This window comes from Methylobacterium sp. WL64, assembly GCF_008039945.1.
Lineage (GTDB): Bacteria > Pseudomonadota > Alphaproteobacteria > Rhizobiales > Beijerinckiaceae > Methylobacterium.
In genome coordinates this window covers 1-48,840 of sequence record NZ_VRVA01000036.1, presented here as the reverse complement: position 1 = coordinate 48,840, position 48,840 = coordinate 1, and the positions used below count along the sequence as shown (strand labels likewise).

49 protein-coding genes, 1 tRNA gene and 1 pseudogene are annotated in these 48,840 nt (G+C 66.4%); 20 read left to right on the top strand and 31 right to left on the bottom strand.

Annotated elements, in window-relative coordinates; translation table 11 throughout:
* Nucleotides 1–61: 61 nt before the first annotated feature.
* The 3 genes from FV242_RS16705 to FV242_RS16695 are packed head-to-tail and all read right to left on the bottom strand — an operon-like array spanning nucleotide 62 to nucleotide 2,077.
* The gene (locus FV242_RS16705; protein ID WP_147939706.1) at nucleotides 62–355 is read right to left on the bottom strand and encodes a hypothetical protein; all 294 of its coding nucleotides are present in this window, start codon (nucleotides 353–355) and stop codon (nucleotides 62–64) included.
* Nucleotides 348–1,340 (bottom strand): ImmA/IrrE family metallo-endopeptidase, encoded by a 993-nt coding sequence (locus FV242_RS16700; protein ID WP_246692740.1) that lies wholly within the window; start codon nucleotides 1,338–1,340, stop codon nucleotides 348–350. Before FV242_RS16700 ends, FV242_RS16705 begins: the two co-directional genes overlap by 8 nt.
* A 56-nt stretch (nucleotides 1,341–1,396) precedes the next feature.
* Complete coding sequence (locus tag FV242_RS16695) at nucleotides 1,397–2,077, bottom strand: hypothetical protein (protein ID WP_147939705.1); 681 nt, start codon at nucleotides 2,075–2,077, stop codon at nucleotides 1,397–1,399.
* Between the two features lie 711 nt (nucleotides 2,078–2,788).
* Here FV242_RS16695 and FV242_RS16690 point away from each other — a divergent pair.
* The 5 genes from FV242_RS16690 to FV242_RS35520 all read left to right on the top strand — a co-directional run bounded on the left by FV242_RS16690 (nucleotide 2,789) and on the right by FV242_RS35520 (nucleotide 6,215).
* Nucleotides 2,789–3,046 (top strand): hypothetical protein, encoded by a 258-nt coding sequence (locus tag FV242_RS16690; RefSeq protein ID WP_147939704.1) that lies wholly within the window; start codon nucleotides 2,789–2,791, stop codon nucleotides 3,044–3,046.
* 343 nt (nucleotides 3,047–3,389) lie between these two features.
* Nucleotides 3,390–3,959: a DUF3489 domain-containing protein gene (locus FV242_RS16685; protein WP_147939703.1), complete on the top strand. Its 570-nt coding sequence runs from the start codon at nucleotides 3,390–3,392 to the stop codon at nucleotides 3,957–3,959.
* A complete protein-coding gene (locus FV242_RS16680; protein ID WP_147939702.1) occupies nucleotides 3,959–4,426 on the top strand; it encodes a DUF2924 domain-containing protein in 468 nt (155 codons plus the stop codon). The genes FV242_RS16685 and FV242_RS16680 overlap by 1 nt, the downstream gene beginning before the upstream one ends.
* Nucleotides 4,419–5,363, top strand: a complete 945-nt coding sequence (locus FV242_RS35525; protein ID WP_246692739.1) for a recombinase family protein — start codon at nucleotides 4,419–4,421, stop codon at nucleotides 5,361–5,363. The genes FV242_RS16680 and FV242_RS35525 overlap by 8 nt, the downstream gene beginning before the upstream one ends.
* 33 nt (nucleotides 5,364–5,396) lie before the next feature.
* Nucleotides 5,397–6,215: a hypothetical protein gene (locus tag FV242_RS35520; RefSeq protein WP_246692738.1), complete on the top strand. Its 819-nt coding sequence runs from the start codon at nucleotides 5,397–5,399 to the stop codon at nucleotides 6,213–6,215.
* Between the two features lie 1,137 nt (nucleotides 6,216–7,352).
* Here FV242_RS35520 and FV242_RS16670 read toward each other — a convergent pair.
* Nucleotides 7,353–8,216 carry an ArdC family protein gene (locus tag FV242_RS16670; RefSeq protein WP_147939701.1) on the bottom strand — a complete coding sequence of 288 codons (864 nt, stop codon included), beginning with the start codon at nucleotides 8,214–8,216 and terminating at the stop codon, nucleotides 7,353–7,355.
* Nucleotides 8,217–8,502: 286 nt separating this feature from the next.
* Between FV242_RS16670 and FV242_RS16665 the strand changes: the two genes are divergently transcribed.
* From FV242_RS16665 to FV242_RS16635, 7 genes are all read left to right on the top strand, one after another.
* On the top strand, nucleotides 8,503–9,141 hold the full coding sequence (locus tag FV242_RS16665; RefSeq protein ID WP_056278302.1) for a 2,3-bisphosphoglycerate-dependent phosphoglycerate mutase: 639 nt from the start codon (nucleotides 8,503–8,505) through the stop codon (nucleotides 9,139–9,141).
* A gap of 147 nt (nucleotides 9,142–9,288) precedes the next feature.
* Nucleotides 9,289–10,386, top strand: a complete 1,098-nt coding sequence (locus tag FV242_RS16660) for a YeiH family protein (protein WP_200913232.1) — start codon at nucleotides 9,289–9,291, stop codon at nucleotides 10,384–10,386.
* A 44-nt stretch (nucleotides 10,387–10,430) separates the two neighbouring features.
* Nucleotides 10,431–11,627: an adenylate/guanylate cyclase domain-containing protein gene (locus FV242_RS16655; RefSeq protein WP_244477976.1), complete on the top strand. Its 1,197-nt coding sequence runs from the start codon at nucleotides 10,431–10,433 to the stop codon at nucleotides 11,625–11,627.
* 196 nt (nucleotides 11,628–11,823) lie between these two features.
* Complete coding sequence (locus FV242_RS16650) at nucleotides 11,824–13,047, top strand: molybdopterin-dependent oxidoreductase (protein ID WP_056217685.1); 1,224 nt, start codon at nucleotides 11,824–11,826, stop codon at nucleotides 13,045–13,047.
* 11 nt (nucleotides 13,048–13,058) lie between these two features.
* Nucleotides 13,059–13,397 carry a cytochrome c gene (locus FV242_RS16645; RefSeq protein ID WP_056160265.1) on the top strand — a complete coding sequence of 113 codons (339 nt, stop codon included), beginning with the start codon at nucleotides 13,059–13,061 and terminating at the stop codon, nucleotides 13,395–13,397.
* A gap of 184 nt (nucleotides 13,398–13,581) precedes the next feature.
* Complete coding sequence (locus FV242_RS16640) at nucleotides 13,582–14,565, top strand: beta-propeller fold lactonase family protein (RefSeq protein WP_056160267.1); 984 nt, start codon at nucleotides 13,582–13,584, stop codon at nucleotides 14,563–14,565.
* A gap of 78 nt (nucleotides 14,566–14,643) precedes the next feature.
* On the top strand, nucleotides 14,644–15,729 hold the full coding sequence (locus FV242_RS16635; protein ID WP_056160270.1) for a sulfite oxidase: 1,086 nt from the start codon (nucleotides 14,644–14,646) through the stop codon (nucleotides 15,727–15,729).
* 3 nt (nucleotides 15,730–15,732) lie between these two features.
* On the opposite strand, the gene FV242_RS16630 is transcribed toward FV242_RS16635, so the two are convergent.
* The 5 genes from FV242_RS16630 to FV242_RS16610 are packed head-to-tail and all read right to left on the bottom strand — an operon-like array spanning nucleotide 15,733 to nucleotide 18,700.
* Nucleotides 15,733–16,104 carry a YidH family protein gene (locus FV242_RS16630; RefSeq protein ID WP_056160273.1) on the bottom strand — a complete coding sequence of 124 codons (372 nt, stop codon included), beginning with the start codon at nucleotides 16,102–16,104 and terminating at the stop codon, nucleotides 15,733–15,735.
* Nucleotides 16,101–16,991, bottom strand: a complete 891-nt coding sequence (locus FV242_RS16625) for a LysR family transcriptional regulator (protein WP_056217684.1) — start codon at nucleotides 16,989–16,991, stop codon at nucleotides 16,101–16,103. The genes FV242_RS16630 and FV242_RS16625 overlap by 4 nt, the downstream gene beginning before the upstream one ends.
* On the bottom strand, nucleotides 16,988–17,797 hold the full coding sequence (locus tag FV242_RS16620) for an anti-sigma factor (protein ID WP_056160280.1): 810 nt from the start codon (nucleotides 17,795–17,797) through the stop codon (nucleotides 16,988–16,990). Before FV242_RS16620 ends, FV242_RS16625 begins: the two co-directional genes overlap by 4 nt.
* Complete coding sequence (locus FV242_RS16615; protein WP_056217681.1) at nucleotides 17,794–18,303, bottom strand: RNA polymerase sigma factor; 510 nt, start codon at nucleotides 18,301–18,303, stop codon at nucleotides 17,794–17,796. The genes FV242_RS16620 and FV242_RS16615 overlap by 4 nt, the downstream gene beginning before the upstream one ends.
* Before the next feature lie 13 nt (nucleotides 18,304–18,316).
* A complete protein-coding gene (locus FV242_RS16610) occupies nucleotides 18,317–18,700 on the bottom strand; it encodes a hypothetical protein (protein ID WP_056160287.1) in 384 nt (127 codons plus the stop codon).
* A gap of 182 nt (nucleotides 18,701–18,882) precedes the next feature.
* Here FV242_RS16610 and FV242_RS16605 point away from each other — a divergent pair, with 182 nt between their 5' ends.
* Nucleotides 18,883–19,338 carry a DUF305 domain-containing protein gene (locus FV242_RS16605; RefSeq protein WP_056160290.1) on the top strand — a complete coding sequence of 152 codons (456 nt, stop codon included), beginning with the start codon at nucleotides 18,883–18,885 and terminating at the stop codon, nucleotides 19,336–19,338.
* Complete coding sequence (locus tag FV242_RS16600) at nucleotides 19,335–20,771, top strand: YncE family protein (RefSeq protein WP_056217678.1); 1,437 nt, start codon at nucleotides 19,335–19,337, stop codon at nucleotides 20,769–20,771. Before FV242_RS16605 ends, FV242_RS16600 begins: the two co-directional genes overlap by 4 nt.
* Nucleotides 20,772–20,952: 181 nt before the next feature.
* On the opposite strand, the gene FV242_RS16595 is transcribed toward FV242_RS16600, so the two are convergent.
* From FV242_RS16595 to FV242_RS16570, 6 genes and pseudogenes are all read right to left on the bottom strand, one after another.
* Entirely contained in the window at nucleotides 20,953–21,381 is a 429-nt protein-coding gene (locus tag FV242_RS16595) for a hypothetical protein (protein WP_147939700.1), read from the bottom strand.
* Nucleotides 21,350–21,568 (bottom strand): ADP-ribosylglycohydrolase family protein, encoded by a 219-nt coding sequence (locus FV242_RS16590; RefSeq protein ID WP_246692741.1) that lies wholly within the window; start codon nucleotides 21,566–21,568, stop codon nucleotides 21,350–21,352. The genes FV242_RS16595 and FV242_RS16590 overlap by 32 nt, the downstream gene beginning before the upstream one ends.
* 39 nt (nucleotides 21,569–21,607) lie before the next feature.
* A complete protein-coding gene (locus tag FV242_RS16585) occupies nucleotides 21,608–21,874 on the bottom strand; it encodes a hypothetical protein (protein ID WP_147939699.1) in 267 nt (88 codons plus the stop codon).
* Between the two features lie 70 nt (nucleotides 21,875–21,944).
* Nucleotides 21,945–22,947, bottom strand: a pseudogene (locus FV242_RS16580) (ADP-ribosylglycohydrolase family protein).
* Between the two features lie 425 nt (nucleotides 22,948–23,372).
* Nucleotides 23,373–24,536, bottom strand: a complete 1,164-nt coding sequence (locus FV242_RS16575) for a hypothetical protein (protein WP_147939698.1) — start codon at nucleotides 24,534–24,536, stop codon at nucleotides 23,373–23,375.
* Nucleotides 24,537–24,605: 69 nt separating this feature from the next.
* The gene (locus FV242_RS16570) at nucleotides 24,606–25,073 is read right to left on the bottom strand and encodes a hypothetical protein (protein ID WP_147939697.1); all 468 of its coding nucleotides are present in this window, start codon (nucleotides 25,071–25,073) and stop codon (nucleotides 24,606–24,608) included.
* A 126-nt stretch (nucleotides 25,074–25,199) separates the two neighbouring features.
* Between FV242_RS16570 and FV242_RS16565 the strand changes: the two genes are divergently transcribed.
* Nucleotides 25,200–25,460, top strand: a complete 261-nt coding sequence (locus FV242_RS16565; protein ID WP_147939696.1) for a helix-turn-helix domain-containing protein — start codon at nucleotides 25,200–25,202, stop codon at nucleotides 25,458–25,460.
* Between the two features lie 271 nt (nucleotides 25,461–25,731).
* Here FV242_RS16565 and FV242_RS16560 read toward each other — a convergent pair whose 3' ends face one another.
* From FV242_RS16560 to FV242_RS16550, 3 genes are all read right to left on the bottom strand, one after another.
* Nucleotides 25,732–26,283: a hypothetical protein gene (locus tag FV242_RS16560; RefSeq protein ID WP_147939695.1), complete on the bottom strand. Its 552-nt coding sequence runs from the start codon at nucleotides 26,281–26,283 to the stop codon at nucleotides 25,732–25,734.
* Nucleotides 26,267–26,713 (bottom strand): hypothetical protein, encoded by a 447-nt coding sequence (locus FV242_RS16555; protein ID WP_147939694.1) that lies wholly within the window; start codon nucleotides 26,711–26,713, stop codon nucleotides 26,267–26,269. Before FV242_RS16555 ends, FV242_RS16560 begins: the two co-directional genes overlap by 17 nt.
* A gap of 465 nt (nucleotides 26,714–27,178) precedes the next feature.
* A complete protein-coding gene (locus tag FV242_RS16550; RefSeq protein WP_147939693.1) occupies nucleotides 27,179–27,490 on the bottom strand; it encodes an H-NS family nucleoid-associated regulatory protein in 312 nt (103 codons plus the stop codon).
* 112 nt (nucleotides 27,491–27,602) lie between these two features.
* On the opposite strand from FV242_RS16550, the gene FV242_RS16545 reads away from it, so the two are divergent.
* Nucleotides 27,603–28,418, top strand: a complete 816-nt coding sequence (locus FV242_RS16545) for a hypothetical protein (RefSeq protein ID WP_147939692.1) — start codon at nucleotides 27,603–27,605, stop codon at nucleotides 28,416–28,418.
* 11 nt (nucleotides 28,419–28,429) lie between these two features.
* Here the strand turns inward: FV242_RS16545 and FV242_RS16540 are convergent, their stop codons facing one another.
* From FV242_RS16540 to FV242_RS16525, 4 genes are all read right to left on the bottom strand, one after another.
* On the bottom strand, nucleotides 28,430–30,403 hold the full coding sequence (locus FV242_RS16540; RefSeq protein WP_147939691.1) for an ATP-binding protein: 1,974 nt from the start codon (nucleotides 30,401–30,403) through the stop codon (nucleotides 28,430–28,432).
* Between the two features lie 368 nt (nucleotides 30,404–30,771).
* On the bottom strand, nucleotides 30,772–31,122 hold the full coding sequence (locus FV242_RS16535; protein WP_147939690.1) for a DUF2958 domain-containing protein: 351 nt from the start codon (nucleotides 31,120–31,122) through the stop codon (nucleotides 30,772–30,774).
* A complete protein-coding gene (locus FV242_RS16530; RefSeq protein WP_147939689.1) occupies nucleotides 31,122–32,402 on the bottom strand; it encodes a hypothetical protein in 1,281 nt (426 codons plus the stop codon). The genes FV242_RS16535 and FV242_RS16530 overlap by 1 nt, the downstream gene beginning before the upstream one ends.
* Before the next feature lie 472 nt (nucleotides 32,403–32,874).
* Complete coding sequence (locus FV242_RS16525) at nucleotides 32,875–33,519, bottom strand: hypothetical protein (protein WP_147939688.1); 645 nt, start codon at nucleotides 33,517–33,519, stop codon at nucleotides 32,875–32,877.
* A 158-nt stretch (nucleotides 33,520–33,677) separates the two neighbouring features.
* On the opposite strand from FV242_RS16525, the gene FV242_RS16520 reads away from it, so the two are divergent.
* The 3 genes from FV242_RS16520 to FV242_RS16510 all read left to right on the top strand — a co-directional run bounded on the left by FV242_RS16520 (nucleotide 33,678) and on the right by FV242_RS16510 (nucleotide 39,710).
* Nucleotides 33,678–35,117, top strand: a complete 1,440-nt coding sequence (locus tag FV242_RS16520; RefSeq protein ID WP_147939687.1) for a primase-helicase family protein — start codon at nucleotides 33,678–33,680, stop codon at nucleotides 35,115–35,117.
* Between the two features lie 124 nt (nucleotides 35,118–35,241).
* Nucleotides 35,242–37,383: an AAA family ATPase gene (locus FV242_RS16515; protein WP_147939686.1), complete on the top strand. Its 2,142-nt coding sequence runs from the start codon at nucleotides 35,242–35,244 to the stop codon at nucleotides 37,381–37,383.
* 5 nt (nucleotides 37,384–37,388) lie between these two features.
* Nucleotides 37,389–39,710, top strand: a complete 2,322-nt coding sequence (locus tag FV242_RS16510) for an AAA family ATPase (RefSeq protein WP_187278451.1) — start codon at nucleotides 37,389–37,391, stop codon at nucleotides 39,708–39,710.
* Nucleotides 39,711–40,667: 957 nt separating this feature from the next.
* Here FV242_RS16510 and FV242_RS16505 read toward each other — a convergent pair.
* The 8 genes from FV242_RS16505 to FV242_RS16470 form a co-directional block, all read right to left on the bottom strand.
* Complete coding sequence (locus tag FV242_RS16505; protein WP_147939684.1) at nucleotides 40,668–42,236, bottom strand: site-specific integrase; 1,569 nt, start codon at nucleotides 42,234–42,236, stop codon at nucleotides 40,668–40,670.
* An 85-nt stretch (nucleotides 42,237–42,321) separates the two neighbouring features.
* Nucleotides 42,322–42,413, bottom strand: a tRNA-Ser gene (locus FV242_RS16500).
* A gap of 12 nt (nucleotides 42,414–42,425) precedes the next feature.
* Entirely contained in the window at nucleotides 42,426–43,271 is an 846-nt protein-coding gene (locus tag FV242_RS16495; protein ID WP_147939683.1) for a glycosyltransferase family 2 protein, read from the bottom strand.
* Nucleotides 43,268–44,536 carry a diaminopimelate decarboxylase gene (gene lysA / locus FV242_RS16490; protein WP_147939682.1) on the bottom strand — a complete coding sequence of 423 codons (1,269 nt, stop codon included), beginning with the start codon at nucleotides 44,534–44,536 and terminating at the stop codon, nucleotides 43,268–43,270. Before lysA ends, FV242_RS16495 begins: the two co-directional genes overlap by 4 nt.
* A gap of 136 nt (nucleotides 44,537–44,672) precedes the next feature.
* A complete protein-coding gene (locus FV242_RS16485; protein ID WP_147939681.1) occupies nucleotides 44,673–45,020 on the bottom strand; it encodes a lipoprotein in 348 nt (115 codons plus the stop codon).
* Between the two features lie 114 nt (nucleotides 45,021–45,134).
* A complete protein-coding gene (locus FV242_RS16480; protein WP_147909941.1) occupies nucleotides 45,135–45,437 on the bottom strand; it encodes a 3',5'-cyclic-nucleotide phosphodiesterase in 303 nt (100 codons plus the stop codon).
* Between the two features lie 127 nt (nucleotides 45,438–45,564).
* The gene (locus FV242_RS16475; RefSeq protein WP_147909942.1) at nucleotides 45,565–46,266 is read right to left on the bottom strand and encodes a hypothetical protein; all 702 of its coding nucleotides are present in this window, start codon (nucleotides 46,264–46,266) and stop codon (nucleotides 45,565–45,567) included.
* A gap of 109 nt (nucleotides 46,267–46,375) precedes the next feature.
* Nucleotides 46,376–46,996, bottom strand: a complete 621-nt coding sequence (locus FV242_RS16470; RefSeq protein ID WP_147939680.1) for a DUF1134 domain-containing protein — start codon at nucleotides 46,994–46,996, stop codon at nucleotides 46,376–46,378.
* Nucleotides 46,997–47,248: 252 nt separating this feature from the next.
* Here FV242_RS16470 and FV242_RS16465 point away from each other — a divergent pair, with 252 nt between their 5' ends.
* Nucleotides 47,249–47,851: a YHS domain-containing (seleno)protein gene (locus FV242_RS16465; protein WP_246692737.1), complete on the top strand. Its 603-nt coding sequence runs from the start codon at nucleotides 47,249–47,251 to the stop codon at nucleotides 47,849–47,851.
* On the opposite strand, the gene FV242_RS16460 is transcribed toward FV242_RS16465, so the two are convergent.
* The gene (locus FV242_RS16460; protein WP_147939679.1) at nucleotides 47,832–48,713 is read right to left on the bottom strand and encodes a 3'(2'),5'-bisphosphate nucleotidase CysQ; all 882 of its coding nucleotides are present in this window, start codon (nucleotides 48,711–48,713) and stop codon (nucleotides 47,832–47,834) included. The two genes, FV242_RS16465 and FV242_RS16460, sit on opposite strands and share 20 nt — an antisense overlap.
* Nucleotides 48,714–48,840: the final 127 nt, after the last annotated feature.

Genomic DNA, 48,840 nt, shown 5'->3' with positions numbered 1-48,840 from the left:
GGACGTAGGTCGCATCGTCCATCCGAGCATCTCCAGCACCGATGCCAGCACCGATGCCGGATCAGATCACCGAAAAGCTGGACGCCGATAAACCTCCAAACAAGGCGGCCTTCGCCGGATGCGCACGATCGATCTGCATGAAGCGCTCCAGAAGCCCCTCGAAGATCGAGGCTGCTCCTTCGCGGTCCGCGACCCTGCCGGGCTTCGACAAACGCGAACGAAGGGCGTAGCGGCCTAGACGAAGCATTGCTGGCGGTTGCCCTTCCGCCGTCAAGGTTGCCATCAGCTGTTCGTGGCACCGGTAGACGCAGACCTTGAGCACAACGTCGTTGTCGAGGAGGATCGCCTCAGGCACGCGTGCCCATCACGTTCTGCAGATAATCGCCGCTCTCGGATCCAACCTGCTCCCAGTCAATCTGCTCCGCTGCAATATCATTGACTTCGCGCCAGACCTGCTTGGGTTCGCCATAAATGAACTTCAGCGCCGCCATGGCCCTCGACCAGGCACCGGTGCGGTGGGCGACGCAAAGCGCCAGCGTTCCGGGTTCGATACGATATCGAGGCGCGGCCTTCGTCACCGCATTGGCAAGGGAGGGCGCGTTGAACGACCCGTTTCCAGTCGCGATCTCGGGATCGGGCCGACCGGTAAGAAGCGAGAGGGCAAACTCGTCCGCTTCGACCTCCTGGTCGTCCCGGTCGGGTGCCGTGGCGGGATCCTTCAGATCGACGAGGGCTGGCGTGTCCCTGAGGTGACCGAGCACCAGATGGCCGAGCTCGTGTGCAAGTGTGAACGCTACCGGCGCTGGATAACCAGCGTCTCGTCCCAGGAGGATCGCGTAGCGGTCCTCGACCCTGACGACCATCGCATGCATCGACTTCGTATCGAGTGGGAAGACGCGCAGATGGATGACGGGAATGCCGACGCCCCAGCAGAGGGCCAAAAGCCCGCCCAGATCGACGTAGTTCTGGTTCGCCAGCACTGCATTCCGGATGAGGTGGGCGTCGAAGCCGTCCAAGGGCGTCGGCGAAGGAGTTCCACGGATGAGGGACCTGCCGATCGTCACGCCGAACGAGGTCAGTGCCGCGCGCTGGGCCGCGTCCTCCGTGGAGAGGTGCTTGAACCTCGCTTCGTCGTTCCAGATGAATTCGACGCGTTCACCGATCAGGCCGCGCGGCGACACCCCGAGCTTGCGGGCAAGCGCGAAACGCAGTTCCGCCTGCCCAGAAGGGTCCGCGGCCAGATCGTCGCTCCACCAAGATGGCCACGCAGCGTCGATGACCTGATCGCTGAGCCCGGCTTCGCGCAGTCTGCGCCGTAGTTTTGAGCTTTCGAGATCCAACGCGCCTCTGCGCTCCATAGTAGTCGGTAGTGGTTTAACAGGAAGCTGGGGCGAGCCTAGAAGAGAAGCTCTTCTTGGTTTCCAAGCCTGGACCGGGATCCCTTACGCCCGCGCAGCCGCTCGACGAGATCCAGCCACTGGTCAGTATCGCCGTCGAAACCACTTAGTTCGGCGATCGCCTTCGCGCCAAGCTCGCGCGGGTCCGACAGGCGAACCCAGTACCCATCCGTGAGCCACGCGACTACGTTGGCCTCGTAGGACGCAGTGCTCGCGGGCTCGGCGACTTGCTTGAGGAGAGCTGTGACCTGGGAAGCGCCTACTGGAGCACCTGCGCCGCCGGCGTTCCGGTAGGCCAAGTGGTCGAAGGGAACGCCACGTTCGAGGACGAGCGGCCTCTCTGACAGGCACATGAGGGCATAGTGACGGCTTTTCGCGCCGGCCGCGCTGTCTCCTCGGCTGGTGACGAGTGCGTTTGCCGGGAGCGGCCGCTCGATCCCATTCTCGTCGACGTAGCGACACCAGACGATGGTCCGCTTGGGCGTCAGATCGACCAGCTTGGGCTTCGTCTTCATTGCCGAGAAGATCACCCGGACCGGCTTCTTCAGGAGGGCAAGAGGCCTGACGGCGATCGACGGTGCATTGCCTACGCCCCACAGGAACAGGCCGTTGCCCGCCCGACGCTCCAACTCCTTCCGGGTGATGATCGCGTCAAGCAGTTGGCCCGCTTCGGCCTGCATTCGCGACCAGCAAACGTAGCCCGCCTCTTCGGGCGCAGGGGGACTCTGCTGCGGGCGAGAGTGGACCCGAGGGTGTTTCGCAGCCGACATAATTCGTCCCATCCGGTCCCGCACCATGTCAACGTGCAGTAAAAAATTCAAGAATAAATACCGATGCAGCCATTTGTACGGGTGCACAATCCGATGCTATCCGGGCTCTTGAGCAGGTGGTATTTCCTCCCAGACGTCGGATGATCCGGGGTTAGACCCCCGAACTGGAACCCCTTTTCGCCTCCGGGCGCGGACGTGTGAGCTGATGTCGCGGAATTCGGCTCGAAAGGCCGGATCGGCATTGTTCTTGAGGCCCGGCGGCAGTTGCCCTAGTTCGACGGGGCGGTGGAGCGTGGATTGCGTGCGACGCTGGAGCCCGAAGGCTCCGTGCGACCCGAGCCTCGGAGTTCGGCAGACGGCGAATTGGTTGCTGAGATCGAGGAAAAAAATTTCGATCGCGCATCATCTCCGCGGCGTAATCGTCCTCGCCGCCGTGGACCGTTACATGTTCGTCAGTGTCGAGGGTAACGGCCGTCTCGTAGCGCCGGGCAACCTAGTTGTACACATCGATCTCGACAATTCTGGCCGGGCGCGGTTCGTTGTTCGAGACGGCAAGCTGTGGTTCTGTTCCGAGAAGCAGTGGCAGTCCAGGCGTCCGGAGCGCCTTTCGGTCATGTTGCGGTGAAGATCACCGCTCGACAACGGTGGGTAATGCCGATCCGGGATGAAGATGTTTCGCGGCAGCGCGCCTCGAAGCATGCCTTCGAGGCGCGCTGCCCCAAAACCGTCGAGCGCCGCCAGATGGGTGCCGAAGTTCGCGTCGACCCTGTCGAAGACTTCCACAACGTTCGTTCGCTCCGAGCCCGCCGACGTCGCGGCCTATCCGAACGCATCATTCGCTCCGTCCACGCGCATCCGCAGGACGCGAACTTTAGATGAACGCTAACCCGCCGCTACCAGCACCAAGTCCGGCTGAGCACGCCGTAGTTTTCTTCCGCCCAGATACGATCCATATTTTGGTAGACTGCCTGCAAGCGGGCCTTTTCGACTTCTGTAAGGGGTCAACAGCTTCCGTCAGCATGTGAGCAGTGGATTGCTGCCAGTTGAGCCGAGCTCAATCAATGAGGTGCTGGACCTGCCCTGGACTGTGCCGGCGAAGCACGCATTGCTCTGGGCGTGACAGGCTGATGATCCGCAGCCCGGTCCGACCCCGCTGGCCCATAGCCACTCGCGGGGTCTGCTCAGTGACAGCGCTACGCTGTCGCTGAAACCGGATCATGCCATGTCCCGCAAGTCCAAGTCCGACACGCTCAGCCCGATCCAGCACCTCATCCTCACCGCCGCCGTCAGCCATCCCGGACACCAGCTCACCCGGCCTGAGGACATCAAGCCGCCGACCTACCGCTCTGCCCTTCAGGCCCTGCGCCGCCGCGGTTTGGTCACCGACAGCGTTGCAGAGGATAGTTCGGGACGTCGGTCCGCCGCTCCCGTTTTGTCGGAGGCCAGCTTCACCTACCTGGCTCCTGTCACTCTCGAGGTGCGGACGGTCACGAAGCCCGAGCTGTCCACGGTCCGCTCCCCACGTGCTGGCTCGAAGCTCGATCGCCTCGTCGCCATGCTCGCTCGCCCGGACGGCGCGGGCATCGACGAGCTCGTTGGTGCCCTCGGCTGGCTGCCACACACCACCCGCGCCGCGCTCACCGGGCTGCGCAAGCGCGGCTACGCTCTCAGCACGGTACGCACAACGGGCGCGCCGACCCGCTACCGCATCGCTGCCGACGAGGCGCATGCCAACGATACCGTAGCGCCGCCCGCCGGTGAGATCGCTACCATCACTGAGGAGGCCGCTTGATGAGCAGCGACCTCGTCGCAACCTTGGCTGCCTTGCCGGGCCTCAGCACGGTCGAGCTGCGCGCTGAGTGGCGCCGCCTCTTTCGCGCTTCGCCCCCGCTGCTCAGCCGCGACCTGCTCGTGCGCGCCCTGGCTCACCGCGCCCAGGAACTCACCCACGGCGGTCTGACCAAAGCTACCCAGCGCCGCCTGCGCGCCCTGGCAGAGATGGCGGTGAATGCAGATCCATTATGCTCCGACGCGTCAGCTCCCGCGTCTCGGCCAGTCACGCTCTCGCCGGGTGCGCGGCTCGTGCGCGAGTGGGGCGGGCGCACCCACGTTGTCACCGTCACCCTCGACGGTTTCGAGCATGAAGGTCAGCGTTACCGTTCGCTCAGCCAGGTCGCCAGCACCATCACTGGCGCACACTGGTCCGGGCCACGCTTCTTCGGCCTGATCGGGACCAGAGGAGCCGCACGTCATGGCTAAGCCGAAGCCGACCGTTCCCGCCCGCAGCTCTCAACCGCGACTGCGCTGCGCGGTCTACACCCGAAAATCCAGCGAGGAGGGCCTAGAGCAGACCTTCAACTCGCTTGATGCTCAGCGCGAAGCTTGCGTGGCCTACGTTGCTAGCCAGCGCCACGAGGGCTGGCAGCTCCTACCTGCCCTCTACGATGATGGCGGGTACTCCGGTGGCACCATGGAGCGGCCCGCCCTCAAACGCCTGCTCGCCGATGTCGCGGCGGGCAAGATCGATGTGGTCGTGGTCTACAAGGTCGACCGCCTCACCCGCGCGTTGTCGGACTTCGCCAAGATCGTGGAAGTGCTCGACCGACGCGGCGCCTCGTTCGTGTCGGTGACCCAGGCCTTCAACACCACCAGCAGCATGGGTCGGCTGACGCTGAACGTGCTGCTGTCCTTCGCCCAGTTCGAGCGCGAGGTCACCGGCGAGCGCATCCGCGACAAGATCGCCGCCTCCAAGCGCAAGGGCATGTGGATGGGCGGCCTGCCGCCGCTCGGCTACGACGTCGCCGAGCGCAAGCTCGTCGTGAACGCCGCTGAGGCGGAGACGGTGCGGCTGATCTTCCGCCGCTACTGTTGCCTGCGCTCGGTGCGGCTACTGGCGGCCGAGCTCGCGCAAGCGGGCATCCACAGCAAGGCGCGACGCGCGGTAGATGGCGGTAACTTCGGCGGCCAGCCGCTCGGGCGGGGCGCACTGTACGCAATGCTGGCCAACCGGCTCTACCGCGGTGAGGTGGTGCACAAGGGCGAGGCCTACCCCGGCGAGCACGTGGCCATTGTCGATGTGGAGCTGTTTGCCGAGGCGCAGGCGATCCTGGCGCTGAACCGGGTTGAGCGCGACGAAGGTGTGCGGGCGGAGGCGCCGAGCCTGCTGGCCGGGCTGGTCTACGACGCCGCTGGCTAGCGGCTGACGCCGACGCACACCAACAAGCGCGGGGTGCGCTACCGCTACTACGTCTCGCGACGCTTGATCACCGCCGCGGCTGGTGCTGATAGGGACAAGCCACACGACGTGAGCGAGGCGGATGTGACTATCGCGGCGGCCGGTGACGGGCCGAAGCTCGCTGGTCAGCGCGTCCCGGCGGCCAAGCTTGAGGCGGTGGTGACGGAGCGCCTGCGCGTGCTGCTTACGGACGCGAGCGCGTTGCAGGATCTCGCGCGCGGGCGATCCGCTCCCGAGCAGCACGCGATGGTGGTGGCCGCCACGCGGCTAGCGGCGGAGTGGCCGAAGCTAGCGCAGCCGCAACAGCGACGGCTCCTACAGGCCGTCCTTACCCGCATCGACGTGCACGCCGGGCGGATCGAGATCGCGATCGATAGCGCTGCCCTGCTGCATCGGCTCGGCTTGGACAAGCAAGAGGAGACAGATGGCTTGACCGCAGCCGAGTTGCCGCTGCGGCTGGCGGTGTCGGTGGGGCTGAAGCGTGTCGGTATGGAGATGCGGCTGATGCTTCCGGGCGAGGCGGCGGGTCCCGATCCGGATGCGAGCCTGGGACGGCTGCTAGGCCGAGCGCATCGCATCCGCCAGCGGCTAACGGGCGACACGCCGATGTTGATTGACGAGGTGGCGCGGGCCGAGGGACTGACGCGCTCCTATACCACGCGACTGCTGCGGCTCAGCTACCTCGCGCCTGACATTACGGCTCGATTGATCGCGGGCAATCACCCGCCCGAGCTGAACGCGGCTCGGCTGATGCGGGACACCCGCCTGCCATTGGACTGGGCCGAGCAGCGAGCGAGCTTGGCTATGACCTGAGCCGCCCGGTCAGTCGACTCGCTCGAACAGTCCGCTCCCTCACATCATCGTCTGATGCGATCGAGAAGAACGAGGCCCTACGGGGTCTCGACGCGTTCGTGCAGTCATCAGCACAAACGCGACGAGGCTGTGTGCGGGCGCGGAGACTGCTGGCGGGTGATCTGCCTGGGGCGCAGGCTGAGACGGTGGTACTGGCGCCAGGCTGAAGGGAGACGGCGGCGCGAGAACGGCCCGCTAATACGTCCGAGTGCGTCTCAGCCACTCAGCTCGAATATGCAGCCTGCGCAAAGTGCCGCCACGACCGAGGAAATTCGACGTTTGTCAAAACGCCAGCTCAATGGCTGGCTAGAAAATGAAATCTGGCGGAGACGGAGGGAGTGTCCCCACAGCGCTGTTAAGCAAGCAAAAACAATGACTTAATGGACGCCTACAATGCCCTTTGTGTACCACCCTCGTGGACACCCGTCTAGGGTTGTGACCGAGGTGATCCAAATCGGGCGGAGCGAAGGTTGGCGACGGCTGCGTTAAGAGCACGGCCCCACTGCCGGGACAGTTCGATCGACACTCGCCAAGTGATGGATGGCATCCGCCACCCAAGGCATTTCCACCTCTGCGTCCCCGATCCTCGGCCACAGGTGCAGCTGGCGCTTGAGCCTCCGCGCGCGCAGCCTCAGCGTAATATCAACTGGCGATCAGGCTCACTAATTGCCAGTTGAACCAGCGACTGCGGGCCGGCGGTGGTCCGCCGGACGCGCTGATCCCGGCCAACGGTCGAGATCAGCGCCGCTTGGTATTATAGGTCAATTGATCTCGCGGCCTCAGCGGCGAACAGGGCCAGTGCCGCGGGCGACGTCGGCGAGCGCAATCGGAGGTAGGCCATTCGAACGACTATCGTAGCTTTCAGGCGATCGATACTGATGAGCGCTCACTCGCGGGCAGCCGCCAGCGCCTCGAACTACGCGAAGAGCTGCGGGGTCGGATCTGGGAGTAGGGCGTCCCTCGCCGCGGGAATGGTGCTCGCAGGCTAAGACGACGCTAGGGCGTGCAGCGGCAGGAGCCGCCGCCGCGTCGGGCGACGCACGTTTCGACCGTCTTCATTATTCGAATACGGGATGTCACCATCGGGGTGATCGTCGGTCATGCCGCGATCTCGGAACCAATCACTTGCTGCGAGAAGGCCTCGAGGAATTGCGTGGCCCTGGAGGCGAGCGAGGCGGCGGTGATGAGCGCCCGGGGATCGTCGCGGACGAGTGGCAGCCAGCCGGCCATGTAGGCGGAGTGGTTGATATGCGGCTCGGGAGCCAAGCCCAGGCCAGCCAGGACGAAGGCAGCACCGAGTTCGGCTACAAGTTCTTCGGCAGCGTAGCTACGAGTGGCGAAGCGGGTGTTGAGCCGTCTGTCGAGGCGATGCGGAGCACCGGTCCAATGGATGAGTTCGTGAGCAAGAGTCGCACAGAAGCCCTCTGCCGAATGGAATAGCACCCGATCCGGCATCCGAATCTCGTCGCGGATGGGAAGGTAGGCAGCGGATGCACCCCGGCGGACGTGGGCACCGGTTGCCGTGACGAAACGGTCGAACACCGGGATCGGGTCGATTGGCGTCAGGGGCCTTTCTGGAAACTCGGGTGCGCCTTCAACCTGCTCGGCGTTGAACACGGCGGAGATGCGGGCGACGAAGCGACGGTCTCCGTTTTCGCCATCCTCGGAAGCACCGGGCAAATCCCGGTAGAAAAGCACGGCGGTGCCGCGCTCGCCCTTGCGAACCTGGGCCCCGAGTTCGGACCACTGGCGGTACGTCGCCCAGCGGGAATCGACAAAGCCCGCGGATTGACCGCCGCTCCAAAGCGCGACGATGTTGATGCCGCGGTAGGTCCGGCCGGTCAGAGCATTACAGGGCAGGCCGCCGCGGGCACGGTGCCAGGGGCAGACCCAGGAACCAGGTTCGGTGATCTCGATCTGACGAAGGATCGTGTCGGTAATGCGCGAGTAGGGATCGACCATGAGCCTGCCTGAGACGAAGCCGCAAAGCGGCGGACAGGCAAAGCTTCACGCATGGGGGAGGGATCTTGCTGGCGGTGTCGATGGCCAAATTCGGGAACGGCCGACATGGGTGGGAAGCAGCTTGGCTGCTTTCAGTCGCAAGACGTTCATAAGCGGACCTAGGATGACCCGCCGTCTCCGGATGGACGGTCCAACCCATCGCAGGGTCGAAGTTCGTTAAAGTCGGATGCCGACATCATCAGAGGCGATGCGACCAGCACGAAAGTGCTCTGCCTCGGGAGACAGGGTGATTCACGATTGCAAAGCCCCGGTCACGCGACATCTCGTGCTGGTCCGGCATGGCCAGAGCGTAGCCAACCGATCCGGCCTGTTCACGGGATTGCTGGACTCGCCCTTGACCGAGCAGGGCCGGAGGGAAGCCGAGGCAGCCGGCCGGCGTTTGGCAGAGTGCAACTGGCGCTTTTCCGCTGCCTTCACCTCGACGCTAACGCGGGCCGTCGTGAGCGGCCGGCTTATCCTCGATGCGCTCGGGCAACCCGGATTGGTCCCCCAAAGCTTCGCCGCGCTCGACGAGCGAGACTACGGGGACCTCAGCGGGCTCGACAAGATCGCCGCCGATGCGCGCTGGGGGGCGGAGCGGATCGAGACCTGGCGCCGCTCCTACGCAGAGGCGCCGCCGAACGGTGAGAGCCTGCGCGATACCGTCTCCCGTATCGTGCCATGCTACCTCCGAACCATCCAGCCGGCGGTCATGGGCGGAGACGTGCTCGTCGTCGCCTACGGCAATTGCCTGCGGGCGCTTGTGATGGCGCTCGAAGACCTCAGCCCGGCGGAGGTCGAGCACCTCGAACTCGCGACGGGCTCCGTCAGGATCTATGAGCTTGCCGCGGACACGACGATCAAGGCCCACTGGATCGACGGGTGAATCCGCCTGTCGGCCTCTCACAATGGGTCTCCGTGATCTGCGAAGGGGCACTTATTTCATCTATTTCAGTGATGGGAAGCATCTAATCATTCCGTTGGAGTGAATGAAAAGAACATGGGATTCTCCGGCATCACATCGGAGCCACCCATGTCCGCGCCCAGACTTTTCTCCCACGCTCGGTCAATGCGTGCCTTGGCCGGCACGAGAGCCATCCTTCCGGGACTGGGTCTCTGTATGGCGGTCACCGCCGCAGCGGTCGGCTTCGAGGCCGTCGAGGCGCATCTGTTCGGTCGCGCCTGGCTCGAAGCCCTGGTGCTGGCGATCCTGCTCGGGAGCGCGATCCGCACCGCCTGGACCCCGTCGCAACGTTTCTTTCCCGGCATCGCCTTCGGGGCCAAGACCGTACTGGAGATCGCGGTCGTTCTACTCGGGGCCTCGCTCAGCCTCACGACGATCCTCGCCGCCGGTCCGGGTCTGCTTTTCGGCATCGCGGGCGTCGTCGTGGTCGCGATCCTGTCGAGTTACGGCATCGGCCGAGCGCTCGGGCTGCATCCGCGCATGGCGATCCTCGTGGCCTGCGGGAACTCGATCTGCGGCAACTCGGCGATCGCCGCCACGGCACCGGTGATCGGCGCAGACGGCGAGGACGTCGCCGCCTCCATTGCCTTCACTGCGGTGCTAGGCGTGCTGGTGGTGCTCGGCCTGCCGCTGCTGGTGCCGCTGCTCGGCCTGTCGCCGATGCAGTACGGCGTGCTCGCCGGCCTTACCGTCTACGCCGTGCCGCAGGTGCTCGCCGCCACCGCGCCGGTCGCGGCGCTCAGCGTCCAGGTCGGAACCCTGGTGAAGCTCGTCCGGGTGCTGATGCTAGGCCCGATCGTCCTGGTGCTCTCGCTCGGCGCGAGCCGGCTGCGCGAGGAGACCGACGAGGCCGCCCCCGGCGTCACCGCGGGCGACCGCCCGGCCCGCGGCGGCCTCGCGATCCACCGCCTGGTGCCGTGGTTCATCCTCGCCTTCCTTGCGCTCGCGGGCCTTCGCTCGACGGGCCTGATCCCGCCGGTTGCGCTCGCGCCGATGTCGGAGACCGCCAACGTGCTGACCGTGGTCTCGATGGCGGCGCTCGGCCTCGGGGTCGACGTGCGCAGCGTCGCCAAGGCCGGGGCGCGGGTGACCCTCGCGGTGGTCGCCTCGCTCCTCGCCCTCGGCGCCGTCAGCCTCGGCCTGATCCGCGTGCTCGGCCTCGTCTGATCCGCGCTATGGCATCGATCCAACTCCTTGATGAAAGAACTGCCGTGACACGTTCGTCCCAATCTTCGTCCGAGGCGGTCGCGCAGGGGACGGGATGGTTGATGGGGCCGGGTCGCGAAGCGGCGGACGCGGCAGCCCTTCTCGACGGGTTCAGTGCGTGCCTCTCGGGGCTTGGCCTGCCACTGGCCCGCGCCACCACCCACGCGCCGACCCTGCATCCGTCGTTCCGCTGGGTAATGCGCGTCTGGCATCCAGGAGCGTCGAGCCTAGCCTTGCGTCGCCGCCACGGCATCGAGAGTACGCCGACGTTCCACGGCAACACCGTCGAGCGCGTAGTCGAGACCCGTACCCCGTTCCGATGCCGTCTCGACGGGGATGGGCCGCTGCCGTTTCCCGTGCTCGGCGAGCTTCGCACCGAGGGTCTAACCGACTACCTCATCGTGCCGCTGCGCGCCGCGCGTGGACGCATGGGCGCCGCCTCCTGGGCCACGGCGAGACCGGGCGGCTTCACGCCGATCGAGATCTGCACGTTGCTGGCGCTGGTCGAGCCGTTCTCGCTGCTGTTCGAGATCAAGGCGCTCGACGACATGCTAGGCGCGGTGCTGAGCGCCTATGTCGGACGCGACCCGGCGCGGCAAATCCTGACCGGCACGGTGCGGCGCGGCGACGTACGCTTGATGCGGGCCGCGATGATGCTGACCGACCTGCGCGGGTTCGGCGAACTGTCCGACCGGCAAAGCCCCGACCGTGTCGTGGCCGCCCTCAACCGGATGTTCGATGCCATCGTGCCGGCCGTCGAGGCGGAAGGCGGCGAGGTGCTGAAGTACATCGGCGACGGGCTACTGGCCGTGTTCGATGCCGATCGCGACGAGGCCGAGGCGCGCAGTGCCGCCTTGCGTGCCGCCGAGGCCGCGCTTGATGCGCTTGCGACCCTGCGCAACGGTGACAGGGCTGCCTTCGAGGTCGGCGTCGCACTTCATGTCGGGGAGGTCGCCTACGGCAATATCGGCGGCGGCGACCGGGTCGATTTCACGGCGATCGGCCGCGATCTCAACGTGCTCGCCCGCGTCGAGCGCCTGTGCAAGACCTACAACACGCCGCTGATCGCCACCGACACCTTCATCGACGGGTTGGCACATGCCCTTGAACCGCTCGGCACCGTCGCCTTGCGCGGTTTTTCCGAGCGTCACGCCCTGTTCGGGTGTCGCAGGACCGCGCCCGTCGGCGCGCCGGCGGCGTGACGCCGAGACGGCGTCCTTGATCGTCCCATTGGAGATCGAAACTTCTCAAATCATCGCGTTTGGAGATCATTCGTATCGCGAAAGACCGTTGGTGGGAATAAATCGTATCCCGTAGCATCTCCCTGGTCGCGAGGAATCGCCACGGGTCCGATGCCTTCGAACGCATCGACGCCGACATCCTTCAAGGGGAGAGACCATGCACGGACTGGACAGACCGATGAACCGCCGCCTCGTCCTGGGTGGCCTAGGGCTCGGAAGCCTCGGCGCCGCCATACCGGCCTGGGCGGCGGGCTCGGTGAAGCTTCCGCTGCCCGGCGGCCCGGACGAGCGGGCGCTGACCACGGCCTTTCCGGGCAAGGCCGAGATGATCCTCCAGCGCACTCATCCGCCGCTACTGGAGACGCCGTTCTCGGTGTTCGACGAGGGTGTATTCACCCCCAACGACCGCTTCTACGTCCGCTGGCACTGGGCCTCGATCCCGACCGAAGTCGATGCCGGCACCTTCCGGCTCAAGGTCCACGGCCATGTCGAGAAGGAGCTCTCGCTCTCGCTCGACGCCATCGCCGGCCTGCCGCGCTTCGAGATCGCCGCAGTGAACCAGTGCTCGGGCAATTCGCGCGGGTTGTTCGAGCCGCGGGTGACCGGCGCGCAATGGGCAAACGGTTCGATGGGCAACGCCCGCTGGACCGGCGTGCGCCTCAGGGACGTGCTCGAAAAGGCCGGGGTGAAGGCCGGTGCCGTGCAGGTGCGCTTCAACGGCCTCGACGAGCCGGTGGTCGACGACGCGCCCGACTTCAAGAAGTCGCTCGATCTCAAGCACGCCAACAATGGTGAGGTGATGATCGCCTACGCGATGAACGGCGAGCAATTGCCGCTGCTCAATGGTTTCCCGCTCCGGCTCGTGGTGCCGGGCTGGTACTCGACCTACTGGGTCAAGATGCTGTCCGACATCGAAGTGCTGGACAAGCCCGACGACGGGTACTGGATGAAGACCGCTTACCGCATTCCTGACGTGCCGGGCGCTAACATCAAGCCCGGTCAGACCGGCTTCAAGACGGTGCCGATCAACAGGATGGTGCCGCGCTCGTTCGTCACCAACCTGACCGATGGCGCCAAGGTGGCGGCCGGAACGCCGGTGGCGTTGCGCGGCATCGCCTTCGGCGGCGATTGCGGGGTGAAGGCGGTGGACTTCTCAGGCGACGGCGGCGCGACGTGGTTCCCGGCGCAGCTCGGCGCGGACGAAGGCCCCTACAGCTTCCGCCGCTTCGACGGCAGCTTGCCGGCATTGGCTGCCGGCAGCCACACGGTCAGGGTCCGCTGCACCAACACCAACGGCGTCGCGCAGCCCCTGGACCGGGTCTGGAACGGGGCCGGCTTCATGCAGAACGGCATCGAGGCCGTGTCCTTCCAGGCCGCTTGAGGAGAACAGCCATGAACCCGATCCGCCCTGCGGCCCTCATCGCCGCCCTCATACTGTCTCCCCTGGTGGCGTTCGCCGCTTCGGCTCCCGAGCCGATGCGCTTCACCTCGCAATCGATCGAATTCCCGACTTCCGACCGGATCTTCCCGGACGGGCCGGGGGCCGAGGCGGTCAACAACAACTGCCTCGCCTGCCACTCGGCCGGGATGGTGCTGACCCAGCCCAAGCTCACGAAGGCGCAGTGGACCGAGACCGTGAACAAGATGGTTCACGTCTACAAGGCGCCGGTCGATCCGGCCGACGTGCAGACCATCGTCGACTACCTCACGGCGTTGAAGCCGACGCCCTGAACCCCCGAATCCCGAGGCCGCCGCGTTTTTTTCGCCGGCCTCGGGGAATAGACCGCGCCCTCCGGCATCTCCCCAGGGCGATGCACGGCCAAACCGGTCTCGCATCACGCAATCCGAATTAGAACCAGCCCTCACGGCAGGCCCCGGCCGCCGAACGAGCGCGCATGCCAGAGAGACACGCTTCATGACCCACGTCCGCACCAGCCTCCGCGCCCTCCTCGCCGGAGCCGCCTTGCTCCTCGCCCAGGGCCAGCCCGGGTCCGCCGCTGGCTTCGACGGCGCGATCAAGAACAACGCCCTGGCGCTGAACGCCGCTGGGACCGTCGCCGCTGTGTCGAACAGCGAGGAGAGCGCCGTCATCGTCTACGACGTCGCCAAGGGCACGGTGCTGCGCCGCCTCGACGGCTTCGTCACGCCGCGCAACATCGTTTTCGCGCCGGACGGCGCCCGCTTCTACGTCTCCGACAGTGGCACCGGCCGGATCACGGTCTATGAGACCGCCACCGGCAAGGAAGCCGGCGTTCTCGCCGCCGGCCCCGGCGCGTTCGGCACGGTGCTCTCGGCCGACGGGGCCAAGCTCTACGTCAACAACGAGGCCGCGAGCACGCTGACCGTGTTCGACACCAGGACCATGCTCGCCGAGGCCGTGATCCCCGGCTTCGCGCAGCCGCGCCAGGGCGTGAAGCTGTCGCCTGACGGCAAGACCGTGTTCGTCACGAACTTCCTTGGCGACAAGATCACGTTGGTCGATACCGCCACCAACAAGATCACCGGTGAGATCGCCGGGTTCGACAAGCTGCGCGCCATCTCGATCACCAAGGACGGCAAGACGCTTTTTGCCGCCAACAGCGGCCGTAATACCATCGGCGTGGTCGATGTCGCCGCCCATAAGGTCACCTCCGAAGTGGAAGTGGGCAAGGACCCCTACGGCGCCGCACTGACCCCGGACGGGCGCTTCGTCTATTCGGGCAACCTGAAGGACAACTCGCTCTCGGTGATCGACACCGGCACCCTCAAGGTCGTCGCCACGGTGACCGGCCTGAACGAGCCGCGCCAGGCGATCGCGTTCTCGGCCGACAACGCCCATGCCTACGTCCTCAACCGCGACCTCAGCGTCGCCGTAGTGGACCGGGCGAAGAACGCGGTGGTCTCGACGATGAAGCCCTGAGGCGACGCGCGCCGGGGGCCTTATCGCCCCCGGCGCGTTCTCGTCGTCGATACGTCACGAACGCAGGACAAAAACCCCATGCTCGGCCTGTTCCAGCGCAAGGACCGCCTCATCGTGCACGGCGAGGCGCCCTACAATGCCGAGCCGCCGCTCGATCGCCTGCGGGCGGCCTTCCTCACCGACCAGGCCGACTTCTACGTCCGCAGCCACGGCGACATCCCGGACCTCGACGCCGACGGCTACCGCCTGACTGTCGACGGGATGATCGCGACGCCCCTCGAATTGTCCGTCGCCGATCTGAAGGCACGCTTCGCGCACGTCACCGTCACGGCGGTGATGCAATGCGCCGGCAACCGCCGGGCCGACATGCTGGCGGTGGCCCCGGTCGCCGGCGACCCGTGGGCGGCCGGCGCCATCGGCAACGCGGAATGGACTGGGGTGCGGCTCGCCGACGTCCTGCACGCCGCCGGGATCGATGCGGGCAGTCCGCGCCACGTCGCCTTCGAGAGCCACGACCGTATCGCGGGGTCGGACATACGCTTCGGCGCCTCGATCCCGCTCGCCAAGGCGCTGGCGCCCGAGACGCTGCTCGCCTTCGCGATGAACGGCGAGCCTCTCGCCCCCGAGCACGGCTATCCGTTGCGCGTGGTGGTGCCGGGATTTGCCGGCATCCGCAGCCCGAAATGGCTCGCCCGCATCACGGTGCAGGACCACCCCTCCGACAACCCGATGCAGGCCGACGACTACAAGCTGTTTCCGCCCGACGTGACCGCCGAGACCGCGGACCCCGCCCACGGCATCACCATCGAGGCGATGCCGCTCAACAGCGCGATCTGCGAGCCCGCCCGCGGCGCAGCGTTGAAGCCCGGCCGGCACGCGATCCGCGGCTACGCCATCGCCAGCGATCGCGCGGTCGCCCGCGTCGACGTCTCGACGGATGGCGGCCGCAGCTGGGCGCAGGCCCGGATCGACCGCGATGCCGACGCGCCCTACGCCTGGACGTTCTGGGAGATCGACCGCGAGCTGACCGCGGGCGAGCACGAACTCGCGGTGCGGGCCTGGGACTCCGCCGGCCAGACCCAGCCGGCCGCGCCCGACGACACCTGGAACTACAAGGGCTACCTCAGCGCCGCCTGGCACCGGGTACGGGTCACTGTGGCCTGACCGTCACGCCCAGAGCAGGGCGGTGGCCGCAAGGCCCGAGATCGCGATCAGCAAGGCCACGATCCCGACGGTGAGGATGCGCGGCATCATCGGGATCTCGGCATCGGCGAGACGCGCCCGGATCGCCCGGTCCCGCCATGCGGCGCCGGCGAACGAGGCAAGCGCGCAGGCGATCAACGTGAGCGACAGCACCTTCAGCGGCCAGACCGCCAGCACCTCCCGCAGGAAGCGCTGCGCGGCCAGGCCGACGCCGAGGAAGGCGAGCCCGGTGCGAAGCCACGCCACGAACGTACGCTCGGCTGCCAGAACCGTCCGGTCCTCGGCGAGCCTCACCCGGGGATCGTCGGGGTGCACGGGTTTCGCAGGATCGCTCATCCGGCATCCGCCGTCGCGATCAGGTCGAGCAACGCGTCGGCGGCCCGGCTGCGGTAGCGCTCCTTGTGGCGCAGCACCCGGAACGGCCGGCTCGGCAGGGCGAACGCCGCCCGCACCAGGGTTCCGGTCCGAAGCGCGGCGGCGACCACGGTCTCGGACAGGACGGCGGCCCCGCCCCCGGCCTCGACGGCGGCGCGCACCGCCTCGTTAGAGGGCAGTTCGAGCGTGACCCGAAGCTGGGCGGCTGCGAGGCCGGCCGCACCCAGGGCCGCCTCGAAGGCCGAGCGGGTTCCCGATCCCGCCTCGCGCAGCACCCAGTCGGCCCCGGCGAGATTTTCGGGTTCGAGGTCGGTCGCCCCGGCGAAGGCATGGCCAGGGGCGACCACGAGGACCAGTTGGTCCTGCGCGATGGTGGTGCTCGCAAGCGTCGGGTCGTCGAGCGCCCCCTCGACGAAGCCGAGTTCGGCCTGCCCGGCGCGCACCGCGTCGGCGGCGTCGGTGGTGTTGCCCACCGCCAACCGGATAGCGATCTCAGGGTAGGCCCGGCGGAAGGCGACGAGGTGGCGAGGCAGCCAGTCGCTGGCGATGGTCTGGCTGGCGTAGAGCGCCAGCGTCCCGCGCCGCAGGCCGCTGAGGTCGGCGAGCACCAGTTCGGCGGCCTCGGCCCGGGCGAGCACGGCGCGGGCCTCGACGAGAAATATGCGCCCCGCCTCAGTCAGCTCGATCCCGCGGCCGACCCGGTGAAAGAGCTTGGTGGCGTGTCGCCCCTCGATGTTGGCGATCGCCGTGCTGACCGCCGACTGGACGAGGTTCAGCGCTTCGGCGGCCCGCGTCACGTGCTGTCGCTCGGCCACCGCCACAAAGATGCGGAGTTGGTCGAGGGTCATGGTTGCCGCTGCGGAACCGGCAGTCCACGGACTTGCGCGTCGACCGACTGCGCGACGATCAACAGCCGCGCCTCGTCGGTGCGACCCGTGACGACGTAGGACATGCCGCCATCGACCCAGGAGAAGGCGGCGATGTCGCCCTCGCGGGCGAAGCGGAACACCGTGCGGCCATCCGCATCGCCTACGCGGCTGTAGAGTGTCAGCCGGGTGCCGTGGTCGTCATCGTACATCAGCATCGCGGCGGATTCGGAACCCGCCGGCAGCAGCCGGCCGCCCATCAGGCGGAAGCCGTACGCCGTAAGGTCGGGGGTGGTCACCGCCCGGCCGAGGCGCTTCGAGAGCCACGTAACAAGGTGCGGCTTCTCGTCGGCGCGCACCTCCACCGGATGCACCGCCTCGACCACGTAGGTGCGGAAGGCCGCCACCGCGTCGTCGGTCGCTGGCTCGGTTCGCGCGAGCGTGACCGTGGGTACCTGCCGCGCGGCATGGCCGAACCAGCCGGCGGCGCCGCCGACCGCGAGGCAGAGCACGGCCGCAGCCGCGACCGGAAGCCAGCGGTAGGTTATCGGGCGATGTCGCGAGCGGATGTTGGCCACCCGGAGCCGCGCCGGAATCGCCTCCTCGGCGATCGGCGCGAGGCGGGCACGCAAGCGCTCGCGTAGGGCGCGATCCGCCGAGACCTCCGCCGCCCGCGCGGGGTTTCCCCTGAGCCATGCCTCGACCAGCGCCTGCCGCTCCGGTTCGAGACGACCGTCGATCAGGCCGTGGAGGTCGTCCTCGCCGACCGGGCGCGGATCCCCGCTCATTTCACCCTCCTCAAGAGTCCGGTCCGGCCAGTTTCCAGAAAACCGCGCATCCGCGTCCGGGCCCGGCTCAACCGCGACATCACCGTGCCGAGCGGTACCCCGAGCACCTGGGCCGCCTCGGCATAAGACAGATCCTCGACCGCGACGAGGAGCAGCACCGAGCGCTGCTCCTCGGGCAGGGTGTCGAGCCCGGTGAGCACGTCGCGTGCCCCCATAGCGGCCTCGGGGTCGGCACCCGGATCGGGCACCTGCTCCAAAGCCTCAGCGCCGACATCGATGCCGCGCCGGCCCCGGCGTCGAACAGTGCCAAGGAACAGGTTGCGCTCGATCGTGAACAGCCAGGCTCGCAGGTCGCCGTCGCGGCGACGTCCGGACCAGGCGGACAACGCCCGCTCCAAAGTGTCCTGGACGAGGTCGTCCGCCGCTTCGCGGTCCCGCAACAGTGCGACTGCGTAGCGCCGCAACGCTGGGATCTGCGGTTCGATGAGGGCGGCGATCTCGTCCACGAGGCTTTACCGATTAGGGCTTGGCGATGTGCCATGCACCGTTGAGGAATCCGTCGCCGGTGATGTCGCCGGGCTTCGTATCCTTGGCGAAGGTGTAGAGCGGCTTGCCCTTGTGGGCCCACTGCATCGTGCCGTCGTCCCGCGTCACCATCGTCCAGTCGCCACTAGCAGCCGAGCCGGAGGCGGCCATCAGTGCCGGCCAGTTGGCGGCGCAGGGGCCGTTGCACATCGACTTGCCGCCCATGTCCTTGTCGAAGGTGTAGAGGGTCATGCTCTTGGAATCGACGAGCGCCGGCCCCTTGGCAGTCTCGGCCGTTATCGCAGGCGCAGCGGCCTGGGCGGCGACGGCGGAGAAGGCGAAGGCCGCAAAGGCGGCGCGGATCAGCATGGTGCGCATGAGTGAGGTCTCCGGCGGTCTACCATGACCGCATCGGGAGAGATGCCGAACGGGCGCGTCTATTCCACTGACATTTGGAAAAGATCGATCACATCGGCAGGGCCACCAATTCGTCCCCGGCCAGGGAATAAAGCCGTTTCCCCGGCATCTCTCCCATCGACAACGAACGAGGAGGACGGCCCATGCGCGGAGCACTGGGATTTGCGCTCACGGCCGCCGTGATGGCCGGCGGCCTCGTCGGCGGCCGGATGATGATGCCCCCGACGCTGGCCGCCGCCGAGCCGCCGGCCATCGTCTCCGCGTCCTTCGACGCGATGATGGCGCAGTCGATGACGCGGATGCATGCCGACATGATGGTCCCGCCCTCGGGCGATCCGGACCGCGACTTCGCTGCGATGATGATCCCGCACCACGCGGGCGCGATCGCGATGGCCCAGGCAGAGCTGCTCTACGGCAAGGATCCGGTCCTGCGCCGCCTCGCGCAGGGGATCATCGTCGAACAGGGCCAGGAGATCGCGGTGATGCGCCGGGCGCTCGCCGATCTCCCTCCCGCGCCGGATTCGTCTGCCGCAGCCACCCACCTTCACCACCATGGCACGGCCCCTGCCGCCGAGATGCCTTCGGAGATCTGCCGATGAAGACCGCCCTCACCCTCCTCGCGCTCGCGATGCTCTCCGGCTCGGCTCTCGCCGGGCAGGCCCCGGGTGCAGCCTTTGCACCGGACGTGCCGGTCAGCGGCAGGGACCGGTTCTATACGTCGGACCAGTTCTCCAACACGGTCTCGGTGGTCGATCCCGCCGCCAACGTCCTGCTCGGCGTGATCCGGCTCGGCGACCCGACGCCGATGAACCTGAGCCCGCTCTATCGCGGCCAGCTCCTCGTCCACGGCATGGGCTTCTCGCCCGACCACAGGACGCTGCTCGCGGTCTCGATCGGCTCGAACTCCGTGAGCTTCATCGACACGGCGACCAACACGGTCCGCCACACCGCCTATGTCGGCCGCGCGCCGCACGAGGCCTTCTTCACGCCGGACGGCCGAGAGGTCTGGGTGAGCGTGCGCGGCGAGGACTACATCGCCGTGCTCGATGCCGCGACCGCCAAGGAGACGCGCCGAATCACCGTGCCGAACGGGCCCGGCATGACGATCTTCTCGCCGGACGGCGCCTACGGCTATGTCTGCTCCAGCTTCAGCCCCGAGACGGTGGTGATCGACACGAAGACCCACTCCATCGTCGGGCGGGTGAAGCAGGAGAGCCCGTTCTGCCCCGACATCGCCGCAACACCGGACGGCAAGCAGGTGTGGTTCACCCTCAAGGATGTCGGCCGGACCCAGGTGTTCTCTGCGACGCCGCCATTCGCGCCGCTGAAGACGATCGAGACCGGGCCGATCACCAACCACGTCAACATCGTCTCGACCAAGGCCGGCCAGTTCGCCTACGTGACGATCGGCGGCCTGAACCAGGTCAAGGTGTTTCGCACCGACGACTTCACCCAGGTCGCCACCATTCCGACCGGCGCCCTACCGCACGGGCTCTGGCCCTCGGGCGACGGCAGCCGCGTCTATGTCGGCCTGGAGAACGCCGACAAGGCGGCGGTGATCGACACCGCGTCGAACACGGTGATCGCCGAGGTGCCGATCGGGCAGGGTCCGCAGGGCGTCGCCTACGTCCCGAACGCCGTGCCGGAGGGCGACGGAATGCAAAACCTCCAAGCGCTGGGCGCAGCCGGCAAGACCAGCGCGCTGACGCTCGCGGGTACCGATGGCAAGCCGGCGACGCAGGTCACCCTGTTCGACCAGGGCGTGTTGCAGACGCTGCAGGCCGCGGTAACGGGACTGCCCTCGAAGATGCCGTTCGTGCTGGCGCTGGCCGCCGATCCGAAGGGGGCCGCAGGCCTGGAGCCGCTCGCCGCCTTCATGACCAACCCGGCCGGCGCGGCCATCGTCAACGCGATCGGCCCGATCCGCCAGATCACCCGCACGGATGCCGGCGCGAGCCGGCGCTACCTCGTGGTGGTCTCGGGCAAGCCCGGTGAACTCGGCGGCGTCGTCCAGATGCAGACTGTGGATTGAACGGGCGGCCTCACGAGCGCGGGAAGCGGGAATCCGAGAGCATGCGTTCGCAGCGCGCGTCCAGCTGCAACGTCTGCTTTCAAGGCCTCCATTGGCTTGCTTCTATGACCGAGTAGGGTCGAAACCAGCCGACAGGGACGGCGAGATCGGCGGGGTTGGACCGCAATCTGCGCGGTTAAATTTAGCTGCGGTAATGGCTGTCACTGCGTACAACGAACTGCGCCCCTGTTATCCCAAAGGCAGTGACGATTTGTTGGATGAACTCCGGTGCTTGTAGGCGCCGGTCGGCATAGATTGTGAAAACCTGGGTGGCGGTATCGTAGACGATGCGCCCACGTGGGTGCTGCTCGTACTCGCTGTAGGCAATAGCGGCAGGTAGGCCGCGCCGTTTGAGCTTAGCGACGCCCACAGCCTGCCACGCCTCCCAAACGTCGTAGTGCCCACGCGGGTGGGTCAGGGCCGCTCCGTAGGGCTCGGCGGCATTGAGCGGAGTTGAATCGATCACAAGCATGCGGATTGGGGAGGTACCGTCTGGTATTCCCCAGAAGATGCCCACGCTCGGCAGCTGCGGGGCGCTGTCAGAGAGGGGAGTGGTGGGCGTCGCGGTCATAGCGAGTTTTAGCTCCATCTGGAGTATGGGGTATTGATGGCGATGAGCTGATCGCCTGCGCAATGATGGCGTCGCGCCAGGCGAGGGGATGAAGCCAGCGTTCGGGGATGGCGGAAGCGCCGTAGAGGGCGCCGGCGAGCTGCCCCGTGACCGCACCGACAGTGTCGGCATCGTCACCGAAGGTGATTGCTTCGAAGGCCGAGAGTGGTCCAGCTTGAACGTAGGCTCAACCGAGCGTTCGCCGGCCCTTGTCATATAGGTAAACGGTCACTGCGAAGGTCCATTTCCGTTCCGCGCGGAGTACCGCCTCACGGATTGTGGTGTCGTAAAGCTCGGTGACGTGGAACCCGTTAGGTGCTTTTTCGACTTCCGCCATATCGAAATAGAATGTGCCGTCCGGCCGCTGAGCGTTGTCGTGGCTGGACGGCTCGAACACCGCGTCGATTTCCGGGCAGGTGCGGTCGCTGCGGTGATCGACGACGTTGCCAAGCATGAAGGCGTCCTCCAACAGGAGAAAGGCGGTCCGGCCGAGCCTTTGCGCAGCCGCCGGAGGCATGGCGGCGCTAGGAAGGCGGTGACGTCCGTGTTTTGATGAGCGCGTCGGCGAGTTGGGTGATGCGCTCACGCCAAGCGAGGGGATGAAGCCAGCGCTCGGGAATGGCGGAGGCGCCGTATAGGGCACCGGCGAGTTGCCCCGTGACCGCCCCGACTGTGTCGGCGTCGTCACCGAGATTGACGGCGAGGATAAGCTTCTTCGAAGGATGAAGTTGTGCCGACGGCCCAGAGAGCGGCTTCGAGCGTATGGATCACGTAGCCCGAGGAGCGGATTTGGTCCCGCGTTTTGCCGCACCAGGACCCACGGGCGATCGCATCGATGGCTGCTTCACCGGTGCGAGATAGCGGGGTGATATCGTCGTCGATGCCGCTGATGAAGTGCTGGGGGCGGAGACCGTCGGTCTCGGCGCCGATCCAGGGGCGTGGGCGGAGCACGTCCGGTTGGCCGAGGATCGCCTCGCGGAGGAGCTGGACGAAGTAGCTGCAGGCCTCGACCGCTTCGGGCGCGCCGTGCGTGGTCCGGCTTTGTGCCTCAGCGATCCGTTCGGCTTCGCCGCTGTGATTGAGAGCGACGAGGGCGACGGGGGCGAGCCGCATCAGGGAGCCGTTGCCGGCATCGTCCGGGTCGATAGAACCAGCATATAGCTCATCCGTACGCTCAAAAATTTTGAGTGCCCGCTCCGTTGTCATACCGATGTCGAAACAGGAATTGGTGGAGGAGTAGGCGCCCTTGCGGAACCAGGAGACGAAGCGCGTCATCAGGTCAGCTGGATCAAAGTCGGGGTCATGAAGAAGGCTGTCAGCGAGGGCCAGCGCCATCGAGGTGTCGTCGGTCCAGCAACCGGGCTTGAGATCGAAGGGGCCACCGCCGATCATTTCGGTGTGGTGAGGGAGGAAGTCGCGCCGGCTGAATTCGAGGGTAGTGCCGAGCGCGTCACCGATCGCGAGACCGAGGAGGGCGCCACGGGCACGGTCGAGGACGGCCGGGGCCGGATGAAGGGGCTGGGTCATCATGAAGCTCCGCTGATCGCCGGATGAATGAGGCTGGATCGGAGCTGAAGATTCACCGCGGCAGGGGACGAATTGCTGCCGATCGCTGGCTGTCAGTCACTGACCGATGGAGGTGGCGGAGAGACGACCTCGCCCTGGCACTCGTGCGGCGCTGATCGCCGTACGGCTCGAGAACGGTGGGCGGAGATCACGGTAGGTCGGCGAGTGAGGGGCGTACGGCCGGTAGTCAGTAGGTAGCAGTACGTCGGCTGGGTAGCCAGGGGCGTAGGTACAGGTAGGGGGTGGATTGCTGATCTCGCGTATCGCAGTGGGATCTCAGGGGGCTCTCATGCAGGGTATAATGTATGTAGCTGCAACACCGCCGATCGCACATTTCGTCTCCCCTGAATATGACCTTATTTTTTGAACTGGATTGGCCTAAACCTTTAGCGGCTGAACTCTGCCAGCCCAGTGGAAAGGTTGAGAGCCTGCGCGCACGCCTGACGCATGAGGATGATGTTGGCGCGCAACCCGCCTGCGGCACCGCTAGTCGTCCAGGTCTGCCGACGTGCCTTGGCACCGGCGGCGAGATTGGCAGCCGTCACGCCGTGGTAGGTCAGGAGGACCTGCTGCACGAGCCCGTAGCGGCGTTGCGCTTCCGTCCAATCGGACTGGTAGCCTTCGAGCGACCCGCGACAGGTCTCGAGATCGTAGCCGACGGCGTCCACTGCGGTGAGGAGCTGGAGCAGGTCCTCCCGGGCGGTCATGGGCTTGAACTGCGGGTTCTTTTCAAGAAACGACCGGACCGGTGCCGGTAGGCCGGATGCTCTCTGCGCGTAGGCCTGATCCGCCTTGACCCGTTCGGCCTCCTCGCGGGCCTCGAGCTCGGCTTGCTGGCGTTGCGTGGCCGCTTGTTGGCGTTGAGCATCGGCCTGGCGTTCGGGGGCCTGCTGCAGGGCGAGCTTGCGCTGTTCCTCAGCACGGTTGGCTGCCTCCGTACGTTGCTGGGCTAGAGCCGCGGCATTGGCCGCCACATTCTTCGAGTCCTGGTCAGCGAGGGCCGACCGGATTGGATCGAGACGGGCGCGGAGGTCGAGTTCGAGCGCTGAAGGGATGCCACCGCGCGCAAGACGCCGATCAATTTCAGCGACACGGGTCCGGCGGCTCGACAGGTCGGGATCGGCTTCAGCCAACCGCACGGCCTCGCGAAGTTCAACCTCGCGATCGACGGCAACGACCTGCTTGGCTCGCAACGCCTCGACCTGTCCGGTGACCTGCGCCTGCCGACCGTAGGGCTGATCATCGATGTACCGGAGCATCATCACCGTGCGGCGCCGATTGGCATCGGTCGCACAGGCCGTCATGCGCCGCTTCAGTGCCTCGAAGGTGGTCCGGTCCCATTCGATGAACGGGATGCCGAAGGGATCGCCACCGTCGGACCAATTCTGCCGGGTGAACAGCTCGGGATCGACCTGGGCGCAGGCGTAGCCGTCGAGCGCCGCCACCCCCTGTGTCGTCGCCACAGCGGTGGCCGTCCCCCCGATGCCGGCGGCGAGAAGCGTAACACCGGCCAGCATGAAACGGCGGACGGAGAAGGCAGCATCGGACATGAGCATCGCATCACCGGACTGAGGTGGGAGAATCATCGAAGCGGATCGAGGCGGCGCCTGAGGCGAGGCTCAGAACGGCGGCTCGGCTTCGATCCACAGCTCGTCCTTGGCCGGCGAAGTCCATTCGAGTGTGAAGGGCACGTCGTGGCGTCCGACGTTCAGGAACGCGTCCGCCTGACACAGACGGATCTCCAGGCCCTTGGCACCAACGGGGACGTAGCCGGTTTCCTGGATCACCCCGAGCCGCTGCACCGTGGCGCCGGCCTGCTTGGCGGTCGAGGCCCGATCGAGGACCTGACGAAGGAGGCGTCGCGCGGGGATGCTGTCGCAGACCGGCATCACACCGACCTTGAAGGAGATGGCGTTCGGGTCGGGGCGGTTGAGGAGGCGGTACCCTCCGAGAAGACAGAGCGCGACGGCACCACCAATGAAGCCCATTCGGCGAGCCTTCGGCATGTCCTGGTTCGCGACGTTCCTGGCGTGGCGGGCTTTCAACCGGGCGATCAGGCCGGGTTGGGCGTCCTTGGCGTCGGGCATGCAGCTCCTCCTGTGTGGCAGGGGAGGTTCACCGAAGCCAACCCGATATTGCGGCCGGCATAGCTCAATCCATGTGGCTATTGCCAGTGGTTTTCTGGCCCACATCGAGGCTCGTTATGCCTCGTGATGACGGGACGAGCCTTGGTGGCGTGGAACCTGCGCCGAGTGCGTGTTGCTGCAGGTATCAGCCAGGAGCGGTTGGCCGCGGATGCCGGCGTGGATCGGGCCTATCTTGGCGGCCTGGAGCGTCAGACCGAGAACCCGACCGTCGATCTGCTTGATCGCGTCGCGTCAACGCTGCAAGTGCCGCTGGCAGAGCTATTCATGCAGCCGGCGGAGGGTGAAACGGCGCCGCAAGCGTTGCGAGGTGGACGGCGTCGGGGCTGATCCGCAGCCAATTGAAGCCGAGAAGAACGACCTGCTGATTCTGCTTTGCGCCATAAGCGGGAGTTGGCTGCCTGTCTGGAAGCGGACGTTCCGCAATCGACCTACATCGGGCATCCAAAAGTGCATCGAGCGTTCTGTAAAGTGGTCATGCCGTGCGGCCAGTCAGAGTGCTCGTGCCGAGCGCAGACGACCAGGGCCCATGCGCCTGCGGGATGCCCTTGTGGCGCGCGCGGATGATGCTGCGGTGCGGGCGGCGTACGCCGCCCGACGATCACGCGGCGATGGTGTGCAGGTCGGTTTGCACGATGAAGGCCTTGCCTTCCTCGACCCAGCCGCTGCCGGCCGCTCCCTGGCGGATGCTCGCTGCCTCGTACGACAATGCAAAGCGGTGCTGGCCCGTGTCCGCGTTGTAGAAGCGCACGAGCGCCTCTGTGCCCGCCGCCCCTTCCGCCGCGTAGGCCTGGAAGCCCACGCCCTCGTAGTGGCAGCTCGGCAGCCCGCTGAGGATGTTGTCGCGCTCGCCCGTGCTCGTGGTGAAGAAGTGCTCGCCCGTGCTGGTGTCGAGGAAGCGGAGCACGTCGGTGGTGTCCGCGCCCTTGTCGGGCGTGGCCCACGGGCTGCCCTCCGCCAAGAGGCTCGGCAGCGTAGCCTGGATGTGCGCCGCCTCGGCCGCGTCCGCAGCGAAGAAGTGGTCGCCTGTCGTCTTGTCGTAAAAGCGGAAGGCTTGGCTCGCAGCCGCGCCGACCTGGACCGTGCTGCCGGTGACAGCCATGGCGAGCGCGATGGCGGCCGAGGGCGATAGGGGCCTATCCCACGCAAGCATTCAGCAAAACCAGCTTACCGCCATAGGCCGCGTTCATTTTCGACATCAGGGATGCGAGATCGGAAACCGTGGTCGGTTCTCGGATCTGTAAGGAAACTTCGTTCTTGAAGCTGCCGTGGCCGGAGAAATGGATGATAGGCATATGCGGCTGTGAATGAAGCCAATCCATAAAATCTTTGGCCGCCCGTGTAGCATGCGGGAGAACAGGTTTGACGGGCTTGGCACGCTTCCTCGTTTGAGGCGCGTCCGGATTTTTGAGCGCGTTAAGGGCTGCATTGTAACAGGTAAATCCAGCCTGCTTCGAAACCTCGTGCAGACAATGCGAGTATTCAAAGCATTTACTAGCGGCCTTGCGTGCCTTTTGGAGCGCTCGTGCGCGTGCCTTCAATGCGTGGAGGGTGAGTTTCTGAGGCTTAGGCAACTCCGTCATTTTACCAAGCCCCTCCGAAGCGCCCCAAGGCGATGGCCGCCAGCGTCATCGCAACCACAATGACAAGGGTAACTAGGCCGGGGATGGTATGTATCGCCGCCCCAAACCTCCAACGGTGCAAAAACCATCGGCTTTCCAGCCCCACATGCAAATGCGGGGTGCTGTTTGAGCCTTGGGGCAGGGTGTTTCGAAGAGGCTGATTTTCAGCGGACAGCTGATTATCGGTACGAGCTGACATGGTGCGCATCCCGCGCACCGAGGCAATAGATCAGTCAGCTCCCGCCTTGCCGACCACGCCTCGATGCAACGAGTGGCGGTGTCGCTTGTCCGGTTCACCAGAGCCTGTTGGCCGCGGGGGGTAGGCGTACTCTTTCGAGCCCGGACGCCATGACGTGAAGATGGTGGTCCCACGCGCGTGTTGTCAATAGCCCGCCCGCGACGTGGAGCATCAGCGCTGCGAACGCGCTAGAGTTTGAAATCGTCGCGGCTGTGGCCGGACCCCTCGAGCGCTACCAGCCATTTCGGAGGCTTGCCCCGGCCGGACCATTCCTCACCGCCCGGACCACGGTATTTCGGCGCGACCTTCCCACCGGAACGTTGGCGCTCAGGCTCACGGATCACGTCATCGACGGTCAGGTTCAGCTTTGCGGCCCGTTCCTCGAATTCCGCCTTCAGCTGCCGCCTTGCCTCATCGAGCTTGGCCTGCCGTTCGGCTTCCGCCGCCCGGATCAGCTCACTCAACTCCTCGGCACCCATGTCCTTCAGCGCCTCAAACACCGAACCCGCATCTGCCTGTGTCGGGCATCCTGACCGCTTTTATCCGTCGCCAGGTTTAACGGACTGACTGGCAGCCTCATATCGCTCCCAAACAAGGGGGCGACCTATGCCGATGCCGCAGAACGAAGCCGAGTGGAAGCAGGCCGCCACTGACGTCACGCGCTCGATGCGCGACTTCACCAAGCCGTTTGTGACGCCGCTTTCCAAAGTTCTTAGCCCCGAGGAGGGCGAGCTGCTTGGAACCGGCGGGTATATAACCGCCCTCGGTAAAATCATGCTGATTACCAACGATCATAATTTCGAGAAGTTGGATATAAACCAGATCGGAGCGCAGTTTTTCGGCAACGATCATGTTTTCATGCTGCATCACATCACCTACAGCACCAAGTATCCCTTTGACGTGGGATTTACGCTGATTAATCCCGCCGTCTGGAATCTTCCCAAGCTTCAGCCCCACAACGCCGTGGCGATACCGCAGACTAAATTAGCGCCCGCACATAAGCCGGTTGAAAACGAGCTTCTGTTTCTCAAAGGTTACGCTTTGCAGGAATCCAAGTTCTTATTCAATACCCTGATGAGTAACGCCACGTCATATACGGGAAAGGAAGTCCCTTTGCCGGAACGGTGGGAGCATCCGTTCCATTTCGCTATCGATTATCGCCCGGATCTGGCCGAGGAACTTGACCCCGGATACAGCCTGCCGCGTCCCGATGGTCTGAGCGGGTCACTGGTCTGGAATACCCACTACGTCGAGTGTGCTTCGCAGGGGTTCGAGTGGCAGCCGGAATTTGCAGAGGTGACCGGCATTGTATGGGGCTGGCCGTCAGGAGGCGCCTGCCTGATCGCAACGCGGATCGAGTACGTCCGCAGCTACTTGGCCCATGCGCTGGACGATATGGCCGCCCGAGGCGAAATCACTGTCACCTGAGCCGACGCCTTTCAGCCCGTGTTGGTGATTCCGAGTTTCTGGAAAAAGATCGCGTTCCGCAGCCGCGCATCCTGCATCACCTTGCCGAACGGGACGATTTCCACGAACGCGGCCGGATTGGTCGTGTAACCAAAATAGCCCTCGCCATCGGGGGTCTTCTCAAACCGGCCGATAATCCGCTCCTCGAGCTGCGGGGTAATGTCGGCCACGACATAGCAGTGGAACGAGGTACTAGGACGGATGCCCCTTATGGCGCGGCCCCTGATATCCACTTCTCCGGAAGTTTCCTTAAGCCGCTTCACATAGGAAAGCACCTGCTGAACAGGGTCTTTGCCTTTGTTGTATTCCGCGCGCATCGGTCTTTTGAATTCGACTATTACGACCGTGTCCGTATCCTCGCGCTCGCGCCAAGCCACGCATGAATTGTAGAAAAAAGCCAGGTCTGGACGTTCATCGCTATCGAGGGTCGTGTAGTTCGACAGCCTCTCATCGGATGCGAAGTAGTTGAAAAACGCCAAACGGTCATCGAGCAACCAAAGGTTATGGTCATCAATCGTCAGGCCCTTGGAGTCGATCCGCATGGGGCAAAACAGCTGATGAAGAGCATCCTCCTTGCTGTAGGTTTCCTTATCAGATTCATCGTACTCGAGGAGCGTTTCAAACAAATCGAGGACAGCCTTCCGGCGAGTGACATACTCGGCCAGAGCGCCGCGCTTTTCGTCAGCGATATAGCCTGTGTATTCCTCGACCTTCTCCGTCAGCGGGCCTTTCAGCAGATCCCCGGTCTTGATCGACTTTTCGACGGCGACAAATTTCTTCTGTCTGCGGAACCTCGCACGGGACATTTCGAGGAAAATCTCCTCCTTCCCGTATGAGTTGGGCTGCAGGCCTTCCGCGAAGTTTTCCAGGTCGTCGGCCAAGTACAGGAACTGCGGGTTTTCCGCGATCAGATCCCGGGTCGTTTCGACCTTCCGGGCAACTGCCTCCTCGATGTAGGAGCGCAGATAGTGGCGGGCAGCCTGACCGATGCCGCGCTTGATTTCCTCCACCTCAGACGGATCGAGGGTGAACGCCGTGCGCTCGCTGTTGACCTTCTGATCGAGGTAGGGGCTGGACGCGCAGGCAATGTAGACATGCTCCCTGTCTAGCGCCTTAAGGCCCAGCTGCTCGTCAATGGCGTAATCGATCACCGACCGGCTATCGCCCGCGATGAAAGCGAAGTTGAAGGCTGGCGGCTCGAACCGCATGCGTTTGTCGCACTTGAGCGACCAGACTGTGAGCGGGAAGGCGTCATCCCCTTCGCCAATCGTGATGGTCGTGGTGTCGTGGTCAACGATACTCTCGCTGAACACGGTCTCAATCTCGGTTATGCCGTCGTCCTCAACCGTCACCTTGGGCGCGTTGCCGGCGACGAACAGCGGGACGAAGTGCGCCGCGATCCGGTTTTCAATGACGCCGCTCTTGACCGGGCAGCGGTTCTCATAGGGAGATTTGAGGCCTCGGAAGCTGATGATGGTCCGGTGCGCGGGTTCGACCGTTGGCGTGTCCCGTTCGAGAATCTGATCCGCCTCAGACAGCCGGAAATCGAAGGCCCGGCGCTCCCAGCCTGTTTTGCCCTGATAGGTGCTATCGACGGATATCCGGTCGAACACCTTCAGCCAGGCCAGCCGGCCCACGCCCTTGCCGCCACGCGCCTCCTTCCACCGGGAGTCCGGTGTCCTGAAAGACCGGAAATTCTCCTCAGTGAACCCAATGCCGTTGTCCTCGACATCGAAGCCGATCACCCGGCCGGCAGGGTCATCCCCAAGCCTGACGACACGCACGAAGATCCGGCCCTTGGTAGAGGCATCCGCATCGTAGAGGTCCGTGATCGAGTGGACCGAATTGCTGACCGCTTCCATGAGCGGCAGCAGGGCGTTTTTCTCGGTAGGGCGCAGGGCCAGCCGGTTCACTCGGCCGATGATATCGCTCTCGAGGTTTGCCACGTCCCCATCCCTGAAGCGCCGCTCAGGGTCTGACGCCCGATTGGTCCCGCTTGCGGTTATAGGCGGCCAACGGAACAGGCGGAAGGCGACATTCGGGCGTCCCCCACTGCTCGATTTGCGGGAGAAGTCGAGGCACAGCCTTGTCGGTCGCGATAGCGGCCGAGGTTGCGAGGTGGCGAGACTGAACTACCCGACAGCGGACGTTGCCAGCGTCTGTAAAGGGTCAAACTCTGCCGAGACGGCGAAGCCATGAAGTGGTGCTGCGTGAACTATCTCGGTCCGGTTCGCCGAGGCCGAATCCGGTGGCATCGGCGACCGCGGCACCCAGGGGCGGGGCGAGCGCGAGGGCTGAGGTAGACGTAGATGGCTCACGCGGTGATCCTCCCTGCCGCGATGGCGTCGGCGGCATAGGCGGAGATTGGCTTGTCGGGCTGGAAGTAGACGTCGCGGCTGACGGGGAGTTTGATGTGGCCGCGGATGGATGCGAGCACGGTGAGGTCGACGTAGCCAAGTTCGGGGGAGCCGAGACCGAGGTCGCATAGGCCGCAGGCACGGGTTGGCTCGGTCGGGTCGAGTTCGGTGAGCAGCCAAGTGAGGGCGCCGTCGGGGAGGAAGAGTTTTACCACCGGCAACGGATCGATGTCCTTACCGGCTGCGGAGCGTTGACCGTTGAGCAGCAGTTGGCGGCGTTGCGCCTTTGTGAACCAGGGATGGGCCATCAGGCGAGACCTGCCGAGATGTTCCGACGAAACCGACGCGCGGGATAAACCGCCGCGACGGGGAGCGAGGGCGATGCGGTCGAAGAACGCCGTCGCTTACCTGGCCGGGGCGACGAAGGGGCAGGAATCGTTTTGCGTCGCCTGACCGTGAGAGCGGTGCGGATCGGGGTTGAGAGCGGGGCGTGCGGTTCGAGCGTCGGATCGGTTGCCGACTGGGTCGAGGATCGCGGTGGCGGAAGTATCAGCGGGGATGAAGGGGATCCGGACGGTTTGGGGGCGGGTGGAGTGTCGCCCAGCGCGACGGCAGCCACGCGATCGAAGTCGAGGTAGCGGGCGTGGACCGCCCTGGCGTGGTCGGCAGCGCCTGCGTGATCGAGGGCGTCAAGGATGCCTTCGAGGGTGAGGTGGACGAAACCGACGCGGTCAGGGGTGATGCCGAGTGGAGCGACGAGGGTGTCGGCGTAGACCTTCGCCGAGGCAGCGACGCGGCGGTTCAGGCCGGGGCCAGTGAGGACGAAGAGGCCCCGGCTGGCATCGCCCTGATCGACCATGAGCTGCGCGAGGGTGTGTTCACGCCGGAGTTGCTCGATCCCGGGGCGGTAGAGCAGCGGATCGTCGGGGGAGCAGTAGAGGCCGGAGGCACGGGCGACCTCGCCATAACGCGCCCGGATGGAAGCCGAGGGCCCGACCATCTGCTCAATGAATTTGAGTTCGACAGCGATGAAGGCCGGCTCGCCGTCGGGTGTGATGACGTTGAGCTGGACGTCGAAGGCCGTACCGTCCTGCAGATGGCGTTCGTCCCCGCGTCCGGGCGAAGTCTCGAATTTGAGCTGCGCGACCGAGTGGACGAAGTCAGGCAGCAGGCGCGACCAGACGCGGGTGGCGAGTTCGAGGTCGAGCGCCATGGGGCCGAAGAGGTTGAGCGCCAGCCCCTGGCTGGAGAGCAGATGGCCGAGGATCTTGGCCTCGTCCCACAAGGCGCCGGGCTCGCGTAGGATGAGGGCTCGCCGGACAAAGGCGGCGATTTCCGGTGTGAGGAAAGTGCGGCCGGCGAGGGCGTCCTCGCGACGAAGCCGCCACCCGGCGCGCAGCTTACGGGTTTTGCCCGCTTTGTCGCCGGATCCCCGTTCGACCTGAATGCCGGCAGGGAGGTTTTGATCGGTACGCCAGAGTGAGGCGAGGAGCCGTGCAGCCGCGGCGAACCGCGTGTCGCCGGTGATGAAGGCGGTGTGCTGCCGGCGGACGGCGTCGGGGATGAAGGGCGCGTGGGCAAGAGGCATAGCTTGATCCGGATGAAGCCGCAGGGTGAGCGGCAAGCTCCAGATTCAGCTGACGGTAACAGTTTTTGCGAGACGAAGACCGGGTCGCGAACTTTCTGGACCATCATATGCGCGAAACATTGAGGGATTCGGGGAGAGCCGTTTTAGCGGATTCAAATTTTGATAGCCGTATAGAAATTATATAGAATTTAGACAGCATTTTTGATAGAAATAGACCGCCACAATAAAAATCTAATGTTCTATTGCAGGAAATATTGGAGCTAAATTGTCTCACCCACGGGTGTTTTGCCGGTTCGATCCATTCACGGGGGGGTCGTAGGGAGCAGGATCGGCGTCGAGAGCCCCCGGTGGTCCCCTCCGGGGGGGGTAGAGGTAGATATCATATCGCAATCGAACAGCTTAGGTCACAGGTGCCGAGCGGTCGCTTTTTGCCGGTCCCCCCAGCGTTTCCAGCGCGATCGCAAGCTTGGCGTTAGTCCTCGGCGGAAACAGCTTGTTGCCGGGCGTAAGCCTTGCGCACGCCCTCGGAGGTCCAGCGCCGACCCGTTCCAGTGGTGATGCCGCGTCCGTTGAGGTCGTCCGCTGCAGCTTGGTAGCGGCCTGGAGCTTCTGGGAACTGGTTCACCGCTAGAGCAAGTTCGGTTTTCGCACGCTGGCGTAAGGCAGCCGCGTCGGTATCATGGCGCTGCTGCCAGCGTCGGAAGTGCTTGACCGGGTCGAAGGTCTGGCCCCCGATCAAGATCGGATCAGGTCTAAGGTCTTGGCGCGGAACGTCGTGGTTCGCGAGATACATTCGCATGAATGCGTGCGGGCGCCAGTGATGAACGAGCGAGAAGTCGACATAGACCAGGGTCGCCGTGTATGTCGCGCAGAGGCGCATCACGCGTTCGAGCTCCTCCTCGACTTGCTCCGTGCCGCGGTCGGCCTCCATTTCCATGAACGCGGCTTCTCCGACGAGCTGGCCTTTCTCCTCGCGGACATAGCGGCGGATCACCTCGAGCTGATAGCGGATCGTGCGGCTTTTCTGAGCCGCGGCCTCGACATCCTTGGGCAATGCTCGAAATCCGCGCCGCGGCACCGGCAGCGTCCAGTAGAACCCGACATACGCTCCCCCCACGCCCTGCTCCTGTTCGCGCCGCGCACTTCAGCCCGCCCCGGACAATTCCGCCGTTTCCGCAGCGACCGCCCCTGACCCGCTACCCCTGGTCCATCGCCTCGCGGACGAACCCGGACATCCCGTTCAACCCCGCAAGGCCTTCGAAGACCGAGGGTATCATGACCACCACCGATCAAGTCATCACGTACGACACCATCACCGCGATCACGGCCGAGGACGATGCTCGGACCGACGAGATCACCTCGGAGCCTAGTACCTTCGACACGAAAGAGAGCGACACGACTGCCGCGCGGATCTCGAACGACCTTGAGGCGGCCGACAAGGCCGATGCGGTTTGCCGTAAGAGCGTCGAGACGCAGCCAAGCGACGCCGCGGTAGCCTTCGTGCGCGCCTTCCTCGCCGAATGCGACGTCGAGATCCTGTTCGACGGCTCGCTTCGACATGCACGCGCTCCGCACAGCGCGACGACTACCGCCGAGATCGCCGGGTTTCTCGACCAGGAGGATATCAACGGCACCTGGCTCCTCGACGAACTGGTCGGTGAGACCCAGGTCCGCCGCGCCAAGATCACCAAGAGCGACCTCGCACGGGCGGTGCGCGCGGTCACGCGCGACACTCAGCGCGCACGGCGCAAGGACATAGTCCTGCCCCTGCTGATGCCGACCTCCGACGCACAGCGGGCGGCGGCCGCGGTCGGGTGGGCACGGCTCGCCGAGGCCGTGTTCGAGACCGAGCCGGTGCTGGCAACCGCCTGCCTGCAGCACTTCATCTGGCAAGTGAAGCGCAAGCTCCTCAATCTCGAAATCCAGCACCACCTCATGCCGGTGGTGTGGAGCCCGGTGCAGGGCGGCGGCAAGACGACCTTCGTGCGCCGATTGTTAGCACCGCTGGCCGAGCTCGCCACTGGCCCCGTGCTGCTCTCGGACTTCACCGACCGGCGCAGTGGCGACATCTACCGTTTCCCAGCGCTGTTCGTGGACGACATGGAGCAGATCGAGGTCAAGCTCGTCCCGGTGCTTAAGAGCCTCGTGACCAGCGAGGGTCTGCGACGGCGCAAGCTCGGCACCTCGATGAGCGAGGGCCACCGCCAGCAGACGACGCTGATCGGCACGGCCAACATCGCCATCGACGGACTCGTAGCTGACGCCACTGGCAACCGGCGCTTCGCCAGCCTCGCCTTCCGAAACGGCAAGGCGGAAACCGGGGGCGATCCGACCGTGTGGAAGGCGGTGGATGCAACCGATTACGGCTTGCTATGGCGCGCCGTCGATGTGTTCGGGGAAGCACCGATCTCGTCGCACCTGCCCGCGCTGGTCGCGCTGCAGGAGGCGGGCCGTCCCCCGGATCCCGTGCTGACGTGGTTGCGCAACCTCGACGTCGATGCGAGCGCAGTCAGGAACATCACGACGCGCCATGGGGTCCGGGCGAAGGGCCTGCATCTACTGTTCTGCGAGCAGGCCTCGTGCTGGATCTCGTCCAACGCGTTCGCGGAGCGGATGGCGTTGCACGTGGCCGACCCGACTGTGCCGTTCGAGCCGAAGGTCGAGAAGGAGTACGGCATCATCTATCCGCTCAAGGAGGGCGTGTCGGCCGCCTGACGCAACTCGGGTCTCCAGGGTCTCCAGGGTCTCCAGGGTCTCCAGGGTCTCCAGGGTCTCCAGGGTCTCCAGGGTCTCCAAGAGACCTCCTTCCGTCAACTATCAACTGATCGGATCCGCCACCATGACGACGGACATGCCCAACTTCGCCAACAGGTATCGGCCCCGACGCTTCGAGGATTTTTGGGGCCAGACTCACCCGGTCCGCTTCCTCTCCGGGCTCATCCAGCGCGGGCAGATCGGCCGCAGCTTGCTGCTGCATGGCTCGGTCGGATCAGGCAAGACCTCCCTCGCGCGCCTCTACGCCAAGGCGCTGAACTGCGACGCGCCGCAGGACGGCTCGCCTTGCGGGATCTGCCGCTGGTGTACCATCGCCGCCACCAAACCGAAGGAGGCCGGATTCTATGAGGTCGACGTGCCCGCCGCTGAGAACAAAGCGGACATGGTCCGGGCAATCCTCAGGGAGCTGAACCGAACTCCGCCGAACCCACCGCTTGGCTACCGTATTCGCACGCTGTTTTTCGACGAAGCGCACAGCCTCTCCAAGCCCGTCGCCGAGATTCTCCTGAAGAGCGTCGAGGAGCCGCAGCCCCGGGTGATCTTCTGCTTCGCCACCACCGAGTTCGACGCGATCCCAACGGCACTACGCTCGCGGCTGTTCCACCTAGAGGTCCGCCCGCTGCCACCCGACCTCGCGATCCGCTTCCTCAGGACCTTCGCCGATCGTGAGGGCATCGCCTACGAGCCCGAAGCCCTGGCGCTGCTGGCCAGCCTCAAGCACGGCTATCCCCGCGACCTGCTTATCGGGCTTGAGCAGGTCTACGACCCGGACGGAGGCATGCTGACAGTCGCGCGCGTGCGCGAGGTCTTCGACGTCGATCACACCGACGTGCTCGTCGACTACTTCCTGGCGCTGGCCGATGGCGACTTCGCTCGTCAGACGAAGACGATCTTCGCTTGGCGCGAGCCGCCAATTGAGCGGGTGCGCTGGGTCCGGGCCTTCCTCACGGCGCTGTACTACACCGAGCTAATCGGTCTCGACGTCACCGTCGAGCCCTCCCTGAGCGCCATCGCGTCCCGCGACCGGACCCGGATCATTGAGCGGTTCCGCGACCGCCTCGGCCTGTCAGATCGGCGCGACCTAGCGCCCATCTGGCGCGAGCTGATGCGGTTCTGGGCCAACGCTAAGGCAGTTGCGGACGATTCTGCCGGCCTTCTGCAGGTCACGTTGTTCCACGACCTCGTCAACAGCTGCCTGACCGCCGCGGGCTCGGCCGAGCATTGCGATCTTGCTGGGACGAATGCAGCGATCCCGCGCTCGCCGGACTCGCAGGCCCTTGCCAGCACCTCAGTTGCAACTGCAGCGATTCGCTCGGGCGCATCAGAGGATGATGCCGACGCAGCTTTCCTTCGGCTACAGGACGTGCGCACGATCATCGACACCGCCTCCTTCCTGATGCAGGAGCACGGGGTTACCTTCAACGCAGTGTTCCGGCTTCGCCCAGCCTTGTTCGCGGGAGGGGACGAGGCGGCGCTGATAGCCGCGTTCGACGCCGAGCTCGACGCGCAGGCCGCATCATGGTCGATCGAGCCCTTCGCCCGCCTGAGCCTCGTCGAGCGGGACGAGCTGGGCCTGCGCGGGACCGTTCTCGCTCATCTGCCCCACAGCAAAACCGGCCGAGCCGGTAATAGGGTGGCCCAGGCGGAGAGCTGGCATCGTTCGTGGCGCCAGCCGGATCGGATTGGGCTCGACGCGGACGCTCTCAGCTTGCGTGTCGGACCCATCGACAGAATCGCCGCGGTGCGGTTTCATTGGCAGGAGGTGCTCGACCTGTGCGCGGGCCTCGATCGGGCGGCTACCGGTTGGGATCCTGAGGCGACGCGTCCGCGACAGATGCTGGAACTGCTGAGCGTTCGGCGGCCCAGGCAGTCGGCCCCGGTCGAGGGTCCCCTGATTCGCGTATCCGAACCGCTGTCGGCGGCCGCGATCGCGCGTGCGAGCCGCAACGGGATGATGCCGTTGTCGGTCTTTGCGAACGAGGCATGGTCTCATCTGAAGAGTGGCTGGGAGCTCGACGAACATGTCGATCGCCTCAGGCTGCGCGAGTCCCGCGAGCTCGATTTGGCGATCCTCCGCCAGACCTTCGGAGACGGCTCTGCTGCAGCGCAGTCCGAGGTCGATGCACGCGTGTCGCTATGGGCGGCGGAGCCCCCCGAGCGCCGTCCTCGCACGTGGCGGAGTTGGTGGCAGGGCGGGGAGGCCTGAGGCGCATGCTCGACGTTGCCTACCTGCTCGACAGCCCGCCGATCCCGGGTGCGGTGATCTACGAATACCGCACAGGCGCCCTGCTCCAGCGCGTGCGGGAGGCGCTCACTGCCCTGGCGGAGAAGGAGGACCGTATCGTCCGACTATCCAAGCCGAGCGAGTTGCTCGCCAACCTCGTCGAGACCTCTTTGTTCGAGCCTCGGCAGCTCGAGCTGTGCGACTGGAAGACCGGCGCTGTGCCGAAGGCGTCCGAACGAGACCTCGACGCCATTCTGCGCGCCTTCGCAGTGCGCACGGACCAGCGCATTGCCTTGTTCGTGCCGGCGGGATGCGAATTAACGAGGCGGCCATCGTGGCTGTCCGTGCGCGCGGCAAGCTTCGTTTTGGAGGAGCCAGCGGTCACTTGCGAGACGCTGGAGCCAGTGCTGCGCTACCTCGAGGCGTCGACCGATCTCGCCGACCAACCGGACCTCCTAAGGCAGGAAGGGTTCGTGGCGCGCTTCGCGGAGATGCTCGCCGACAAGCCGAACCTGTTCACCTTGATCCGCGCCTTCGACGAGGTGGTCGTCACCGCGACCGATCCGGTCAGTAACCGATACGATCAGGCCCAGCACCGACGCGCCACCCTGAAGCGGCGGGCGCGCGCATCCGTGAGCGATCATCTCAAGGGCCTGCTGGCGGGAAGCGACAGCTGGGACGCTGTCCGGCTCGTGGCGGCCCTCGATGCGCGTCGCTGGCGGCGCGGCTGGAGCGCGCGCACCGTCATGGGCGAACTCTACGAACTTACGGCTCGCTTGCTTAAAGATGGTCACGGTGGCCCGAACGCTGATTCCCGTCACATAGTGCTATGGACCGCGTTAATTCTGGCGGCCGAGGGTGAGCTCGTCCCCACCAAGGCGCGGACGGCGCATCGATCACGGGTGACAGCCGACGGCCTAACGCTAGGTCTTGACCGGCTCGTGCGCGCTTACATCGCGCGAAGCGGTGTAGACCTGGCGGATCCACTGTCCGGCGTCTGGGGACGTCTGGACCGGACGCTGGGGCGGATGACGGAGGGCGAGGCCGGTTCGCCGGAAGGATCACGCGACAAACTCCTCCGGGCACTGGCCGACGCTCTGCCATCAGTCTCAGGTCAAGTTGATCCACTATGGCTGCGACGCCTCGCACAGCGCGTTAGGGACACGCTGGAGGCCGTAGATACCGCGCCCGATGCCTCGACCGTGGAGAATGCCGCGTTCGATCCGCGCGGCAGGGTCGGCACACTGGCGACCTTCGACGAAGTCCTCGGGCATGGCCACGTGGTCAAGGCGCTGCGCCAGCGCGTGCGGCGCGCCGATCACGGCACGGGGCTGCTCCTCTACGGACCGCCGGGCGTCGGCAAGCGCACGCTCGCCTGCCTCTATGCCAAAGCCGTCTTATGCGACGAACCTACGCCGCAAGGTGCGTCGTGCAACCGCTGTGAGGCCTGCCGGGAGTTCGAGCGCACCGGCGGCCTCGGCTACGGCTACGCCGATCTCGCGCGGACGGACGCGCGCGATCGCGCGCGCGATCTCGTCAGGATCGCCCGCACGGCCGCCTTCAGCAAACGGGTCGTGTTGCTCATCGCGAACGTGGACGCGTGCGAGGCGGATGCCTTCGACGTGCTGCTGAAGACCCTCGAGACGCCGCCGGCCGGCGTGACGTTCGTGCTGATGGGCCGCGACCTGCGCGAGATGCGATTGGCCGGGGTGTCGCGCTGCCGGGTCTACCGCATGCGGCCGGTGACCGCGCTCCAGGCGCAGGTCTACACGCGGTCCTTATTAGAAACGCACGGGGTCGCTTGTGACGAACAAGTCGTGAGCGTGCTGGCTGCAGCGGCGGGCGGGCGTCCCGGATCGCTGCGATCGCTGTGCGAGCGCGCGGCGGGATTGCCGGCGTGCACGCTGCCGGCTTTGCGGGCCGCACTCGATCTCAACTGGGTCGGGCCGACGGCCGCCTGGATGCGGGCCGCGTTGGACAGCCGTCCCGTCCCCACAGTCCCGGCACCAGCCGACACGACGAACAGGCGTGACGAGATCCTCCGCCGGATCCGGGCCATCGTGCTGCACCTGCGTCTTCAAGACGTAGCCGGGGCGGACCTCGATAAGATCTCGGCCGATCCGGCGCTGCTGCATCACGAGGACGACGAGCTGGAAGCGTTGAACGCTTCGATCGAGCAGCAGGCCGCGGAGCGAGGCGTCGGCGCCCTCGTGCTGCGCCAGTCGCTCGCGCGGGATTGCCTGTCGGACGATCACCGCGAGATCGAGGAGCTGCGCTGGGCGGAACCGGCGGGATCGTCGCGGGCATGAACTCGGGTGACCCCGCCGCATCACGCACTGATCGAGGCCGACGAACGCCGGCGCGGCTGGATCCGCGAACTCCCGACCGCCGCGTCTACCTTCGCAAGGGTGGGCCCAGTGACCCCCGAAGGAAGGCCTGCCCGACCTGGCGGAGTCTCCGAAGAGGTCGGGCGCGTGGGGCGGTTCAGGCGTCCGGGTCAGAGCCGTCGGTGTTGCTGATGAAACCCAGGTGCCCGGCTAATTTAGAAGTCCGTGGTGGAGAACGCTTCGTCGGCGTCACCGTGCCTGATGTGAGGCGTGGGGCGAACGAGGCTGATGAAGGCGTCCAAACCGGCCTGATCGAGAGCGCCGGCATCGCCGTCACGGAAGATGGGCCCCCGGCGGAACGCAAGCCACGATAGCCACCACCGACCTTCTCCATGTCGGGCGGCGTCATATATCCCTCTCCTAGCGTTCCAGAGCTGTCGAAACCCTCTTTATTGAGGGCTCTTATCTGTCTTCCTGAGGGAGGCCGAGGGAGGCCGTCTTGCTCGAAGAGCAAGGCTTCGCCTAGGCGGCGGCGAAGCCAGCCGTCCGGATCGAACTCGCAATCTGCGAGGCGTCGGTCGACCGTTGGATCGGAAATGCAACCTTATGACAGGTAGGCCAGGGCTGGGCTGTTGGCCTTAACGCACCGCTTCCCACTATCCCGGTGGCCAGCGCAGATAGGATGTCACCCTCCGATCCATCGGGGTGGAGCATCGTCTTTGGGGGATGGCTGCGAAGCCTTGTACCCCATCCTGAGCAATCCCGTCGCCGAGCTTGCCCTTCTTACCGATGCCCTTCGGAATTTTACCCGGCGGTCCCCATCTCGCCTGGATAGCGATGGAGGCTCGGGGCCCGTGGGGGGCCTGGCGTGTCGCGGATGGAGCGACATGACCTGCGCGCCAGAAGCCGCGCTTCCGGCCAGACCGCAGCGCGGTGACATCAAGGGATCCTGGACATCTGTTCGAGCAGCATTTTAAGGCCGTAGCCGCCGTAGGCCCCACTCACAGTTTTCTGCCGTCCGAGCATGTAGATCGTCACGTCCTCGCGTAAGCCGTGATCGCGCGAGAGCGTCGAAAAGCGGTGTCGCCAGCCATGGTTCGGCTGCATGCGTGGGTCTTTCATTCCCAGCGACCGAATCCAACGGCTCAGAATCTTGGAGCCATTGCCGCCTCGGCTGCCGAAGCGGTCAGGTGGCAGGTCCGGAAACAACGGTCCGGATTTGGTACGTGCGGTAAATTTAAGAAAACCCTCTTCGATGAGGCGTGGATGGACAGGGATCGTCCGCTCCGAATTTTCGTTCTTGAGCGAACCGGCCTCCGGGCGGATGGCCAGGACGGGGATGTCCCCGTCAGTGTAGACATCTTCTTTGCGCAGCTGACATATTTCGGCGACGCGCGCTCCGGAATAGGCGCACAGCCACGGTACCCACCGGCGCACGCTGTCCTCTGCTGCGGAGGCCGACGCAAGGATGATCGCAACTTCGTCCTCGGTGGGATCCCGCTTGCGGTCCTGGGGACGCGCCTTGGTCGTTACCTTGATACCGCGCGCGATGTTCGTCGACAGCTTCTTGTTGTCGACCCCCCACTGCAGGATCGTGCGTACCGGACCGATTTTTCCGTTGCGGATGGTCGAGCCACGCAGTTCCTTGCCGAGGAGCGCGTCCTTCCAGCGGATCAGATCGTCTTCTCCGACCGCTGCCGCATCGTCGTGGCCAACGAAAGCGATGAACTCGCGCACTGTTCGGGGGAAGACGTAGGCGGTCTTAAGCGAAGGCTGCCGCTCGCGTAGCCATCCCGTGATCAGCGTTTCAAACGAAATGGCAGCCGCCTGCTCAGCGCGGTCTAATGCCGCCCGTACCACCGGTACTCGCGTGCTTCGAATTTCGGTCATCGGCAGCGGTGCCGTTGCGGTACGTACCTCAAACGCACGACGAGCACCTTGGCTAAGCTCGCGCAGGTTCAGCGCCGCGGCCTGCGTCGCATCGGCGATCGCCCAGACGAAGTCGCTCCGACTGCCTGCGTCGACGCGCAACCCGTTCTGCGCGAGATAGCGATCGGCAATGTCTTCACACCAAGTGCGCATTTCCGCGCGTTTGAACGCGTGGCGATCGAAGCCCTCCGTGATCAGGTCGACGGCGGGCCTCGTCAGATCGAGCTCTGTCGCTGACTGCTTGAACAGGTCCTCACCGAGGTCGACCGACCACTGCGTCTGCTGGCTCGGCGCCTCCCGGTGGTGCGCGAGAAATTCTTCACCGATACGAACCGCCATCTCGATGCACGCCCGCTCACTCAAAGCCTGGGGGCCGTCGCGCAGGTTGGCCCACTGTTCCTCGAGAGCCGCGAGCGCTGCGGGGAACAAACGTTTGGCTTCCTTGGGATCGCGCGTGCCGAGGCTGCGGCGGATCTCGCCGCTGCCGACGAGCGCCTTCAGCTCGTCCGGGACACGCCGGCGCAGGTAGTAGAAGCCAGATCGCGGATGCAGCCAGGGAGTCGCCATCGCCAGGGCCATGTGTACCACCCGTGTGTACCACCGGGCGTCCAGAAAGCCATTGTCCGAGAGCAAGCTACGGCGAATTCACCACAATTTAGTGTGGTGGCGGAGACGGAGGGATTCGAACCCTCGATACCCCTTTCGGGGTATGCTCATTTAGCAAACGAGTGCCTTCAGCCGCTCGGCCACGTCTCCGGCGCTCTGGCTCTAGAAGGTCGGATCGGGCGGGTCAACCCGATCCGGGCCGGTGGCGGTGCGGCGGCGGCGTTCGTAGTGCTTGGCGATGCGCAGATGCCGCGAGATGGCGTAGTTCATGGCCGTCAGGAAGCCGTAGGTGCCGCGCACGACGTGGCGTCGGCCGAGATAGGCCTTGAGGAAATTGCCCGGCAACTCGACGAACACGCGCCAGGTGGGAATCACCACGCCCCGGGCCTCGAGGTCGTCCGCCTGCTGGTCGGAATAGCGGTTGAGCTTGTCCAGCTGATCGCCGAGCGAGCGCACCGAAAAATGGTGGATCACCCCGCGGAGGCGGCCGGGCTTCACCCCGGGCTCCAGGGCGACCCGGTCGTGCACCGGGGAGGCCGCGTAGCGCCCCCGGTCTTTCCTGTAGAGGCGCACCGGGGTGAGCCGGTAGGCCCAGGGATGGGGCCGGCCCTCGCCCGGAAAGACCTCCGCGATGCCGATCCGCCAGGCCGCCCGGCCGGGCTCGCCGGAGGCGAACAGGGCGCGGATCTCGGCCGCGAGTTCGGCGGGGACGACCTCGTCGGCGTCGAGGTTCAGCAGCCAGACGTGCCGGCACTGCTCCTCGGCGAAGCGCTTCTGCGGGCCGTAGCCGGGCCAGGGATTGTGGATCACCCGGGCGCCCAGCGTGGCCGCCAGGGCTTGGGTGCCGTCCGTGGAGCCCGAATCGACCACCACGAGGTCGTCGGTCAGGTCGCGCACCGCCCGGATGGTGGCGCCGATCCGGTCCGCCTCGTTCCGGGCGATCAGGAAGATCGACAGGGGCAGCGGTCCCGCCCCGGCCGCCCGCGAGCCCGCCGGCGCGCCGGTCACGCCAGCCAGTCCGGAACCCGGTCGAGGGCGACGAGGGCTTCGACGCTCACGCGCGGGCGCACCACGGCGGCCCGGTCGCCGCGCACCAGCACCTCCGGCACGAGGGCGCGGGTGTTGTAGGTGCCGGCCTGGACCGCCCCGTAGGCGCCCGCGCTCATCACGGCGATCAGGTCGCCCGCCTGCACCGCGGGCATCTCGCGGTTGAGGGCGAGATAGTCGCCGGTCTCGCAGACCGGGCCGACCACGTCGGCGACGATGCGGGGCGCGTCCGCGCCCGGCTCTGCGACGGGCCGCAGGCCGTGATAGGCCTCGTACAGGGTCGGCCGGATCAGGTCGTTCATCGCCGCGTCGACGATCACGAAGGTGCGCCCCTCGGCGTGCTTCACGTACAGGACCCGGGTCACCAGGATCCCGGCATTGCCGGAAATCATCCGGCCGATCTCGAAGACCGGGCGCAGGCCGAGCGGCGCGAAATGCGGACGCAGGGTCGCGGCCAGGGCGGCGGGGTCGGGCGGCGGGGCGTTGTCGTCCCGGTACGGGATGCCGAGGCCGCCGCCGAAATCGATGTGGCGCAGGGGATGGCCGGCCGCCAGGAGTTGCCGGGCGAGGCCGGCGAGCAGCCGTGCCGCGCTGGCGAACGGCGCCAGGTCGGTGATCTGGCTGCCGATGTGCATGTCGACGCCGTGGATCGCGATTCCCGGCAGGGACGCGGCCGCGGCGTAGACCTCCGGGGCCCGGGTGATCGGGATGCCGAACTTGTTCTCGTACTTGCCGGTGGAGATTTTGGCGTGGGTGCCGGCATCGACATCCGGGTTGACCCGCACGGAGATGGGGGCGGTCAGGCCGAGGCCGACCGCCGTCTCCGACAGCTGGACGAGCTCGGGTTCGCTCTCGACGTTGAAGCAGAAGATCCCCGCCTGGAGCGCCGCCACCATCTCGTCCCGGGTCTTGCCGACGCCGGAGAATACGATCTTGGCCGGGTCGACCCCGGCCGCGAGAGCCCGATGCAACTCGCCGGCCGAGACGATATCCATGCCCGCGCCCTGGGCGGCGAGCGTCCGCAGCACGGCCTGATTCGAATTCGACTTCATGGCGAAGCAGACCAGCGCGTCGTCGCCCGCGAAGGCCTCCGCGAAGACGCGGTAGTGCCGCTCCAGGGTGGCGCTGCTGTAACAGTAGAAGGGGGTGCCGACCTCCGCGGCAAGGCCCGTCAGATCGACGTCCTCGGCCTGCAGGCGACCGTCGCGATAGTGGAAGTGGTGCATCTCGGCCGTGTCTCTCCTGCGTGCCGGAGCGCGAGGTGTTTCCCGTGAAACATCCCGGCCGCCTGCCGGCGGGGCGCCCATCGACGAGGGGCACGACACGGCGCAGGCGCGGAGGCGGGCTCCGGCAAAAAGCCGTCTACAGCAGCGGATCGAGAATGAAAGGCTCCTTGGGGATCCGGTAGCCGCGCTTCGCGCCGCGGCCGGTCTCGATCGGGGCCCCGGTGCCGCCCGGCGGAACCGCCGCGATGGACAGTTCGTCCCCGGCCCGCACGGCCGCGGCCGTCGGCTCTTCCGCGCCGCCGCCGAGACCGACCGAGACCGGCAGGGTCCGGCGGCCGGCGACCGCATCGGAGCCCGCCGGCGCGGTCGGGGACGGGGCCGCGGTCTGCGGCGGCTCCAGGGAGCCGCGTCGGCCGCAGGCGGCGAGCGCCAGGGCGATGAGGCCGGAAGCGGCGAGGAGCTTCAGGGCGGGAGACGACAACATCGCGCGAGGATCCGGCGGGCTCGGCGCCGGCGCTCGAGGGCCGGCGGGAGCCTTACCTTAGCGGTTGGCGAGCGCCGGCGCGAGCGCCGACCCGCCACAGCAAGCGGCTTCGCCTCAGCCCCGCTGCTCCTTGGTGCCGCGGGCGCCCTGCTTGCCCTTGGCCGGGGCGTCCTGCTGCTGCTGGGCCTCGTACGCGTCGATCGCCCGGCGGCAATTCTCGCTGAGCTTCTTCCAGTTCTTCTGGAAGCAGGCGTCGGTGGCCGGGTCGTCAGGGGCGAGGTTGCCGCAATAGGTCAGATAATCGCCGGTGCAGTATTTCTTCAGGGTCTCGTTGCCGCGCTTCGACTGCTGCGCCGCGGCCGGCAGCGTCAGGGCGGTAGCCGCCGCGACGGCGAGAAGGATTGGCTTCAGGCGCATGGGGATACGTACCATCTCTCGGAGGCAGGACTGTCGGGAAAAGTCCCGGTTGCGATGATGCCTTTGCATGGTCGAAACAAGGCAATCAGCGAACGTTTCTGAGCGGCGATCGGGCTTTGCGCTCCGATCAGACGCGCTCGGGCTGGGGGGCGGGAAAGGCCGCCCTGGGCATCCGGTCCTGGCCGGTGAGGGCGTCGGCGACCTCCGAGATCCGCCTGCGCAGGTCGGCGTTCTCCCGCTCGACGCCGCCCTGGCGATCCGTGAGCGTCTGGGCGAGGGCTTCCTCGGCGGCCTTCAGGCTGGCCCGCAGGTCGTCGCGCTCCGCCGCCAGGGCGACGGGATTCGCGTCGGCATTGCCGGGCGGCGCCTGGTCGGCGTGCCGGCCCTGTCGGACCGCCAGGAGGCTGTCGAGCAGGTCCGCGTGCGCCTCCTCGAGGACGCGGAGCGTAGCGACGCTCGCAGTGCCGTCCTCGCGGGCGCTGGTGAGCTCGGTCTCGAGCTCCCGGGTCTTGGCCTGCGCCTGGGCGATCTCGCCGTCGCGGGCCGCCACGTCCCGGGCGAGGGCGGCCGCCCGCATGGCGCCGGCACCGATCGCCGCGAGATCCGCATGGCGCTTGGCCTGCACGGTCTCGACCCGGCGCTCCAGGCGCCGCTGCTGCACGGCGAACTGCGCGCGCAGGAAATCCCGCTCCGCGGCGATCTCGGCCGGCGACAGCGGCAGCCGCGCCTCCGCCCGCCGCCGCGCCAGGCGCGCGGCGCGCGCGTTGAGTGCCGGGAGCAGCAGGAGGCCGCACAGGCTCGCTGCCAGGAATCCCAGCGCGAAGATCATCACGGTTTCGATCACGAGGGGACGGCCCGCGCAGACGGCCGGAAGACCCGGCCCAGGATCAGTCTAACCCAGGTCGGTCGCCGGGGCGAAATCAAGCTCCACCCATCAATCAGAACGGGTTCCAGGTCGCCTCCCGGGTGAACTTCAGATAGCCGACATTGATCCCCAGCCGCGCGCCGACGCCACTGCGGATCGGCACCACGATGATACGGTCGCTCACAACCGCCGTCATGCCGAAGCCGCCCACCAGATAGGCCGAGCCGTCGACGCCGCCGAAGCGCCGGAACAGCTCGCGCACGTTCGGCAGGTTGTAGACCAGCATCATGGTGCGGGCGCCGTCGCCGCCGACGTCGAAGCCCACCGAGGGCCCCTGCCAGTAGACGCGGCGCTGGCCGGCGTTGCGGGTGTAGAGCGTGCCCTCGCCGTAGCGCACGCCGGCGACCACTGCACCTCCGCCCTCCTGCCCGAGGATATAGCCGTTCGGCTCGCCCCAGCGCCGCCCCGCCTCCTCGACGGTGAGTGCGAGGCCGCGGGAGACCGACCCGAAGAAGCGATGGCCCGATTCCACGATCTCGCCGGGGCGGAACGTCTCGGGGGTGTCCAGGTCCTCGCCGCGGGCCAGCGCCGCGCCGACTCCGGAAAAACCCGCTAGCGGCGCACCCAGCGCCAGGCCGAGGCCCGCGCGGAGCAGGTGGCGGCGGTGGGTGCCGCGCTCGTCTCGTGCCGTCATCGTTGCCTCCTCGCCCGGTTCGACGGCAGCATCGGATCCAGGCCGATGCCGCCGCTCTTGAGACTCCGCATCGTCCGAAAGCCGGTGACCATCGTTCGGGCGATGCTTTAACGGTTCCGCGGCGGATCCTGGCCGCCGCGGACATGAGCCGGTCTCGGCCGCACCCGCGACCGGGATCCGCTCGAGGACGGGCCCGCGATCCGGGGCGGCGCGGATCGATACGTCGGACCAGCTTCTGAGGAAAACCGCAAGATGTGGTTAACGTGCCCTGACGCCGCTCCCACTCCGGCCTCGCTCCACGCGCCGCGTCCCGGGCGCCGGCGCCTCCACGCGGCACGCTCCGGCTTGGTGCCGGTCCTGGCGCTCGCCGCCGCCCTGACGGGCGGCGCGCCGACGGCGGCAGAGCCGGGAGACACGGCGGCGATCGAGTTGCTGGCGCTCCAAGGGTTCGACCCGGTCAGCTATTTCCTCAAGGACGGGCCGCGGGCCGGCGCCGCACGGTTCGAGCTGTCGTGGGGCGGCCAGGTCTGGCGCTTCGCCAACGGTGCCGACAGGACGGCCTTCCGGGACAACCCGGAGGTCTACGCCCCGCGGCTCGGCGGCTTCGACGCCGCCGGGATCCTGGATGGGCGCCTTGTCGATGCCGACCCGCTCGTCTTCGCCGTCATCGGCGAGCGCCTCTACCTGTTCCGGGATGCGGCCCGACGCGACCGGTTCCTGGCTGCGCCCGAACTGGTCCGCAAGGCGGAGGCGGCTTGGCCCGGCCTGCAGGACCAGCTGGACATGCCGACTCGGGACCCGCCGCTCAAGGCCCCGCCTCTCAAGGATGAACCGCTCAAGGATGCGCCGCGGTGAGTCGCGTCCGAACCGGCCGGGCGGGCCCGGGGGCCGGCAGCGCGAGGCCGGCGGCGAGGTCCGGGTCGCCCAGGGCCGCGAACGGCCCGTTGCGGTAGCCTTCGCGGTAGCAGCCGTACCGGATCGGGCCGCCACCGGGGACCACCACGCAGCCGCCGGCCGCCGCCAGGATGTGGTCGCCGGCGGCCGTGTCCCATTCCATGGTCGGCCCGCAGCGGACGTAGACATCCGCCTCGCCGGCCGCGATCAACCCGAACTTGAGCGCGGATCCGGTCTGGCGGGTCTCCGACACGGGCAGGGCGGCGAGGCACGTCGCGGTCTCGGGATCGCCGTGCCGCCGGCTCCCCAGGGCGACGAGTCCGCTGCGCGGCGCCGGACGGGCCTGCACCGGACTGCCCGCGCCCGGGCGTCCGTCGATCACGGGGCCTTCGACGGTGGCCGCGCCGGCCCACCAGGCCCGCCCGAGGCCGGGGGCGACGAGGGCGGCCGCCACCGGGCGCTCGCCGGCGACCAGGGCGATGTTGACGGAGTAATCCGGCGTCCCGGCCAGGAAGTCGCGGGTGCCGTCCAGAGGATCGACCAGGAAGAAGTTCTGGGACGGCCGCACCGCGAGTTCGGATGCCGGGGTGCTCTCCTCGGCGACGACGGTTATCCCGGGGAAGCGGGCGGCCAGAGCCGCGACGATCAAGGCCTCGGCCTCGACGTCGGCGGCGCTCGACGGCGATCCGTCGGGCTTGAGGGCGTGGGGGCAGGGACCGCGATGATAGCGCCGCAGCACCTCACCGGCGGCGCAGGCGATCTCGGCGAGCACCGCGGCGATCCGCTCGCGCTCAGGCCCCGAAAACATCGCCGCGCCCGTCATGTCGCCTCCCGCCCCCGCCTGCATGCCCGAGCGGGTTGAGATTGTCGACGGTTCGGGCCGGCAAACGGTTCCGTTGCGTCGTCTTGATCGGGGGACGGCCGACGGCCAGCCCGGCCCGACCCGGCCC

What these genes read in the sequence shown, in the direction of transcription:
- FV242_RS16695 (WP_147939705.1), bottom strand. Translation starts at nt 2,077, where the DNA reads ATGCAGGCCGAAGCGGGCCAACTGCTTGACGCGATCATCACCCGGAAG.
- FV242_RS16685 (WP_147939703.1), top strand. Translation starts at nt 3,390, where the DNA reads ATGTCCCGCAAGTCCAAGTCCGACACGCTCAGCCCGATCCAGCACCTC.
- FV242_RS16680 (WP_147939702.1), top strand. Translation starts at nt 3,959, where the DNA reads ATGAGCAGCGACCTCGTCGCAACCTTGGCTGCCTTGCCGGGCCTCAGC.
- FV242_RS35525 (WP_246692739.1), top strand. Translation starts at nt 4,419, where the DNA reads ATGGCTAAGCCGAAGCCGACCGTTCCCGCCCGCAGCTCTCAACCGCGA.
- FV242_RS16670 (WP_147939701.1), bottom strand. Translation starts at nt 8,216, where the DNA reads ATGGTCGATCCCTACTCGCGCATTACCGACACGATCCTTCGTCAGATC.
- FV242_RS16660 (WP_200913232.1), top strand. Translation starts at nt 9,289, where the DNA reads ATGTCCGCGCCCAGACTTTTCTCCCACGCTCGGTCAATGCGTGCCTTG.
- FV242_RS16650 (WP_056217685.1), top strand. Translation starts at nt 11,824, where the DNA reads ATGCACGGACTGGACAGACCGATGAACCGCCGCCTCGTCCTGGGTGGC.
- FV242_RS16645 (WP_056160265.1), top strand. Translation starts at nt 13,059, where the DNA reads ATGAACCCGATCCGCCCTGCGGCCCTCATCGCCGCCCTCATACTGTCT.
- FV242_RS16640 (WP_056160267.1), top strand. Translation starts at nt 13,582, where the DNA reads ATGACCCACGTCCGCACCAGCCTCCGCGCCCTCCTCGCCGGAGCCGCC.
- FV242_RS16635 (WP_056160270.1), top strand. Translation starts at nt 14,644, where the DNA reads ATGCTCGGCCTGTTCCAGCGCAAGGACCGCCTCATCGTGCACGGCGAG.
- FV242_RS16630 (WP_056160273.1), bottom strand. Translation starts at nt 16,104, where the DNA reads ATGAGCGATCCTGCGAAACCCGTGCACCCCGACGATCCCCGGGTGAGG.
- FV242_RS16625 (WP_056217684.1), bottom strand. Translation starts at nt 16,991, where the DNA reads ATGACCCTCGACCAACTCCGCATCTTTGTGGCGGTGGCCGAGCGACAG.
- FV242_RS16620 (WP_056160280.1), bottom strand. Translation starts at nt 17,797, where the DNA reads ATGAGCGGGGATCCGCGCCCGGTCGGCGAGGACGACCTCCACGGCCTG.
- FV242_RS16610 (WP_056160287.1), bottom strand. Translation starts at nt 18,700, where the DNA reads ATGCGCACCATGCTGATCCGCGCCGCCTTTGCGGCCTTCGCCTTCTCC.
- FV242_RS16605 (WP_056160290.1), top strand. Translation starts at nt 18,883, where the DNA reads ATGCGCGGAGCACTGGGATTTGCGCTCACGGCCGCCGTGATGGCCGGC.
- FV242_RS16600 (WP_056217678.1), top strand. Translation starts at nt 19,335, where the DNA reads ATGAAGACCGCCCTCACCCTCCTCGCGCTCGCGATGCTCTCCGGCTCG.
- FV242_RS16595 (WP_147939700.1), bottom strand. Translation starts at nt 21,381, where the DNA reads ATGACCGCGACGCCCACCACTCCCCTCTCTGACAGCGCCCCGCAGCTG.
- FV242_RS16585 (WP_147939699.1), bottom strand. Translation starts at nt 21,874, where the DNA reads ATGCTTGGCAACGTCGTCGATCACCGCAGCGACCGCACCTGCCCGGAA.
- FV242_RS16575 (WP_147939698.1), bottom strand. Translation starts at nt 24,536, where the DNA reads ATGTCCGATGCTGCCTTCTCCGTCCGCCGTTTCATGCTGGCCGGTGTT.
- FV242_RS16570 (WP_147939697.1), bottom strand. Translation starts at nt 25,073, where the DNA reads ATGCCCGACGCCAAGGACGCCCAACCCGGCCTGATCGCCCGGTTGAAA.
- FV242_RS16565 (WP_147939696.1), top strand. Translation starts at nt 25,200, where the DNA reads ATGACGGGACGAGCCTTGGTGGCGTGGAACCTGCGCCGAGTGCGTGTT.
- FV242_RS16560 (WP_147939695.1), bottom strand. Translation starts at nt 26,283, where the DNA reads ATGCTTGCGTGGGATAGGCCCCTATCGCCCTCGGCCGCCATCGCGCTC.
- FV242_RS16555 (WP_147939694.1), bottom strand. Translation starts at nt 26,713, where the DNA reads ATGACGGAGTTGCCTAAGCCTCAGAAACTCACCCTCCACGCATTGAAG.
- FV242_RS16545 (WP_147939692.1), top strand. Translation starts at nt 27,603, where the DNA reads ATGCCGCAGAACGAAGCCGAGTGGAAGCAGGCCGCCACTGACGTCACG.
- FV242_RS16535 (WP_147939690.1), bottom strand. Translation starts at nt 31,122, where the DNA reads ATGGCCCATCCCTGGTTCACAAAGGCGCAACGCCGCCAACTGCTGCTC.
- FV242_RS16530 (WP_147939689.1), bottom strand. Translation starts at nt 32,402, where the DNA reads ATGCCTCTTGCCCACGCGCCCTTCATCCCCGACGCCGTCCGCCGGCAG.
- FV242_RS16520 (WP_147939687.1), top strand. Translation starts at nt 33,678, where the DNA reads ATGACCACCACCGATCAAGTCATCACGTACGACACCATCACCGCGATC.
- FV242_RS16515 (WP_147939686.1), top strand. Translation starts at nt 35,242, where the DNA reads ATGACGACGGACATGCCCAACTTCGCCAACAGGTATCGGCCCCGACGC.
- FV242_RS16510 (WP_187278451.1), top strand. Translation starts at nt 37,389, where the DNA reads ATGCTCGACGTTGCCTACCTGCTCGACAGCCCGCCGATCCCGGGTGCG.
- FV242_RS16505 (WP_147939684.1), bottom strand. Translation starts at nt 42,236, where the DNA reads ATGGCCCTGGCGATGGCGACTCCCTGGCTGCATCCGCGATCTGGCTTC.
- lysA (WP_147939682.1), bottom strand. Translation starts at nt 44,536, where the DNA reads ATGCACCACTTCCACTATCGCGACGGTCGCCTGCAGGCCGAGGACGTC.
- FV242_RS16485 (WP_147939681.1), bottom strand. Translation starts at nt 45,020, where the DNA reads ATGTTGTCGTCTCCCGCCCTGAAGCTCCTCGCCGCTTCCGGCCTCATC.
- FV242_RS16480 (WP_147909941.1), bottom strand. Translation starts at nt 45,437, where the DNA reads ATGCGCCTGAAGCCAATCCTTCTCGCCGTCGCGGCGGCTACCGCCCTG.
- FV242_RS16475 (WP_147909942.1), bottom strand. Translation starts at nt 46,266, where the DNA reads ATGATCTTCGCGCTGGGATTCCTGGCAGCGAGCCTGTGCGGCCTCCTG.
- FV242_RS16470 (WP_147939680.1), bottom strand. Translation starts at nt 46,996, where the DNA reads ATGACGGCACGAGACGAGCGCGGCACCCACCGCCGCCACCTGCTCCGC.
- FV242_RS16465 (WP_246692737.1), top strand. Translation starts at nt 47,249, where the DNA reads ATGTGGTTAACGTGCCCTGACGCCGCTCCCACTCCGGCCTCGCTCCAC.
- FV242_RS16460 (WP_147939679.1), bottom strand. Translation starts at nt 48,713, where the DNA reads ATGACGGGCGCGGCGATGTTTTCGGGGCCTGAGCGCGAGCGGATCGCC.